Genomic DNA, 45,703 nt, shown 5'->3' with positions numbered 1-45,703 from the left:
GGTCGCAGAAACTTGCACTAACAACTAGCAATTCAGTTAGTTCTATTTCGCGATAGATGTAAAAAACATCAATCACCCAGAATTAACCGAACCGACAAAATCCTCGTCAGACAGGAAACAACTCCTGTCTCCATTAAAAGATAATAGAGATTTTGAAATTCAACCCACACAATTGCTGTGTGAGGGATTCATACAAGGTATTTCTTGTATATAAGCTTTTTCCCACCTCGCAATTTTTCAAAGCAGTCCACGCAAAACGAATTTTGTTTGAACCTACAGAGATATTGCAGCTCCAATCACCAAAGATCAGTAGCAGGCGAGTCTCGCACAATTGATGTGTGAGGGATACATACAAGACGTTTCTTGTATATATACTTATTCCTTCTAAGAAGGTTTAATAAGAATGAAATAGGGAATGAAGATGGTTAAAAGATTTAAAAAGAGTTATCCTTTTGAATCCTTACCTTTGTCCGTTTTGATAAGCGATTGTTAAAAGAAACAAACCGCTCAGGCATCACTTCTTCCGTTTTTAGATACCTGTTCCATTTTTCGAACTCTGTTTTTCAAATTCCGTTTTTCACCTTCGGGATGTCTTGTGACACCCTTAGAAGCAACCCTAGAATATCGTATCTATTATAAATAGTTTCCTATTGAAAAACTCATATAGATAAAGTTCGAACGAAACATTTCAAAATATACATGGTGTTTATATACCTGGAGTAGACATTCATGTTGATGATTACTATGGATGTAAACACTGAAAGAAGGGATCGATTTTTACATCGAATCCATGCAAAATAAAAAAGTAACTATTTTTGACACAACACTACGTGACGGTGAACAAACCCCGGGCGTATCCCTGACTTCTACCCAGAAGCTGGAAATTGCTCATCAACTCGACAAACTCGGGGTAGATATAATAGAAGCCGGATTTCCCATCTCTTCAGAGGGAGATAAAGAATCCGTAAAATCGATTTCTAATGCTGGGCTTGAAACCGTAGTCTGCGGGCTTGCTCGTGTGCTGAAAAAAGATATCGATGCCTGTTTTGAGAGTGATGTTGGCCTTGTGCATACCTTCGTCCCGACATCGGATGTACAGCGGATATATACCATTAAAAAGAGCCAGGAAGAAGTAATTCAACTGGCTGTGGAAGCTGTCCAGTACATCAAAGACCACGGGCTGAAGTGCATGTTTTCTGCAATGGATGCCACAAGAACCGAACCTGCGTACCTCAGAGAGGTTTTCAAGGCGGTCCAGGAGGCAGGATGCGATATCATTAATGTGCCAGACACTGTCGGAATCATGGTTCCATCTGCGATGTACAGACAGATAAAAGACATTGCAACCGAAATAACGATTCCAATAGATGTTCACTGCCACAATGATTTCGGGCTTGCGGTAGCAAACAGCCTTATGGCTGTTGAAGCCGGGGCATCTCAGGTACAGGTCACTATAAACGGTATTGGAGAGAGGGCAGGAAATGCTGACCTTGCACAGACAGTGATGAGCCTGACGTCAATCTACGGTGCAAAAACCAATATCCGGACAGAATACCTTCTCGAAACCTCAAAAATGATTGAAAATTACACCGGAATCAGGCTCCCGCCGAACACTCCAGTGGTAGGGCAAAACGCCTTTTCCCATGAATCTGGAATCCACAGTCAGGGAGTTCTTGAAAAATCCGACACCTTCGAACCAGGTATAATGACCCCGGAAATGGTCGGGCACAGACGGCGCATCGTCCTTGGAAAGCACACAGGCAAACATGCAGTCAAACAGTCCCTTGAGTCTGCTGGCATAAAAGCCAATGATAAGCAGCTTGATGAGATTGTGCTCAGGATCAAAGAAATCGCAAACAAAGGAAAACAGATAACAGATGCCGATCTCTATGCAGTTGCCTCTGCAGTGCTCGGAAAAGCAAGTTCTGATGAAGAGCTGATCAAGCTCAAAGAAGTATCCGTCATGACAGGAAACATCATCACACCTACGGCTGTGGTCAGGGCATATATAGACGGGAAAGAAATCATTTCAGCAAAAACCGGAGTTGGTCCTGTGGATGCTGCCCTTAACGCTGTAAGGGATATCCTGGGCGAGAGCAACCATTTCAAGCTCCAGGAATTCAGGATCGATGCTATCACGGGAGGAGCTGACGCTCTTGCCGATGTGTACATAGGTCTCGAAAACGAAAAGGGCAGGATTGTAACGGCACGGTCCGCAAACCCGGACATAGTCATGGCTTCCGTGGAAGCCCTTGTAAATGCTATGAACCTGCTGTATAAAAAAGAAGAAAAGAACTAAAAAAGAAGAAAAGAGCTAAAAAGAAAGAGAAAGGGCTGAAGAGCCGGAAAATAATACCGGAAATAACAACTCAAAGCCTGAAACCGGATAAGGCCTGATGCCTGTTAGTTTTTCGGGTTTGTATTCCTCAAGCATGTATAAAGTAAAATAAAATGAAATGGAATACAAACCCATGCCTTATCCAATCATTGATTCTCATTGTCACCTTGATTTTCCCAAATTCAACCCCGACCGGGAAGAGGCTATCCTCCGCGCCCGGAAAGCAGGGGTTATCGGGATGATCAACTCCGGAATTTCCCTGAAAGGCAACCGTGTAAGTCTTGAGCTTGCAGAAAAGAATGAGGATATCCATGCCGCACTGGGACTGAGCCCTGACATCGGCAGAGAGGGAAAAGATGACGTTATCAACTCAATCCTTACTCAGATCGAAGCTAATGCCGGAAACGCAGTAGGTATAGGAGAAGCCGGCCTGGACTTTCAGGACTGCAAAACAAACGAAGAGCGTGAACGACAGACAGCTTCGTTTAAAAAAGTAATCGAGATTGCAAAAAATCTGGACAAACCCCTTGTAGTACATGCCCGGATGGCTGAAGCAGAGGTCCTTAAACTCGTAAAAGGGATGGATACCGTAGTCTATCACTGCTATAGCGGTTCTCTTGAGACCATGAAGGAAATCGTGGACGCAGGCTACTATATTTCCCTGGCTACCCTTGTCTGTTTTTCCGAACATCACCAGACCCTTGCAGCTAAGGTCCCCCTTGAAAACCTGCTCCTTGAAACCGACAGTCCTTTCCTCTCCCCACGCAAAGGCAGAAATGAACCTGCATATATAGTGGACTCGATCCCTGTTATAGCGCAGCTTAAAGAAATGGAACCCGCCGAAATTGCGAAATTCGCAACCGAAAATGCACGCCGAGCTTTCCATATATAAGGTTTTAAAATAGTTCCAGGAGAAAAGTTTAGTTCTAGGAGAAAAGTTTAGTTCCAGAAAAAGAGGGAAGAAGAAGGGAAAAAAGGGAAGAAGAAGGGAAGAAAAGGAAAGAAGAAGGGAAGAAAAGGAAAGAAGAAGGGAAAAAAAGAAAACCGAAAGAGGAACAGAAGAGGAAAAAAGATGGAAGTCCGATACATTTGCCCCACAGCCTACGATTCCAGTGTCTACCTTGTAAACGGGAAGGTTCTTATCGACGCGGGCATGAACAGTGACCTGATTATCAGGGAACTGGAAAAATCTATCAAGCTTACCGACCTTGAATTAATCATCCTGACCCATTGCCACTATGACCACACTGCCGCAGCTTCAGCAATTGTAGAGAAAAGTGGAGCAAAAGTTGGAGTCCACAGAGCAGACCTTGAAGGAGTAAACGACGAATACCTCAGTGTTTCCGTGCTCTTTGGAGAGCGTGCTCCGGCTGTCAGACCAACGGTCATCTATGAGGAAGGGGACAAAATCCCCATAGGAAACGGAGAATACCTCGAAGTCATCCACACCCCGGGCCATTCAAAAGGGAGTATCTGCCTCTACGAACCTGTCTCAAAAAGCCTCTTTTCAGGAGACACTGTCTTTTCAGGCGGAGGTTTCGGGAGAACGGACTTTGAAGGTTGCGAGCCTGAAAAAATGCTTGGTTCCGTAGAAAAACTCACAAAACTTGATGTAAACACCCTGTACTCCGGGCATGGAGCCCCGAATGACAGAGATGGGAACAAACAGATCCTGGCTTCTTATACAATGCTGAAGATGATGATGGGAGCATGAAGACAGAGAATAAAAAAACAAGATTAGAAGACTGGAAGAAGAGATTAAAAGACTGGAAATCCGGAAGCAGATTATGGTAAAAGATACAGCAGTCCCGACAGGAAATAAAAAATTCAACCTGGAAAAAACAGATAAAGAAAAGGATAAAAAACCGGATAGAGAAAGGTCTGCCAGGAAAACCGGTTTTTTTGTTCCAAAAAAAGTAGAAACCGGAAAAGGAATAAAATCCGGGACTCGGGCCTCAAGAAAACCCGGAAGGACAGATCCGGAAGCTTCAGCAGGAGAAGGAAAAACATCCGAATCGAGGCCTGAAACTAAAACCGGAAAAAAGGAAAAAAAGCAGAAAAGAACCTATTCTTCATCTCTCCCTGCATCAAAGTTTCTTCCGATGAGCCCTGAAGAAGTAAAAGCTCGCGGCTGGAAGGAACTTGACATCATTCTGATTACCGGAGATGCCTATGTGGACCACTCCAGTTTCGGGACTGCAATAATAGGAAGGGTCCTTGAAGATGCCGGCTTCAGGGTAGGAATAATTGCCCAGCCGCGCTGGGACAGCCCTGAAGACTTCAGAAAACTTGGACAGCCCAGACTCTTTTTTTCCGTAAGCGCAGGAAACACTGACTCAATGGTCAGCAACCTGACTGCGGGCCTTAAGCCACGAGATAAGGATGCATATTCTCCTGAAGGCAAAACAGGGCTTCGCCCAAACCGCGCCGTGATTATCTATTCAAACAGGATAAAAGAAGCTTTCCCCGATACGCCGATAGTGCTCGGAGGAATTGAAGCTTCCCTGCGGCGCTTTGCTCATTACGATTATCTTTCGGATAAAGTAAGGCAGTCAATTCTGGCCGACGCCCCTGCCGACCTTGTTGTCTACGGAATGGGAGAACTCCAGATTGTAGAAATTGCAAAGCGCCTTCAAGCCGAAGAGGACATCCGGGATATCAGAGACATCCCCGGCACGGCCTGGAAGATGGAAGTCAAAGCCTGGAAAGAGCTGAAAGAACAGAACAAAAAGACAGCCGAGGATGCAACCGAATTTTTCAGGGAATACCTCGAAATTCCTTCATTTTCCGAAGTTTCTCAGGACAAAGCCACCTTTGCAAATGCTTTCCGCACATACTTCCTGGAACTGAACCCTGTCACCGGAAAAGGTGTAGTCCAGCCTCACCCGAAAACCGTTATTGTACAGAACAGGCCCATGCGCCCTCTGACAGAGGCGGAACTTGACCATGTATATGAGCTACCGTTCACGGGAGAAACCCACCCCTTCTACCCCGAGCCCATCCCTGCCCTTGAGATGGTAAAATTCTCCCTGACAACGCACAGAGGCTGTTTCGGAGGCTGTGCCTTTTGCGCCATTACCCAGCATCAGGGACGCATGATCGCAAGCCGCAGCATCGAGTCCGTCCTCAGGGAAGCAAAGAAGCTTACGGAAAAACCGGACTTCAAGGGCACAATCAACGGGGTCGGTGGACCCACTGCCAATATGTACGCCATGGGATGCAAAAACTGGGAGAAAAAAGGGGCATGTCTGGACAAAGCCTGCCTCTACCCGCGTATCTGTTCCGCTCTGGACACCAGTCACAAAAAGCTGCTCGAGCTCATGCAGCGCCTGCGCGACCTGCACGGTGTCAAACACGTCTTTACCGGCTATGGAGTGCGCTACGACCTGGCTCTTGAGGATGAAGAGTACCTCGAAGAACTTTGCACCCACCACATAAGCGGACAGCTGCGGGTTGCACCCGAACACTTCTCAAAGCGAGTAACCGATGTAATGTCCAAGCCTGGCAGAGAAGTTTATGAGAAATTTGCCGGAAAGTTTGCAGTCCTTAACAAAAAATGTGGCAAGAACCAGTATATAGTAAACTACCTGATGTCAGGACATCCGGGCTGCACCCTTGAAGATATGATCGAAATGGCAGAGTATGTGCGGGACCATGGGGGCTACACAGAACAGGTCCAGGACTTTACCCCAACCCCTATGACAGTATCAACCTGCATGTATTACACAGGGCTTGACCCTTTTACCGGAAAAACGGTATACGTTGCCCGGGATAAAAAAGAAAAAGCCATGCAAAGAGCCCTCATGCACTATAGAAGTCCTGCAAACTATGAACTCGTATATGAAGCCCTGGAAAAAGCAGGACGGCTTGATCTTGTGGGGAATGCTCATAATTGTTTGATAAGAAGAAAGAGTAAATTTTATTAAAAAGGTTTAATAGGCTTTTTTGTCTTGAATTTGGGAATGAGGGGAATGAGCAGATTTTGCTAATTTCCTCAGAACCCCTGGCATTCCCGCACAAAAGATCTAAGTTTTCCGCTCACCTGCCCGCAGTAGGTATCCAGGGATCTTTCCTTGACCACAATTAGCAGGTTGTTCCCCCCGTCCAAGCTAAAGTGGGCAACTATACCGTTGCCTTCAAGCATCCCGGAGTTTCCTGGCTGTACCTTTATCCCATATGCTTGTAGTTTTTTCTTAAGACAGAAAAACACGTCTGGAGTTACATTTCTAAACCTGATCCCCTGACACCCCTCCGTATCCAGTTTCCTTCCACCCATGCCCATTTCCCACTTTTTCACAAACAGGCTTTATCCTGAATTTTCAGGACCCATGGCACTCTTTCACAAAGCCCTTTATTTTCCCCGCCACTGCTCCGCAGCTGACGATAAACGGTTTCTCCGTGATTGTGATGGTGAGGTGAGATTTCCCATCCCACTCGAAATCTGCCTCAACCCCCGATCCTGAGAGTTCTCCTCTGTTTCCCGGCGGTACATGGATACCCGTGTCCTGAAGTTTTTTCTTCATGCATTTAAACACATCAGGGGGAACATTCTTAAACGTTATTGGTTTACAACTCATAGATCTTACCCTCCTATGGAAATATCCAAAAGGATTTTTCACTCACTTTTTTACGTTCATTCTATAAAGTAATGAAGTCCCTAAAAGATTAAGAATTGAAGTCTTCATGGCATCAACAGGCAATTCAGAGTTTATTAATACATTTATAAAAGATGATTAGGATTCTATCATAAATATTTCATGGAAAACTTGTGTAATAGAAGCTTTTAAACCATAAACCTATTTATAAGGCGCTGAAAAACAAGAAATGGAACTTGTTTGATCTATATAACCTTTAAAAAGGAAAAATAGAATTTGAGATAATTCCTTATTTTTTATTGTTTGAGATCAAACGAACAGAATCCGTGGTATTGAATAGATAACTTGGAGGTTCTTCATAACTAACTCCATCTTTAAGCCTACCAGCTTCAATCCTAAGATATAAGCCATCTTCACCGACATGATCACCAAAAAGCGGCAAAAAACCCTTAGTACTGAATTTTAATAAATAGCCATTTCCTGTGTAACTGTCATCGCTTGGACAGGAATTTAAGACCAAACCATCGGCAATATATTCATACCTTTCAGGAGAAACTGTAATTGGTCCTTCAACTAGTAACCCGTCTTTTTCCAGCGAAAGAATTACAGAACCAAATACGTAATCGACAGGATAACCTTCAACATCCTCCTCGTCATAAGTATGCTCATCGGTTCCAATACCTATCGTCACTATCCCGTTATTGTTAACGTTTATCGAATTTGGACAGGAATAAGGCTTAATGTCCATGCAACCCAGAGCAGTAGGCACAAAAGCAAATAAAAAAATCAACCCACATAACAATGCTAGAGATAATTTAACTCCTTTAATCATTTCTACCTCCTAAACGAAAAGAACAAAAATCAGACACCCTATTTGCAAGGGTTTGAAATTAATGTTCATGAGCCATATTAAATTTTTAGGATATATTCTTTTTCTTTTTATAAAAAGACGAGCACATTACTAATTAAAAATTTTGAGGAAGCAAACGCTTCTCAAAAATGTAGCAGTAAAAAGACATTCAGCTTTCTCGGAATAGCATCGCAAGATCAATTTGACTATTCCAAAATACCTTCAGGAAAAACTAAGCAAAGAGCTTAAAAAATCTGGCAAATGTGAACATCAGAAACGGTATAAAGAGTCGAGAATGTTTTCATCAATATTGACACAAAGTAAAAGATGCGAGAAATAAAAATTAGAGTTAAAGTAATGATCTAAAATAGAGATAAAATTCTTAAGGCGACATAGAAGCCGCCTCATAAAAACAGCCGAACTTAAAATTCACTCCAGCGCCATTGCCACAAGTTCGATGATATCGATTACCTCGACATCCCCGGCTGCATCCCTGAGGTTCCTCACGCAGAGGGGACAGGAGGTGACAATGTAGTCCACACCTTCGGGCACGTCTTCAATGCGCTTTTTTGCAAGTTTAAGAGAGATGTCGGGATATCCTATCCTGACTCCGCCCCCACCACCGCAGCAGCGGGAGTTTTCTTTGATGTTTTTCATCTCCTTGAGGGTGCAGATAGCCTGAATTACTTTTCTTGGGGGGTCATAGACCTTGTTGTGCCTGCCTAGATGGCAGGGGTCGTGGTAGGTAACTGTGAGGTCAAGGCGCTTCAGGTTCAGTTCTTCCAGGTGTTCGGCAAGGAACTCGGGGAGGCTGATTACCCTGAGCTCTTCAGGATAGTTGTTCTTGAGGGTGGTGTAACAACCGGCGCAGCCCGTGATAACGGTGTGAGCTCCCACTTTCCTAATCTGCTCAAGGTTGTGCTCCATGATCTTTTCTGCATCTTCTCGGAAACCCGTACGGAGGAGAGGGGAAGCACAGCACTGCTCGTCCGGCAGGAGGGTGACTCCAAAGCGCTGCAAAACCTCAAAAGTCTTTTTTGCAAATTCCGGATAACGGTAGGAGTCAAAACAACCTACAAAGTAGACGTAGTCGGACTTCTCCGGGAGTTTTGAACGTTCTTTATCAGACAGCCAGTGCAAGCGACTTCTTGTTTCTCCAAAGGAGTTGCCACTGGTCGTAATTGCAGCCTTCAGTTTTTCCTGGGCTTCGGTTGTCACGCCGCACTTTACCAGCTGGGCACGGGCAGCTTCCACTACATCAGGAGGGTTTGCTCCGGCAGGGCATTTGGCAGCACAGATCCCACAGGTTGTGCAGGTAGAGAGACTGGAGAGGACATCTTCGGATGGCGGCCTTCCTTCAAGCAGACTCTTAATGATAAGCATTCTTCCGCGTGTATTGGCGGACTCCCAGCCGACTACATCAAAGACTGGGCAGACTGAGCGGCAGGTTCCACACTGCACGCATTTATAAACCGAACGGGGATCTATTTCAAAGGGCAACTCTTTGCCTTTAGTCTCACTTTTTTCTCTGGCCTTACTTACTCTACTTTCTTTCATTTCTACCGTTCTCTTAGTTTCCTTTTTTCCTTCGTTTTTCACGGCTCTCACAACCCCAGCTTGCCCGGGTTCAGGATTCCTTTCGGGTCAAGGGCTTTCTTGATTGCACGCATTACCTCAAGAGCCGGGCCCCACTGGGCTTCCATATACTGCCCACGGGCAGCTCCCACACCATGTTCGGAACTGACCGTGCCCCCAAGCTCAATTGCGGTCCTGTGGATCATATCAGCAGCCCGATTCAGGCGGTCCCACTCGTCCTTATTCAGGACGTCAATAAAAAGGGCAAGGTGCAGGTTTCCATCTCCAATATGCCCGTACTTCATGGCAGGCAGATTGAATTTCTCAGAAATTTCCTGCGCTCTCCTGAGCAGTTCAGGAATCTTCTTTATGGGAACTCCCACGTCTTCCCCCACATAAATCCTGGTTTTCGTGGGATCAAGGCGGGAAACTGCAGCCCCGACAAGCTTTCTGGCTGCCCAGATATCTGCCATTTCCTTTTCACTTTCCGCAAGCTTTATGGAGATGGCAAGGGGGGAACAGACCTCTATTATCTGCTCTGCAGCTTCATGTGCCGAATTTTCAGTGCCGTCGACCTCGAAAAGGATTACATCGCCCTCGGAGGGGAGCGCAAGTTCCGGGTCGCAGCGTTTAAGCACCTGCAGGGAAACCCGGTCAAGAATCTCGCAGGCTGAAGGGATAACCCCGTTTGAAAAAGTCTTTACAACTGCCTGCCCTGCAACCTCAGCACTTTTAAAGGACGCGATTACAAGTTTCCGGATCTTCGGAAGAGGCGCGATCTTCAGGCTGGCTTTAGTGACTATTCCGAGCGTGCCTTCAGAGCCTATAATAAGCTGGGTCAGGTCATAACCTGCAGCGGATTTCAACATTTTGGAGCCTGTGTGGATAACAGTCCCGTCCGCAAGCACCACTTCCAGGTCGCGGACATAGTTCCGGGTGGTACCGTATTTGACACAGCGCATTCCACTTGCATTATAAGCTATCATGCCCCCGATAGTGCACATGGCAGAACTGCCCGGGTTAGGGGGAAAGAAAAAACCGTATGGCTTTAAGGCATCATTAAGGGTGTCCTGTATTATTCCCGGTTCCACAACTACCTGGATATTGTCAATATCGATTTCAAGAATGCGATTCATTCCTGACATGTCCAGCACAATGCCTCCTCCGACAGGGACTGCCCCGCCGGCAAGTCCTGTGCCTGCTCCCCTTGCGGTCACAGGGATTTCATTTTCATAAGCAAGCCTGACAATACGGCTGACCTCGTCCGTGCTTTTCGAGCGTACCACGTAATCAGGCATCCCTTTGACCTGGGATGCATCAGAAGAATAACAATAAAGTTCAGAAGGCGAGACCGAGAGCCGCTCGCCAACGATTTTTCGAAGCTCTGCAGTTATATCCATTATAAACCTCAAATCTGGAATTCGGATGTGAAAAATAGAAAATTCCCTGCCACTATTGGGACAGAAATGAGAGATAAGTTGCAGCAGATAATCAATATTAATAATATATAAGAATATACCATCCTCCAGCCTCCAGCCTCCTTCCCCCTTAGATTCTCCTGCCTCCTTTAGATCTATTTAAAAAGTAGAAGGGAATTTACAGGCTTTTCAGATTAGAGTGAAGGTAAAGTCACGAAAAAAGAAAGAGAGCTACGAACTTTTTGAGAAAAATGTGCAGGGCAAACCTTTACATCCTGATAGACATAAGAGGACAAATATGACACAGTACTTTGAAATAGAAAATAGAGATGGAGCAGCACGTATAGGAAAACTTCTGCTCTCTCCCGAACTCCGCACTCCCTGTGCCCTGCATACGGCAGCACTTGGAAACCTTGAAAACCCGGGACCTATTGTTGATGCAGGCAGCCTCTGGACTGTTGACCGGGAAGAACTTCAAGCACGCATAAAGGAAATTCGTGAAAAAACAGGAAAGGGAACTCTCATAATCCTTCCCCGTCAGACTTATCCACCTGCTATTCCAGCCGAATCGCTCGGAAAAGTAGAAATATTTACTGCCACCAGCGATGGAAATGCTGAAGATAACGGCCCTACAGGTTCTTTTCTTAGAGCAGCAGGAGAGATTCAGAAAAGCGACCTTTACATAATGGAAGGTGCAGGAACTCTGGAAAATAATGCTCGAAGGTTTCTGGAAACCTTAATCGACCTGAAAAACAAGATTCCTCCAGATACTGCTCTCTATGCCCCCAACCTGGCTCGTCCTGAAAATGCAGCAATGCTTGCCTACATCGGGATCGATGTTATGGATGATACAAAAGCAGAAATTGCAGCCTATTCTGACATCTACCTTACAGCTGCAGGCAGTTTCTATCTGGACTCCCTTGTAGAGTTTCCCTGCAGGTGCAGGGTATGTGCCTCCACCACGCCCGCAGAACTTCTAGCTCTCCCGAAAGCCGATAGGGCAAAACTTCTTTCAGCCCATAACCGGGACGCCCTTGACGCCGAACTTGCTCTTGTCCGCGAAAAAATTCGGGCAGGGACACTGCGGGAGTACGTGGAAGGGCAGTGCAGGGTCAGGCCCTGGCTTACAGCCCTGCTGCGCCTTGGAGATTTCGAATACTCTTACCTTGAAGAAAAAGTTCCCGCTTTCCGGCAAAACCAGCTCCTTGCAAATACTTCCGAAGCCCTTTCAAGGATCGAAGTAATCAGGTTTGCGCAGCGCATACAGGAAAGGTATGTACCTCCTGAACTTGATATCCTCCTGCTTCTCCCGTGTGCAGCTAAAAAACCCTATTCAATTTCCCAATCCCACCAGAAATTCATCCTTACCCTTGGTAAATACCGAAAGTTTGTCCATGAGGTAATAATAACCTCCCCCCTGGGAATCGTGCCCAGAGAACTCGAATTAACTTACCCGGCAGCCCATTACGATACTGCAGTTACGGGGCACTGGGACGAAGATGAAAAAGCCTGGGTTTCCGGATGCCTTGAAGCCTATCTCTCAAAACACGGGTATAAGGCAATAGTTGCCCATGTGGAAGGGACGTACAGGGAGATATGTGAAAGGGTAGCTGAAAAACTGGAGATTGATATCGTTTATACTGCCGGGGAAAGTCTCACGTCCTATGAGTCTCTGATGAACCTGAAAAATACTGTTGAATCTATCTGCACGGCCGAGAATTTCAGCCAGAAAAAACAGAATGCTGAAGAAGAGAAGAAGAATTTCGTAAAGGCGGTTGCAGGCTATCAATTCGGAGAGGGCGCAGGGCAGCTCTTTTCAGAAGAAGTCGGAAAACCTGTGGTAAAAGGCCGTTTCCCGAAGTACCAGCTCTTTGCCGGGAAAAAACAGCTTGCAACTTTAATCCCGCAGTACGGAATGCTTGCTCTTTCTCCCGAAGGAGCGGAACTGGTGCTAAAAAGCGAAAAATATGTGGTAAAGATTGACGACTTTATCCCACGCGGTTCCATTCTTGCCCCGGGTGTGCTTGAGGCAGACCCCGAAATACGACCAAATGATGAGGTAATAGTTCTCGGGAAAAAAGCCCTCTGTGTAGGAAGGGCTATGATGAGCGGGAGAGAAATGGAAAAATCAGGCAGGGGTGTTGCAGTAGACGTCCGGCATGTTAAAAAACTTTAAACCTGAAGACCCTGGGGCTGAAAACTTTAAAGCTTATTATTTAGCCTGGTTTTCAGCCCGAAAAGACATTGTAGAAGCTCAGAACCGGCTAGAAGCTCAGAACAGGTCCCAGAAAAAGATGTTCATGAATAGAAAATATGTAAAACAGAAAGCCATACAGGTTTCTGCGAGAGAATTATTCTTCCTTCGAAGAAGTAATAAAATGGTAGGGATATAAAGGATATTATGATCAGACGTTTCGCACCTGAAGACTTCCAGGAAATAGTCGAAATTGAAGAAGAGGCTTTTTCGGAGCATAATTCCCTGGTGTATATGAACTTTTACGAAATGGTTGGAGATGGCTTCCTTGTTGCGGAACAGAATGGGAAAGTAGTAGGGTATGTGGTGGGCTACCGTTCCGCGGAAAACGAAGGGCATATTTTTTCCGTTGGTGTAAAAAAAGAATATAGGGGAAGGGGAATAGGCACGGAACTGATCCATGCCATGTGTGACATTTTTGTTGCAAATGGACTTAGATACGCGAGACTGGAAGTAAGAAACAGTAATACTGACGCACAAAAATTATACCGATCAATAGGATTCGTACCTTGCTGGACTGAAAAAAAGTATTATTCAGATGGAGAAGACGGTATGGTTATGAAAATGCACCTGCACCCATACCGCCTCTTGATCTCAAAACAAAAATATCTCGAACCCGTATTCTCAGACAACGACTTCTTTACTACAATAAAGGGCCCTATCAGTTATTACCGATAAGCTTAATGACGGAATTCAGAGAATCTCTCATATGGGTAGACGCTTCCTCGAAGATGGGGTCATCCCGTGACATGAGAGTGGCAAGCTCGCCTCCCAAAATAAATATTGCGCGCTTGTGATCCGCCTTACTCCTGTGGATGTGGACTGGACTTATCGATAGAGCCTTGTAGTCATCAAACTCGTGCGTTACACCGTGCCTCTCAAAGTATCTCTTCATTTGAGCCATATATGTGTGCAGTTGTATCAGTTCTTCCTTGTGCATAGCGAACAGACCTACAATTTTACAAGATCAATTAAATATCTACAATTTTACAAGATCAATTAAATATTATCTGGAATCAAATAAAAGAATTACCCGCGGAGACCTACTTCCTAGTTTATATTAATAAACTTTTTCATATAATGTATATGATAAATAATGACAAATTCGAGGATGAAGTGTGAATTTTAGCACTATAGTGTGAAATCAGGCCAAATCGTGGTGACTTCTTCAAAGATATATATAAATGATACACAAAAAGAGTAATAATGAAATAATTAGTTCCGGACCAGGGAAAATTAACTCTATGAAGAAAATCAGATGTAAATAAGTAATTTATTCTAAATAATAAAAAGAAATAAAAAAGATAAAAAAGAAATAAAAAAGAAAGTAAAAAGACCTGCTCAGAGCATGCTGGAGGTCATAACTTCCATATTTACAGGGACTTTAGCAAGATTTCCTATTTTTACTCCTACAAGATTTTTGATTGCATTGCTCGAAGCAATATCAACGAGTCTCTGAGTAATTACACCATCAAAAATCACACTTTTCACATTGTCTTTGTAGGTTTTTAACCTGCTTGCAAGGTCTCTGACTGCAATTTCCTCTATTACCCGATCTTCAGAATCCAGAATCCTTGCCGTCAATGTCCCTTTAAGGGCGTCTACGTGAGGTCTGAACCTCATAGCTTCCGGGGAAATTGGAGCTGGAGCCTGTCTGGCAGGAGCAGGTGAAACCCTTACTGCCTCTCCACCAGGGACTTTCACAGCTGAAACCTTCTCAGCCGAAACCTTCTCAGCTGAAACCCTCTCAGCTGAAACCCTCTCAGTTGAAGGCTTTCCTCTGGGAACCCTGGTGACTGAAACTGCTCTTGCCATAACTGCGGGCTTTGAGACAGCCTGTCGTGCCTCAACTCTTTCTGCCGTTCCAGGAGTTTTTTCAGAAGGCCTTTCCCTTTCTTTTTCCACGGTTTTCTCAACAACCGTCTCTTCCATTTCTTCAGAAGATTCCTCTTCATAAACGTCTGCCTTTGGAGATACCCTGTGAACTTTTACACGTTTGTGTAACTTCTTCTCCGCAACTCTGGGAACAACTTCCGGTGCTCTTGTCTTTCTCTTGGAAATGCGTTCCAGCCTGCAAGCGCCATCTTCACTTTCTTTTTCCTGGATTCCGTATTTCTCAATAATTTGTTCCACCGGGACTTTTCGGCGTAAAGACCTGATTATTTCTTTCTGGACAAGGTCTTCCACACCTTTGCCATCTGGAGCACGGGCAACATAGTCGATATCTGCCACCTGCAGGAGTTCGCGTATAATGAGTTCCCCACCCCGGTCTCCGTCTGTAAAAGCAGTTACTGTTTTCTTTTTAGTAAGTTCAGCAACCTCAGGTGGAATGTTAGTTCCGCCCACGCAGATGGTGTTCTTTATACCATAGCGAAGCAGGGTAAGGATGTCAGCCCTGCCTTCAACAATAATTATAGCGTCCGAGTTAAGCACGTTCGGCCCGCAGGGTATCCTTGACTTGCCATAATAAGTTAGTTCGTCAACCCTTACAGACTGCCGAACTTCGTCGGCAAGTTCCTGAGATTCGGGCACAGTCTCATCGAACATTTTCGTGAAGATGAGTTTTGCCCTTTCAATAATTTTTTTACGCTTTACAGCCCTTACATCTTCTACCTGGAAAACCTCAATCTTGGCACTGCAAGGACCTACCCTGTCAATGGTTTCCAGAGATGCTGCAAGAATCGATGTCTCTACTTTATCAAGGCTCGAAGGAACAAAGATATTTCCTTTGGTTTTTCCACCTTTAGCGGTAACCATTACTTCGATCCTGCCAATCCTTCCGGTCTTCTGCAGATCACGCAGATCAAGATCGGCTCCAAGCAGCCCTTCAGTCTGACCAAAAATTGCGCCTACGATATCAGGACGCTCAATTACCCCATCAGCATTGATTTTGGAATGAATGATATATTTTGTGGTATCAGTATTTTGCATATGAATTCTCCCAGAATTAAGATAATGATTTATCATGAACTATGGATTATGAATATTTTTTATTTGAGTGATTTTTCAAATTAATAGACGGAAAATCGTTCTTATACACCCGAACAATTTCGGTATATAATTCTTTTTCCGACTACAGGCTCATAGTACTTTTATGGTAGTACAAACCCTCTATATCCTGGAAACGTGCTGGAAACCATAAAGGGCGCCAGAAAATGCAAAAATAGTAGTAAAATCAGATTTAAAACCAGATCAGAGATAATACACCCTTGAAAAAGCAGATTTCATAATTGAAGATTATTATGAACCGGAAAGAGAAGTTCCGAAACTGCCTGCAACTGACCATTGTGTTTATGCCAGGATAATGAAACCGGCTGAATACTTCCTGATTGTTGCTTGATGAAAGCTCTTACCTCAAAGGCAAATCGCCAGATAAGCACCAGCCTGGTTTTAAAGCTCTCAAAGATAGAGCTATTCCTGATTTTCAACCAAAGAATAACAGTATACCCCCACAATATCCACGGAGGCTTTCTGTACCTGCTCGAAAATCTTTGCCCTAACATAAACTTATTGATGGGTCTGAAATAATTCTCAGAACCCCAAGTCAAATAATGTGTTTACCATTCAATATCCTGATAACTGAAGACTTCCAAAGATATTCCCAGAGATGGGATAAACCTGAGGCGTGAGCAGTTAGAGTGTGCCAGACGCCTTTTTTGTTAAACAAGTATCCCTAAACGATAAGTGGTAAAGCAGTGAATGAAATGCATCAGGTTTATTGAAAGCACTTTTCGACTTTTGCTTCATGGGTGATAAATATATGAGGTTTATTCTGAACTGAATGCTATTAGCCCTGAATTGGTAACATGTATAATCTGAAATTTCTATTAAGTTTGCATACGTTTAGTTACGTGAAATTCTTTACGAATCCAGTAGTGATGAATATATGAAGTTATTAATTTATGATATGACCTGACAAAACAGCTCCCGCCCACCTTAAAGCAACTTCGGCGAAACAGGAATCCTGTACGTCAAATGTCCTAAATTCATATTTCTAATGCCTGCAGGCTTTAAGAACTTTGTGGTTATTTAAAAGGTTCGTTAAACCCGAATTATTTTAATCTATTATCGATAAATTTAAGAATAGGGACCTTCTGGACAGATTGTCAAAATTCTTAAAGGATAACGAATTAGAAAAATTTAGAAAAGTATATATAAAACAAAGAACGTCTAAAAATTTGAACGAGCGAGATAAATACACTGTTTTATGTATTAACCCCCCCACTCCCAACTCGCTCGTTCACCCCCCCATTAAAACCGTTATCGTCCTCTTTTGAAAACCGTTATCGTTCTCTTTTGAAAATCGTTATCGTTCTCTTTTTTTTCTGGTGAACATCTTCAAATGGATATATTCAGGACAAAGGAATTTCCTTCAAAATAATGGGCTGGGAAAATTAAGTAAGTTTGTAGATAACGAAAATGGGTATATTTGACGACTGTATCCCCCATTGAAATGAGGGGAATTAGCCTTAAAAGCTCTTAAAAACCTATAATAAGCGCAAAAAACCATTATAAAAAGCATGGGAAGCGATTTCGGCGTAACAGGTGCTGCAGGTAAAGTCATTCGGACCGCTGGTGAAGTTCAAGAAGAGGTCCCCGGAACAGTCCCCGGAACAGTCCCCCCACATGCCTGGACAGAGAAAAACCTTACAAGGGTGGTTATTATAGGAGGGGGCGCCTGTGGTATGGCAGCTGCTACCAAGATTAGGAGGCAAAGCGGCTTTAAAATAACCGTGCTTTCATGCGACTCCCACACAGCTTACAGTCACTGCGGAATTCCTTTTGTTCTGGGCAGGGAAATTGAAAGTTTTGAAAAACTGATTGTAAAACCCCCGGGGTTTTTCAGGGAAAAAAACATAGATGTGAGACTGAACGAGAAAGTCAGGTCAATAAACCTGACCGGGCAAGTTGCCCTGACAGGAGAAGGAGCCTATCTTTTTGATAAGCTGGTGATTGCTACAGGGAGCCTGCCCTTTATAGATCGCAAAAGCCAGGCAAATATTCTGCCTTACGGAATCTTTACGCTCAGGAGCCTTGCTGACGGCAAGCTCTTTGGAAAAGCCCTTGAAACCGCCCAAACAGTATGTGTCGTAGGTGGGGGTACAATAGGAATAGAATGTGCCTCAGCCCTCACAAAGCGCGGAATTAAGCCTATCCTTCTAACCAGAAGTAAAGACCTGCTCTCCAGCCAGTTTGATTCCGATATGTCTGCAATTGTCAGGGCACACCTTGAAACCCTTGGTGTGGAAGTTATTGCCGGGGAACCTTTATTTTTACCTGAAAATTTCTGGAAAGAAAAAACTGTATACGTAAAGGACAGGCATTTTCCTGCAGACCTTGTGCTCCTGGCAACCGGTGTAAAACCTGAAGTCTGCCTTGCAAGAGAGGCAGGGATAGATATTGGAAAGGCAGGAGGAATAGTCGTAAATGAAATGCTTCAGGTAAAAGCAGGAGGAGAGTTTCTCCCCCATGTATACGCAGGCGGAGAATGTACGGAGGTTACTGACCTTGTAACCGGAGAAATCAGGCTGAGCCAGCTGGGCACAACAGCAAGGCGTATGGCAGATGTGATAGGAAATAATATTACAGGCAAATACTCTACTTTTGGGCCCCTTGCTGACCCCTGGGTGGCTGTTGCTGGAGACCTGCAATTCGGAGGAGTCGGACTTACGCCCGAACAGGTGGAAAGACAGGGAATGAAAGTTGTAACCGGGTTTTCCCACGGGCGCACGAGAGCTTCCTACTATCCGGGTCGAAAGGACCTGTATATAAAACTTTTTTTTAAAGACGACTACCTTGCGGGAGCGCAACTCGCAGGAGGAGAAGGAATAAAAGAAAGGATCGATGCCCTCTCCCTTGCTATAAGAAAGAAAACAACAATTAAAGACCTTCTTAGCCTTGAAACCTGCTATGCCCCTCCGGTTTCCATGCTTGTGGATCCTCTCATGCCGGCTGTAAAAGACGCAGTCAGAAATATGCGGAAAGATAAAACAAATTAACAGACTCCAGAGGTTCCATAGATTCCAGCTAAAAGATAGGGGGAAAGATATGGTCAGATAAGAGAGAGGGGGAAAGATACGGTCAAATAGCAGGACGAAAAAAACGGAGTAAAATAAAGGGGAGAGGGAAATGATAGAAATTGACGGTTCATATGGGGAAGGAGGGGGACAAGTTGTCAGAACAGCTGTTGCCCTTTCTGCAGTTACCGGAAAAAAAGTAAAGGTTACGAACATAAGGAAAAACAGACCAAATCCCGGCCTGAAACAACAGCATTTGAAAGCTCTGGAAACTGCAGCCAGGATCTGCGGAGCACGGGTTTCAGGACTTTTTCCGGGTTCTTCAGAGTTATTTTTTGCTCCAGTGGAAATAAAGGGGGGTAAATATGAGATTGATATAGGGACCGCAGGAAGCATAACCCTGCTTCTACAAAGCCTTATGCCAGCCCTGCCTTTCGCAAAAGAAAAGGTCGAACTAACGATAAGGGGAGGAACTGATGTTGCCTGGTCCCCTACGATTGACTACCTTCAGCATGTAACCTTCAGGGCCCTTGAACAGCTTGGATACGCGGGCAGCGTAACCCTGAAAAAACGCGGTTACTATCCCAGGGGAGGAGGCGAGGTCTCAGCTGTGTTTGAACCCTGCAAGCTTCGTGGTTTTCATTTCCGGAAGGAAGGAGAAAACAAAAAAGGCGGAGAAAACCGAATCGAAGAAAAAAACCAGAAAGGAGAGAAGAAACAGAACCATGGGAAAGAAGTCATGGGAATTTCACATGCATCGAATCTTCCGGCGCATGTGCCATCCCGCCAGGCTGAAGCTGCCGAATCCATGCTTCTTGAAGCCGGATACGGTTCACGGATCAATGTCCGAGCCTGCGAATTGCTTTCCACAGGAAGCGGGATAACCCTCTGGTCTGGTTATTGTGGGGGAAGTGCCCTTGGAGAAAGAGGGCTGCCTGCTGAAAAAGTGGGCAGGCGCGCTGCAGAAGAAATCATCTCGGAACTCAGAACAGAAGCCTCTGTAGATGTACATCTAGCAGACCAGTTGATCCCGTATATGGCACTTGCAGGAAACAGTTCTTACACGGCCCGTGAAATAACTTTACATGCGGCAACAAACATCTGGGTCACAGAACAGTTTCTGGAGGTGAAGTTCAGGATAAAAGAAAAAGATGGACTTTTTGAAGTATCGGTAGACTGATTAAAGGAGAAAAAGAGAAAAGGAGAAAATAGCACGAAAAACTAACAAATGAAAAGAAGTAAGAAAAAGACAGCAAGAAAAAGACAGCAAGAAAAAGACAGTAAGAAAACCAGTAAGGGGAAATTATTCCTCGAGTACAAACAGGTACTCAGGAGGTATATTTTCCGCAAGTACGATGTAATCCGTTGCAAGCTTTAGAGAAACTCCATCATCCTGAGCTCTAAAGGCGTCAACCTGCAGGATCACAGGACTTTCAGTATGTATCAGGGCAACTTCAGTTGCCTTTTCATATGAAGTACTGAGATGAACATAGCGTTGTTTGATAGGGAAAATTCCGTTCTCGAGCAAGACGTCAACTTCCTCCGGGCTTGCCCCATAGTACACGTATGGAGTATCGCTCTCCTCGTAGTCAAGATCAATGTTAACAGAATGTCCGTAACGTGCCCTTATCATTGGCCCGCTGATCTGATATCTTCCTTTTTCATCGGACTCAACAAGGGCATAAAGGTACTCTTTCCTCATCCAGTTATAACGTTTATTCATAACATCACAGAAGGAGTTAAGGTCCACCCAACCGTATTCGTCCATTTTTACCCCTGCAGATGCCGGGAAATGCCGAAGAGTACCTGATACAAACCTTCCGAGCTTTTCTTCCCTTCCGTCGTCCAGCACGTATCTACCAGGGCGTTTACACTGCTGACAGCTGCCTCCTCTAAAATAGCCGTGCTCAGTGCATTTTCGAATCATAGTATCACGTACATAATGAAACTTTACCATAAATAAGGTTTTGTTTTAAGATCTTTTTTTCTTAAAACTAGTTTTTGAGAAGAGAATTTTAAGCCATTCCCTTCAAAATTCTGATTTATCTCCCCTCAGTCATCTTCTCAGTTTATCTTCTCAGTTTATCTTCTCAGTTTATCTTCTCAGTTTATCTTCTCAGTTTATCATCTCAGTTTATCATCTCAGTTTATCATCTCAGTTTATCATCTCAGTTTATCATCTCAGTTTATCTTCTCAGTTTATGTTCCAAGTTTATCTTCCAAGTTTATCTTCCAAGTTTATCTTCTCAGTTTATCTTTTCAGTTGTCCCTCGTGCCTGCCGCCCTTCCCAGAATTTTGTAGAGCAGAAAGCCTGAAATAGAGAAGATAGCAGCTCCGAACATGGTCGCCCTGAAGCCGAAAAGCTGGGATAAGCCACCTCCAAGAATGGCTCCCACAACCCCTGCTGCCCCAATCATTGAGTTAATCAGACCTGCTGCTGTAGCTTTATCAGGGTTCAACTCCACAACCCTGCGGGTTGAGCCCACATAGAGAAAAGACCAGGAGCAGGCAATAACGAACATCCCGGGGATGACGTAAAGATAAGAGGAGGCAAGGGCATAACTGATAAAACCGATCACTGAGAGCAGGTAGCCCGCACGGATCAGCTTTTCGTTTTCAAACGGGTCAAGCCTGCGCATTATCAAAAATTGGACTGCAGGATTTATAGCATAAATAACTCCGATCCAGAAAGCATCTGCTCCGAGCTCCCGGAGATAGAGGGGAAAAATAGTCCAGACCCCGACGGCGCCGGTATGCCGCAGGAAGAGAGAGAAATAGGTCCCTGAATTATTCAGCAGGGTGTTAAGGGAGAAGTAAGAAACATTCAATTCCGGCTTTTCAATGTCTTTTAACCTGAAAGCCTGCAGGAAACATAAGGCATAAAAAAGAGATGAAAGTCCAAAAAGCAGATTCATTCTTATCCCTATCACTCCTGCCAGGAGAAAACCCGCCATCCAGCCAAGAGAACCCAGAGAAATGAACCTTCCAAGGCTCTGATTCTGATAATGGACGTAGGCTATCAGGGCACCCGGGTGAATACCAACACTGAAACCGGCTAGAGCCCTTGCAAGCATGAGGGTAAAAGGATCGGTGGCAAAAACCTGAAGAAAAAAGGCGGCTGCAGCACATCCAAAACCTCCCAGAATTACTATACGCAGGTGGTGAAGGTCAGCAAACCTTCCGAAAATAAAGGACGAAAGAAGGGTTGTGGCAGAATAGATCCCCACTATAATCCCGATCTCGACATAAGAAGCGCCGAATGATGCGGCAAAAACGGGAATAAAAAGCAGCGAGAGAACATTAGCCATGTTTGAGAGGAACTGGACGTTATTTATTCTCATCAAGCAGATTCACACTATAAGAGCGCCGGCATAACTTATTATGTTTTCCAAAATGTGAAGTAAGCTAAAATACACACTCTTAAGATACCTAATCTCAAGATGCTTATTCGGATAAAATACTCTTATCCCGAATATTGAATACTTTCACCCTGCATACAGTAGTCTTTTGTAAGACACTTTACATACCGTATCAAAGGCTCTTTAAAAAACAACCAAAAAAGGAAAAACTTACCAAATAATATTTAATTTTCAGGGATATTCTTATTATGCATTAATGAAAGGACGTATAGAACCTGGTGATTTCTCACATGAAATTAGAAGATATTTTATCTTAAGTTTGAAAATATTTGGTATGAATTTTCACCTCAAACTTTCACCTGAAATATATCAGATTTGCAAATCGCTTCAAGTCTTAAAATAAAACTTACAGTAACAGTCTTTCAGGGATAAACACCTGATATTTAAGGCAAGAATACATATCGAAGAAAAGCACCACCAAACACGGAAGGTAAGTATCAAACACTCAAGGGAGTACCATGACCGATATTGACACTATTTATAAGAAGCTCAGCCATGTCATCAGTAAAGAGGATTTCCTGCAGCGCACACAGGAAAAGGTCGAGAACATGGGAGGGCTTTGTGATGAGGCGATGGCTGCCATGCTGGTTGCCAATGAACTGGGATTCTCGGATGCGGGCAGAGACAGCGTAAAAATAGAAAGTATTACACCCGAGAGCGGACCTGTTAATTTTGTTGCAAGAATTGTTTCGATTTTTGATATCAAGGAATTTACCCGAAACGACGGCACTATAGGCAGAGTTGGAAATCTCATTGTCGGAGACGAAACCGGAAAAGTAAAGTTAACCCTTTGGGACAATATGGCAGACCTGATTAAACTCGAAAAAGTAAAGGTAGGGCAAACCGTTCAGGTCAGCGGCCATGCAAAGCAGGGCTATTCCGGAGTGGAAATTAACATCGGCAATAATGGAGTCCTGACCGAAAGTGAAGAAGAAGTTGATGTTGTTTCGGCCAGCCAGAATATAAAGGACATAAAAGACGGAATGGGAGACCTCAACCTTATGGGAAAAGTGCTTGAGGTTTCTGAAGTCAGGACCTTCCAGCGCAAAGACGGGAACAGCGGGAGAGTTGGAAACCTGACGCTTGGAGATTCCACAGGCACCCTCAGAGTGACGCTCTGGGACGAAAAAACCGATTTTTTAACCCAGATTGAGTATGGGGACACTGTTGAACTGATCAATGCTTACGCCCGTGAAAATGCCTTTACGCAGAAAGTGGAGCTGCAAATCGGAAACCGGAGTATCATCAGGAAAAGCGAAAAGGAAATCGAATATAAAGAAGAGTTTACCCCTGTTGCAGATATAAAAGCTGACATGAATAATATCAATATTTCAGGTAGGATACTTGACATCTCAGAAGTCCGGGCCTTCGAGAAAAAAGACGGATCTTCCGGTAGAGTTGGAAATCTCCTCCTGGGAGATTCCACAGGCAAAATCAGGCTTACCCTCTGGGACGAAAAAACCGATTTTCTTGAGGAGATTGACTTCGATGAAACAGTGGAGGTTCTCAATGCATATTCTCGGGAAAACACTTTCAGCCAGCAGGTGGAACTCAGCCTGGGAGCCAGAGGAATAATTCAGAGAAGTGAAAAAAAGGTTGAGTACAGAGAGAAATTTACTGACATCACCGACATTATCCCGGGAGAAAGTTATTCTGTCCAGGGAAAAGTTTCCGAAATCGGCGAACTGAGAGAGTTTGAGAAGGAAGATGGAACCGACAGTGTTGTCGCAAACCTGCAGCTTAAGGATGAAACAGGCAATATCCGGTTAACTCTCTGGGGAGAACAGGCCTATGTGATAGAGGACCTCGATATCGACTCCGAGATCCAGATCATTGACGCTTATGCTAAATATGGTTTGAACGAAGAAATAGAACTTAGTGTTGGGAACAGGAGCAGAGTGATTATTCTCTGATCATTCCCTGTTTTTATCATTTTTTGTTGACTAATTATCAGCTTCTATTCGGTTTTTTTCTTTTCAGTTTTTGTCTTGATTTTACTAAATTTTACCTGAATCCAACTTCTGCAGATGTCTTCAAAAAACTGATATTTTTCTTCCGCCATGAAAATTACATACAAAACTGAAAAATTAACCAATAAAAATTACAGATACATTTTGAATAAGTCAGCTGAATTTTTCTTTTACCTCTTATTCGGTTTTCTCTTTTTATTTTACCTCTTATTCAGTTTTTTCTTTTTTCCTCTTTATATAAATATTAGTAATTTTAGATCCGGAAACGGGTAGATAAAAAAAGTGTAGAAGTTGGTTCCAGTGGAAATGTAGGGGTCTAAAAAATTTCCTGTGAGAGAAATCAATAGCATTATAAATATAATTCAGAATAATTTATTCTGTTTAAAGCTGTTTTCTAAGATAGATTTCTCTTCTGCTACTTCTCCCTGATATTTTTTAAAGAAAACTCGATATATTTCATTCGGAGCAAAAGGTTCCAGTGGAAATAAAGGGGTTATGAAAAAAATTCCTGCCGGACTTTCATAAACCTCTATTAAAGAAATCGACGGCTTCAGCCTCAAAAAAGGTTTCAGCCCCGACTTTATGTAAACTCAGATATTTACAAAAAAAAGAAATGCCGTTATCATTATGTACTATTGACTCGTATATATTAAATGTTATAAAAAGGTCTTAGAAGTGCGGGAAAGAAATTTAGAGGGAAAAGAGCCGGAAAAAATATTTGAACGGAAAGTTTACCGGAAAACCGGCTTTTCAGGATTTCACTCCAGATCTATATAAAAAGGGGAAGTTTAAAGGAATCTGGAAGATTTTTCCATGGGAAATTGAAAACCTGAAAAGATTATTGAAAACCGGAAGAGATTATAATCGTGGATTTATAATAATGAATCCATAATAGTGAATTTGTCGGATTTTGGGATGCTGAAAAAATAAAGAGGGAGCGGCAGTTAATGGTTGATGAACCTGAAAGGGAAACAGGTACTGATATTCACAACAGGGAAATTGAGAAAGAAGTCTCTGTTGCTGAAGTGATGAATAAAACAGTCATCACAATGGACATTAACACAGATATTCCTGCAATTGCAAGGGAAATGGTCAAACACAATGTCGGAAGCGTAATTATTACAGAAAACGAAAAGGCCATGGGGATCATAACTGAAAGGGACCTTGTTAGGGACATCATTGCAAAAGACAGAAAACCCAGCAAGGTGAATGCGGGCAAAATCCTTTCCACCCCTCTGGTAACTGTTGAACCTGAAACAAGCGTAATAAAAGCCTCCGAAATTATGTTGAAAGCCAATATTAAAAGGTTGCCAGTCCTGGAAGACAGTACAATTATAGGAATTATTTCTCACACCGACATCCTGATGGTAACACCCGGGCTCAGTACCATACTCAAGGATCTTATTGATATGAACCGGGAAGCTCTCCTCTCCAGTCCTTCAATTGAGGAGATTGAAGAAGACTACAGTGCAGGAATATGTGAGTCCTGTTCTTATCATTCAGTAGACCTGAAATTAGTGGACGGCAGATACTTATGCGAAAACTGTCGGCAAGCAGAAGGGGAGGATTACGAATGAATCACGTGCTTGAAATCTCGACTTTCAAATTATCTGTCTTTATCTGTCGTCTTTATCTGTCTTAAAAAAAGCACAGGGAGGTAAACAATGAATGTTAGCGAGATTATGACAGAAGGGTCTATAAGTGTCAAAGATGGGGATTTTATAACTCATGCCCGCCAAATGATGCGTGATTACTTACTTCGAGGTCTTGTTGTTGTTGATGAGGAAAACAGGCTTGTGGGAATGCTGAATGACCAGGATATCATGAAAATTACGTCCACACGCTCGGATGTTACGGTAGGCGGATATGCAAGGCAATCCCCGACAGTAACTCCAGATATGGATGTTGTGAAAGCTGCAAAATTAATGGTGCAATCGAAACAGAACAGAGTTCCAGTTATCAAATCAACAACAGACCATACGGTTGTAGGTGTCCTGAGTGATGTTGATATTCTCAAAAAAGTGGATCTTCCAAAAAGTGTTTTGAAACCCATAGAAACGGTTATGACAAAAAAAGTCAAAACCTGTTCGCCGGATGAAAGGATCTCCAAGATTTGGGATTATATGATAGAGACGGATTATACCGGTATTCCTGTAGTTTCAAAGAAGGGCGATCCCATCGGGATGATAACAAGAAGAGATATAATTAAATCAGGCATTTTGAGGATGTCCAGAGAAGACGAACGGGCAACAAGGCCAAACGAAAGTCCCAAAGTTGAAAAGATTATGTCAACTCCTGCGTATACTCTCTCAGAAAACGATTCCGTTAAGAGTGCGATTGAAATGATTATCAGGCATGATATCGGAAGAGTTACTGTAGTAAATGAGCAGGGTAAAATATCCGGAATCGTTGACAGGCAGGACCTCCTGGAATCCCTCACCAACGTATGGTCTGAGTGATCCTTAGGCGGCAGAGCCGAGTATCTAAATGTCTTTAATGACATTTTAACCCTTTTAAGTGAGAGGTTTCCAGCGGAATAGCAAAATCCTCCAGTGGAATAGCAAAATCGGCCACATAAATGATCACAAATTCCATGAAAGGTAATAAACAGGTTCTCACGCAAAAGGATTATAATGATTAAAGATTATAATTAATAAAGAGTATAGATTGACAAACAAAAGTAAGTGTTCAGAAAGATTCGAGAGAAGATTGCTTTAAGGTTTGTTTGTTTCCAACAGTTAACCATGAGTCTGCTAAAAGATGAATTGGACCCAGGGGAAAAATTCCTGCAAAATGCAGGTAGAGGAAAAACGGAAGATGAAAAAAGCAATTAACTGTAACTCGATTCGGTGATCCTATTGAACAAAAAGACGACAGTTGTACCAGTCGAAAAAATGAATGTTCAGCCAAACCTGAACAACTCAGGCAAAACAGCGCAACAGAAAGACCCGAACATGGTAAGCAGCATGGGCACAATGAGAATAGGCCCCAGTTTCAAGTCCCACATTGCGGAACATGAGGGAAGAATTCTTGCCCTTGCAACAAGGGATGTAGTAACCCTTCCTCCCACTGCAACCATCATGGAAGCCGTCAAGATTATGACTGAAAGGAGATTCCGGCGTATTCCGATCACAGACGCAGGCACAGGGAGACTGGAAGGAGTCGTTACTTCTGTTGATATCATCGACTTCCTGGGAGGCGGCAGTAGGAACCTCCTTGTCGAAAACCGTTTCAAAGGCAACCTTTTGGCTGCAATAAACGAAGAAGTACGGCAGATTATGGAAACTGATGTTGCGTACATCAATGAAAAGGCAGATTTTAAAGATGCCGTTACAACAATGCTTAAAAGGAGGACCGGCGGCCTGCCAATAGTAAATGATGAAATGCAGGTCGTCGCAATCTTTACCGAAAGAAATGCCGTGGAACTGATGGGAGGAATTGTGACAAACAAAACTGTTGATGAATATATGACCAAAAATGTCACAATGGTAACAACCGACACGCCCATCGGACATGCAGCAAAAGTAATGGTAGAAAACAGGTTCCGAAGACTTCCTATAGTAAAGGATGGAATCTTTGCGGGAATAGTCACTGCCTCCGATATTGTCCATTTCCTTGGAAGAGGGGATGCATTCAGCAAGTTGACAACAGGAAATATTCATGAGGCTCTGGACCAGCATGTAGGCTCTATTGTTTCAAAAGAACTGATCTGGACCAGCCCTGGCACAGATATGGGAAAAGCTATGAAAATCATGCTCGATAGAAAAATAGGCTCACTTCCGGTTCTGGAAGACGGAGTGCTACGCGGTATTATTACAGAGAGCGATTTCCTGAGAGGGTTTGACTTTTAAACAGGAGTTTTGAATCAAACTTCTGCTAAACCTTCTGCTAAACTGAAACAGAGCTAAATAAGCCAAACTGAAGTCCGGAAAAGATCCAGAAAAAGATCCGGGCTGGAGTTAAAGAGTTTGGGAAAGGAGGCAAACTTCCTGGCTGGACAGACCAGAATAAACTCTGTATTCTAGATTTATCTTGTATCTCGGAGCGTAGCTGGTCTTAAAACAGAGATTAGAAAGATGCTTTAACTGGACGACATTCCCAATTAATCTGTACATATACAAGGCTAACACAAGGCTTACAGGAAATAGGCAGAAGTTATGTAAAATATCAAGATTTACAGCTGATAATAGGCAGAAGTTATGAAAAATATCAAGATTTACAGCTGAAAATTGTAAAGTTTACATTTGATTCAAAAACTATAATTGTTAATACTTATATATTGTAAAAATGAAGGAGGTATTCAATGAATGTTGCGGACATCATGAGTTCACCTGTGTACGTCATAAACGTAGATGAACCCGTGTCACATGCAAGAAAACTGATGTTAAAATACAGAATCAGTACGTTGCTTGTCCTTAACGAGGGCAAAATGGTGGGAATCGTCACGAAATCAGACCTCAGCAACCGTCTGGCTCAAGCCGAACCCCTCTGGAGGAGACGGCCTATAGATCAGATCCCAATCAAGTTGCTGATGACAGAATCCGTAATCACCATTTATCCCGAAGCCTCCATTTCCCAGGCAACCACTTTAATGCTTGAGAACGGAGTGCATGACATTCCGGTGGTAAAAAATGATATTGTAGGTATTATCACCAGGACAGATATCGTGCGCTATGTTGCTGAACATTCGGAAGAAATGGATACAAAGATCCCAAAAATGATGACTGAAGATGTCATTTCTGTTCACAGGCATCACACAATCAACCATGTGATAGACGAAATGAACAAAAACGAGATCGAAAGAGTTATCGTTAAAGACGATGCAGGAAAACCTGTGGGAATAATCTCAAGACAGAGCCTTGCTTTGAACCTATTAACTGATAATGAAGGCAAACTTTCAACAAAAAGCATCAAGCTAGCCCGTAAATCTTCGCCTGGAGGTCAGAAAACTTACAGATATGTAAAAGAAGTGCCTTTAACAGCTGAAGACATCATGGTTTCTCCAATAATATCCATTGATGTAAACAAAAAAATTAGCGATGCTGCAAAACAATTGATTGAAGAAGAGGTAACGGCCCTGCCTGTCATTGATGGTGAAGAAATAGTAGGAATAATTAGCAGGACCGATATTATGAAATCCGTGCTCTGAAAAGTGGATTCAGAAATGGAATCCAGCAAACAGAAATGGAATCCAGCAAACAGAAATGGAATCCAGCAAACAGAAATGGAATCCAGTAAAAATTGAATGCAAAAGAAGAGCAAAGTACCTTTAAAAAGGTAAGAAGTAATTAACTATAGTACCTCTAAAAAGGTAAGAAGTAATTAACTATAACAGTAAGTTCACGACAGCAGGTATGGTACGGAGGTATGTACAGCAAAAAAGAACATAAAAGGATGGCTGAAAGCAAAAGAAGGATGCGAAACAGAAATTTTGAAAAGCTGATGCATTAAGGTCTGTAAAAACGAAAGTTGCGAAAAATTGAAACTAAAACTCTGATACGCATGAGGTGAAATGCATGCAAGTTAAAGACATAATGGTACAACCACACAAAATTGATAAGTCAGACACCATATCTCACGCCCTTGATCTCATGGAAAAAAAGGATACAAAGCGCCTGCTGGTAGTGCATGACAACCAGGTTCTCGGTCTACTTACCATGAGAAGTCTGACAGAGCAGCTCGGAACTCGAAGGAAACTGAGCAAACCTGCATCCTCTTTGCATGTTGCAACAGCCGTATCCGACAACTTTGTAAAGGTTTTGCCAGATACCGATGTTAAAGATGCCCTCACCCTGATTAAAAAGAACGGAGGCGTGATCATTGTCATGGAGAATGAAAACGCAATGGGATGGGTGACCCCACAAGAGTTCATGAAAACAAACCGTTTCACAGGCTTTGCCGGGGAAGTGATGGAAAAAAACCCTATCACTGTCAGTCCCTCAGACCGTGTAAGCCACGCCAGACACCTTATCCTTGATGAGAACGTGGGAAGGCTGCCGGTAATTGAAAATGGAAAGCTTGTCGGCATCATTGCAGAAGAAGACATCGCTTTTGCGATGCGCTCTTTCAGGGACCTGGTAGCCGACAACCAGCAGGATTCCAGAATCAAAAACCTGCTTGTTGGGGACATTATGACCCGCAGCGTGGTCAGTGTGTACACCAACACCCCTCTTGCAGATGCAGTTAATACCATGCTGGAACGCAATCTCGGAGGCGTCCCTGTCCTGAATCTGGAAGAAGACCTGGTTGGTTTCCTCGCACGCAGAAATGTCATAAACACAATCCAGGAATAAAACCTTAGAGGGAAAAAACCTTAGAGGGAAAAAGAGAAGGAAAGAAAAAGGTCTGCCCCTTGAGGGACAGGCCTTCCTGATCTTTTAATATTTTCTGTTTTATCCGTTATCAGTTTTCATTAACTTATTATCCCATTTTTGGGATCAGTTTTCACTTGCCTGCGGCTACGACTTAGCATTTGTTTCTGTTTTAGAATGACCTGTCTCCGCCAAGCAGGCCTCCCAGAACGCCACTGCCACCAATTCCAGTCTGTTCGTCCCGACCGCGGCCATAGGAAGAAGCCGCAGCTATTCTGTCAGCAAGGCGGGAGAAAGGTAGGCTTTGCATATACACAGTGCCCGGACCTGTCAGGGTAGCAAGGACAACTCCTTCCCCGCCAAATAAGGCATTTTTAAAGTCCTTTGACCAGGTTATATCGTAACTCACTGTTTCAGTAAAAGCTGCTACACAGCCCGTGTCAACGTGGTAAGTCTCGCCTGGAGCCAGATCTTTTTTGATCACTGTGCCTCCGATATGGACAAAGGCCAGGCCGTTACCCCGCAGCCTCTGCAGAATAAAACCCTCGCCGCCAAAAAGCCCTGCTCCGATTTTGCGGGTAAAAGCTAATTCCACTTCCACACCCTTGGCAGCACAGAGAAAAGCATCCTTCTGGCAGAGAATGCTGCCTCCAAACTTGGCAAGGTCAAGAGGGAGAATCTTGCCCGGGTATGGAGCCGCAAAGGCCACATGCCCTTTTCCGGAACCTTTGTGAGTAAAGCTTGTGATAAAGAAACTCTCCCCTGTCAAGGCTCGTTTTAGTCCCTTTTTCAGACCTCCTAGAAGTCCGCCTCCTTCATTGCCCATACCTGTCTGCATCTGGATTCCGGGCCCCATATATGCCATAGCCCCAGCCTCTGCCTGAACAGTCTCGCCTGGATCAAGCTCAATTTCAACGAGCTGCATGTCGTTGCCAATAATCTCGTAGTCGATATCGTCAGCCATTTTGTAGTCTCCTTGCCTACATAGAAATTTAAATACATAAGAAATTAGACGCTACATACTTAAAAAGATTTTTGATAGATTGGGTTATTCTTTACAAACCAACTGATTTATCCAGCTGATTTATCCAACTGATTTATCCAACTGATTTATCCAACTGATTTCTTATGGACTGACCTGTCCTGAAACTCAATCCGGGAATGATAACTTATTTCACGCCTGAACACAGATAAATATATATGAATAAAGAGGAGAATGGGGAAATAGACCCTGATTTTATAACCCGGCTGGCTGCCTGCCTGGGATTTGAGACGGAAAGAGTTCAACACCTTTTTGAAAAGAATTACCTTGCCAGAAACTGGGGGAAATATTACTACCTTTTCCGCTTCGACAAAGAGATTTCCCATATTGAAAGGGGAACCGTGCTTTACGAGAAAGATGATTCGTTTGAAGTAATTATGGGTTTTCCTAAGATCCGGAGAGCCATGGTACTGGACCCCACTCTTAAAAAACATTTCAGCGGGCTTGAAAAGGTAATTGTTGAAGAAAAAATGAACGGATATAATGTCAGGGTAGCAAACGTAAAAGGAGAGGTCCTGGCAATCACACGAAGTGGCTATGTCTGCCCTTACACGACTGAAAGGGCAAAAGAGAAGCTTGACCTGAGATTTTTTGACGACTTTCCCGAACTCGTACTTTATGGAGAGATGCTGGGCCCTGACAATCCTTATGTTCCAAAAGAAATCTATGGTATCGAGTCCGTGGAGTTCTACATCTTCGACATCCGGGAGAAAAATAGCGGCAACCCTCTTTCCGTAGCCAGAAAACACGAAATTCTGGAAAAATACAGCTTTCTGCAAGTTCGATACTTCGGAGAGATTCCCCTGGAAACGGCAGCTGAAGAAATTGCAAAAATCATCAGGAAACTTGGGGAAAAAGAACATGAAGGCGTGGTTATAAAGGACCCTGAAATGGTTCTTGCTTCCGTTAAGTATACGTCATCCCAGAGTAACTGCTCCGACCTCAGGCACGCCTTCAAGTTTTACAACGAAGCCGGAAGGGACTATATGCTCCCCAGAATTGTTAGAGAAGGATTTCAGACAGTGGAATGGGACGAAAATGAAGCCGAGTTCAAAAAGCGTTATATGCAACTTGGGGAAAGCATCCTGAACCCTCTAAGAGAGGCAATCAAGAGTGTAAAGAATGGGCAGAGGCTCTATGAGGAGGTCAGGATAAGGGTAAGGGACCTGAAAACCGCGACAGAATTTGAGGATTACCTCAAACGGCTTGGAGTGGATGCGATTTTTGAAGCCCCGCAACCCGCAGGAGACGAGTATTTGATAAATATTAAAAAAGTAAATAAGAGCACCAATGATAAAACTCAGGCGATCTGGGAAGGAGAGCTCTGGTGACAGTGTTGACCTGTCAATAAAACCTATGTAGGGTTATTTTTGATTGAGTTTATTTTTCTTGATTGAGTTTATTTTTCTTGATTGAGTTTATTTTTCTTAATCACTTTTCTTTTTCTTGATTGAGTTTATTTTTCTTGATTGAGTTTATTTTTCTTAATCACTTTTCTTTTTCTTGATTGAGTTTCTTGGTAACAGTGCGAAAAGAAATATATTACAGTATATTAATACCAGTGGCAGATACAAAATTAGCGAAAGCCATAGTCTAAAAGGTGCAGCTTTAACGAGAGTTGCGGATTTCAAAAATATGTTGCCTGAAAAACATTGAGGTTCGATTAATCCTTACACTCTATCCTTACACTCAAAACAAATTCAACAAATCTGGAAAATACTCCTTAAATAGAATTGATTCAGAAAAGGGGACTCACAATGGTAAACGTTGCAATTATAGGGACAGAAAAAAGCGGCAGGACCTCCCTTGCCGCAAACCTCGGAAAAAAAGGAACAGTTTCCGATATAACAATGTACAACAACGAGAAGGAAGGCAGGACTATGGTTTTTGTGGATGCTCAAAGCTATCCGAAAACCTTGAAATCCCTTGTCACAGTACTGAATATTTCCGATATAGCCATCCTGTGCATCCCTCAGGGCCTGGACGCCCATACCGGGGAATGTATCATTGCACTGGACCTGCTCGGTTTTAAACATGGAATTATTGCCCTGACGAAATCGGACAGCACCAACATGCATGCAGTTGAAGAATTTAAGGCAAAACTAAAAGTAATCACTGCAGGAACCGCACTCCATGACTGGGAATGTATTTCCCTGAACACAAACAAAAGCGCAAAGAACCCCTTTGAAGGCGTGGAAGACCTTAAAGTCAGAATAAATGAGATGGCAGAGAAAATAGAAGTCGAACATGCAGAACTTAACAGCCTGCCTGCAAGGATCTTTGTAGACCACGCTTTCGATGTGAAGGGCAAAGGATGTGTTGTTCTCGGAGTTGTCAAGCAGGGAATCTCAAAGGAAAAAGATAAAACCAAAATATTTCCACTGGACAGGGAAATAGAAATTAAATCAATCCAGAGCCATGATGTTGACATCGACAGCGCCCCGACAGGCACAAGAGTTGGCATGCGCTTGAAAAATGTCCAGGCAAAAGATATAGAAAGAGGTTTTATTATTTCAGATAGAGAAAACGTAACCGTTGACTACGTTCTGGAATGTACAATCTCAAAATTCACGAAAAAGATAGAACCTGAAAGTGTACTTCACATTTTTGTTGGTTTGCAGTCCGAACCTGTGCGCGTTGAGAAAATCCTGATTGACGGAAAGGAAGCAAAGGAAGCAAAGCCAGGCACTACCTGCGTGCTGGAACTTTCAGGAAACAAAAAGGTTGCCTACAGCAAAGAAGACCGTTTCCTGCTTTCAAACCTTGACCTGACCCAGCGCTTTGCAGCTTACGGTTTTTCGAAATAAGTTTGAGATTAAGTTTGAGATTAAGTTTGAGACCGAGTGTAGAAGGGATATGCCATGGAAAACGGCTCAGGGGAAGACATAACCTCAAGGACGGACAAAACCCTTTATGGGAACACCTTCCACCGAAACATCTGCTGGCAGCGCTCATACGAAAGGGCGGAAGGCGAAGAGATCGTAATGGCACTTTACGGCAGCTTAAGAAATGGGCTCTACAACAGCCGGCGCTTTGATCTCCAGAAAAAATCAGAATTCCTCGGAACAACAAAAGTCGACGGATATGCACTCTACTCTCTGGGTCCTTACCCCGGAATATACCCCGTTGAAGGCTGCTCAGTTGTTGCAGAGGTTCGCAGGTTTTCCGGAAAACAGCTTGAAATTGCAAAATCCATTGATTATATGGAACTTTTTGGAGGGTACCACAGGGAATATGTGGACCTTGGGATAGAAAAACAGAAAATTAGGGGTTTTATCTATGTCTACGATGAAAAACCCGAAACTGAAATAATCGAGCACGGAGATTGGATCCATTACCTCAAAGAGAAAGAACTGAAAGAAAAGAACTGAAAAAGGAATGAGGCAAAAATTAAAGGGAAAATTAGGCAAGAATTGGAGAGAAATGGGGGTACGAACTGAGAAGAAAAGGCGACAAGTAAAAAAGCCACAGGTAACTCACAGCTTTCTTAAGAACTCGAGGCTTTTGATCCCTTCTTCGACTGAAGCCATTTCGGTAACAAAGATTCCATTATAGTTTGAGAGCTTCTCCATAACCTGTTTCCAGTTTACAGTACCCTCTCCGAGAGGGAGATGTTCATCTTTTTTGCCCATATTATCATGGATATGAACATGGGATATCCTCTCTCCCAGTTGATCCAGAAACTCGTCTACAAGCCCAACAGTGTTTGCGTGCCCGACATCAAAGGTGAAGCCAACGTTGTGGCTCCCGACAGCATCGAGCATTTCCTGCATTTCATCAGGGTATTTGCCAAAAATCTTCGGGTAATCGGGCATATTCTCAACAGCTATAAGGATTCCGAAATCTGCTGCAAAGTCACATAATTCCCGGATAGAGGCAAGGTTTGTCATATAGGCTTGCTGCGGAACCTGTACCCCATAAGGTGAGAGATATCCGGGATGTACCACAGCAAGGTTGACATAGTTAGAGGCAAGGGTAAGGTAATGCTTCATCTGCCTGAGAACTTCTGCACGGATTGAGTCATTCAGACCTGCAAGGTTCATATCAGAAAAAGGCAAATGCAGGGTCATTTCCAGGCTGGTGGTATCATAAATATTCTTCAGATTCTGAACGGTTTTACTGTTAAGGCACTGGGATCCTTCCTGTACAATCTCCCAGCCCGTATACCCATGGTCCTCGAGCGTGTATGCCCATTTAAAAGGATCTTCAACGACCGCACGCGACGAAAAACTGATTTTATGCAGCTGCATGGTGACAATTCATCCTTTTTACTTCGTCTCTTCTAATTCGTCCTTTTTACTTCGTCTTTCTAATTCGTCCCTGATTAACATAAACTTGGGGCGGGAATTAAAATATAATTAACTGAACTTCGTAATTAACTGAAATTCAAATATAACTGACATTCAAATATAACTGACATTCAAATTTAACTGAAATTCGTAATTAACTGAAATTCGTAATTAACTGAAATTAGTATTACTGAAATTCGTGATTTCAGCCCTTTTCCACATAGTCCATTCCCACTTCAACAACTGGAACCCCTTCTTCGGTTAGAGGCAAAAGCCACTCAAAGAGCCTTTCCATCTCCTCAGAAGAGTCTGCCCTGATAATGACTTCGATGGCTCCCAGGGATTCTTCTTTAGCAGGAACACTGGGAACTCCGACAAAAGCTGCCTGCTTGTTGAGCAAAAAACGGACTAAAAGCCCTTCCCTGGACAATCCTTTATTGAAAACCTTGTTGCGGATGCTATCTATAATCTTTTCCCTGCGAATAAGTCCGTGAAAAGTAAACAGGAGATCAAGTCCTCCCTCTCCTGTAAGGATAAAAGAAGGAGAAATTCCTTTTTCGGCTTCTGTTGCCTCAATCGTTTCTTTTTGAAGTTCTATTCCCGTAAAAAGAACTGAAATTGCTTTAGTGATCTTTTCAGAGTCTTCTGTAGGATATACAGCTGCTGAAACCTTTACACTTATCATAAATCTACTCCACTATACTCTCAATGTGATTGATCTCAATGTGATTGATCTCAATGTGATTGATCTCAATGTGATTGATCTCAATGTGATTGATCTCAATGTGATTGATCTCAATGTGATTGTTCCGGAAAATTTTCAGTTGAATTGATTTTTCGACACTGTTCAACAGAAATAACTTGCTGTCTTCAGAGAAGTTAGTCTATCAAATCTGTTCTTAAAACATCATTTTCCGGGTTTGTTCTTGAAATGTTATTCTGTCAGATTTTTCCGGGCCTGGTCTTTTTCCGGGCATGATCCTGAATAGTTCCCCAAAACCTCAACAACATCTTTTCTGAAGGCTTCAAGAGTGGATTTATTTTCGATCTCCACATTAGAGGCTTCTATAGCTTCTCCCATGCCCCAGCTGAGTTCTCGTTCGTCTCTTTGACGAAGGCCTTCGATACTATTCATATCATCACTTCTACCCCTTTTCTGGACTCTGGAAAAGCGAATCTCAATAGGAGCGTACATGGAAATCAGGATGAAGCCTTTTCCGAATTCCTGCCTGAAGCACTCCACTTCGGCAATCCCGCGAACACCATCAACGACTACAAGTTCCGAACCTGTTTCCCTAATCTGAGAAATGCAGCGCCTGGAAACGGCATCCATGCCCTCACACTTGCGAAGGTCCGTTGCAACCATTCCGGTATTGGAATCGTTGGGTTCAAGCCCACGCTTCAGTACTTCCTTCCGGATCACGTCACCCATAATAATAACAGGAATACCCATCTCAGCAGCAATCCTGGAAGCTTCGGATTTTCCCGAAGCTGGCATGCCTACAAACGCTATTATCTTCATCAAAAATTACCTTTTAAACTTGAATCCTTAGATTTGAATTATAAGCCTGAGCTATAAGTTTGAGTAGAAGCCTCAATAGAAACCTCAATTAGAATCTCAGTAGAAACTCAAGTTAGTAAATTTGGCTCATTAACTCTGGTAGAAACTTGAATAGTATGGAACTTGAATAGTATGAAACTTGAATAGTATGAAACTTGAATAGTATGAAACTTGAATAGTATGGGAACTTGAATAATATAGATCTATACCTGACATATTAATTATGATACGATCCTAGTCAAACCACAGGATCATATATATTATTTCCTGAAAAACTAAGGCTATTTTCTGAAAGATTGAAGGAAAAACTTCTTGAAAGAAAATTGTGGGAAAAAACTTTTCCGTAAAAACCAGGAGATCAAAAGGAAGAGTCTTTGCGAACATATTTTAAGAATAGGTTGAAACGGGCAGAGTTCTTTAGAATACTTTAGAATACTTTAGAATACTTTAGAATACTTTAGAATACTTTAGAATGAGTTAAAATTGTCTTAGAATAAGTTAAGGTTGCTTTATAGTATGTGTGGAAAAGCCGGAAAGGCCGGATGAAGAAGACAATCCGGACTTTATGAAAACATCTTGTTAAAGACAGAAGCTTTGAAATCTACAAGAGGTTTGAGCCTGTAGTCTTCAAGAAGTACTTTGCGGGTGTTTTCCACAGGAACGCTCAACGAAATTTCTTTTGTCCTTCCGTAACGACCCTTGCTAACTACCACGGCATTCACTATTCCCAGCATGTCAAGTTCTGACATCAGATCGGTAACCCTGCGCTGGGTAAGGATATCCACGTCGATATGATGACAGAGCTGGCGGTAGACATTATACATCTCACCGGTTGTGACGTTCTTGCCTTCTCTTCCCCGGCTCCTGAGCATGATGATGCTGTAGAGCACAAGCTTGGACTGGGTGGGGAGGGTCCTTACAACTTCTACGACGCGGTCGACTTCGATCTTTTCCTGCGCACGCCTGACGTGCTCTTCAAGAACCTGGGGCTGGTTTTCTCTCTCTGCAATTTCTCCTGAAACGCGCAGAAGGTCAAGTGCCCTGCGGGCATCGCCGTGTTCCTGAGCTGCAAAGGCTGCACAGAGAGGGATTACCATTTCGCCCAGCACTCCATCGTTGTAAGCCATTTTTGCCCTTTGCTTCAGGATGTCGCTGATCTGCTCAGCATCATAAGGCGGAAAGATCAGTTCTTCTTCACCCAGGGAACTTCTGACTCTGGGATCCAGAAACTCAGTAAATTTAAGGTCGTTAGAAACCCCTATCATGCTGACCTTGGCTTTTTTGAGGTCGGTATTGATTCTTGAAAGGTTGTAGAGGACATCATCACCTTTCTTGATCAGCTTGTCAATTTCGTCCAGAATGATGATAATAACCTGATCTCTTGCATCGATTGCTTCCTTAAATTTCATGAAGACCTGGTCCGTGGGCCACCCGGTCATAGGGACCTCTTCTTCAAAATGCCTGGCAAGATTTGCAAGAAGCCTGTACTGAGTATCGATTACCTCACAGTTAATATAAACAACAGAACAAAAAATGGACTTCTCTTCACTTACCCTTTCAAGTTCTTTTCCTACATATCTGGTCACTGCAGTCTTTCCTGTCCCTGTTTTCCCGTAAATCAGGACATTGGAGGGGGTCTCTCCCCTGAGTGCAGAAACAAGGATAGTTGCAAGGCTGTTTATCTGTTCGTTCCTGTGTAATAACAGATCCGGTGTATAAGAAGGACGAAGAACCTCTTTGTTTTTGAAAATTGACTTTCCGTCAAGTAATTTTTCGAATAAGCCGTCTAATGATTGAGCCTTTATCATGAATAACCCTCTTCGCATAAAAATTATAATACCCAGATGTAACGGGTTAAGATGGTTTATATGGACAATTAATATGTACGGTTAATACACCGGTAGAGTATGCAAAGTTAATAACTCATTAAATAAATTTAATTGACATATGCACACTTTATGAGTTCATACGTACTTTTTTCCTTTTTTTAATTTTAAAGTTAGTATATTGGAAACTCAGAACACCATCCAGACAGAATATATCAGACAGTATATCACCCTATCAGACAGTATATCACCCAGACTTGGAAAAGATATATGGAAAGGTATAACTGTTAATTTTCAAAGTGTCTTTTACTCTTGATTCTCAGTAATCTCAGTAATTCTGGAAACCTGATTTGTTGTTTAGTATAATTTAGATAAGTCAAACCTTATGGATAAGAATTTCACAAAGGGAAATGGATAGATAAATGCATGTTTCTTAAAGTTAATGCCTGATTTTTATGTTTTCAACAGGCAGGGGATAAAGTGGAGAGGGAGTTACGTAGTTTAAAGCATCTCTTAAGCCCTGATAAAACCTGTAATAACCTGTAATCGGGATTTTCATTTCCCAAAATTTTAGATTATATTTATATATAAACATTTGATTTTAAGGTATATTTGCAGTAGATGCAATGGAAGTACACGGTATTAATAGTTATGGTTAAGCCCCCTTCATTTCCAATGGAACGGACATTTCCCTTAAATTTCCCCTGAATAAATCGATATCATCAGATTCAGTTTTAAAAAAATAAAAGATTTATACTTCCAGCACCCCTGGAGGTCAGTTTTAAATCCCCTTTTTCGAATGGAAAAATATAGGAAAATATTGAACCCCTTTGCTTCCAGTGAATGATTAAAAATTTTTAGCACAAAATAATAATGACAAGAAAACAAACAGCTATACTGAAACGAATGTGGATATATTAAAAATAAAAACAGTTTTGATATTAAGAAGATGGGTGATAACAAAATGATTACCTAAAAAATAAAGACAGTTTGACAGAAAATAAGGAATATACATCAAAAGTAACTATATCTCTGGAGTGTAAATACATAAAAAATTAGCTATGCTTATGTATTTAATTATAAATTTTATTTAAATTGTATAGTTTCCAAAATTGATTGTTTTTTAAAAATTTGTTATTAGAATAGCTTATTAGATTTTAGAACTGTTCATTTAATGATTTTATACTGTAATTTTACTTATCAACTAAGCTAACAAAGGAAATTTTGAAGAGAGATAAATCGAAAGTTGTAACACTCTCAATAATTTACCCAATGCGCCGAAATAAAACGAACCGTTTATAATGTTCGAAGAACAAAATAGTATTATAAAACTGCTATGAATTATTTTTAACAGTATAAATAGCATACAATAAAATTGTGTTCTAAATAATATACGCCTCTAAACATAGCTACAGATAGAATCACTGTAACTGGCAAATTTACAGATGAAAGTAATCTTAGCTGAAGTAATCTTAGCTGAAATAATGTTACCTTTAGAAAACTGCTTATCTATAGCTATGAGGACAGAGACCTGTAAGATAATGGAACCTGTGAAAACACAGGATATTTGTTAGATATAAGAAGCTTACAAGAAATTTACTAAAAACTGATGTTTACTAAAAAAAACTGATGTTTACTAAAAAAACTGATGTTTACTAAAAAAACTGATGTTTACTAAAAAAACTGATGTTTACTAAAAAAACTGATGTTTACTAAAAAAACTGATGTTTACTAAAAAAACTGGAGTTAAACAATGGTATCAGATAATTTTAGTATTGTACTTGTTTTCGCAGTATATCTGCTTTTTATGATCGCCATCGGAGTTCTCTATTATCGAAAAACGGAGAATCTTGCAGATTATATTTTAGGAGGAAGAAAACTAAACAGCTGGGTTACTGCGCTGAGTTCGCAGGCATCGGATATGAGCGGCTGGTTGCTAATGGGATTACCCGGATATGCTTATCTTGCAGGAATGGAATCTATCTGGGTAGGAGTGGGTCTGGCTGCTGGAACATACCTGAACTGGAAATTCGTTGCAAAGAAATTGCGCCAATATACCCAGATTGCAGGAGATTCTATTACCATTCCTGTGTACTTTGAAAACAGGTTCAGAGACAAAAGCCACGCTTTGAGAATTATCTCATCTATTCTGATTCTGGTCTTTTTCCTGCTTTACACTTCCTCCGGACTTGTCGCAGGCGGAAAGCTTTTCAATACTGTTTTTGAAATTCCCTATCAGCAATCTCTTCTTATCGGCGCACTGGTAATTATTAGCTACACATTTCTGGGAGGTTTCATGGCTGTCTGCTGGACCGACTTTTTCCAGGGAATGCTAATGGTCTGCGCCATTGTTTTCGTGCCCCTTGCAGCCCTAAAGGGAATGGGAGGTTATGATTCGACTGTAAGCCTTATTAAGAGTATAGACCCGCAGCTGCTTAACCCCTGGACTGCTCTTTCTGGAGGCTCAATTCCCCTTATCTCAAACCTGGCCTGGGGCCTGGGATACTTTGGTATGCCACATATCCTGGTCCGTTTTATGGCCATAGAATCCCCTGACAAAATAAAACAGGCAAGACTTATTGCAATGGTCTGGGTTATTATCTCCCTGTTTTTTGCTGTAGCAGGCGGAATTATCGGAAGAGCTTACCTCTATCCTGAGTTTCTTGGAGACGCGGGAAGCGAAACTATCTTTATGGTAATGGTAAACAGTACTTTTACTCCTGTTATTGCAGGAATTCTCCTTGCGGCTATCCTTGCAGCTATTATGAGTACTGCTGATTCCCAGCTCCTTGTGGCTGCTTCTGCCTTTACCGAAGATATCTACAGGATAATAGTAAAAAGAGATGCAGGAGAAAAAGAGCTAGTCTGGATGGGCAGGTTTGCAGTTATTGCAATTTCAGCAATTGCATATCTAATAGCGAGAGATCCTAATAACTCGGTTATGGGCCTGGTCTCATATGCCTGGGCAGGATTTGGAGCAGCCTTTGGGCCTGTTGTCTTATTCTCTCTTTTCTGGAGAAAAACAACCAGAAATGGAGCGCTCGGAGGAATGATTGTCGGTGGCTTCGTCGTTATCGTCTGGAAGCAACTCTCAGGTGGAATTTTTGACATGTATGAAATTGTCCCTGGTTTCTTCCTCTCATGTATAACAATCTACCTCCTCAGTATTCTGGATAAGGAAGGTCCTGCAGAAGAAATCCTCAAAGAATTCGACCGCGTAAACCATTTAAAGCTCCATGGAAAAACTACCCACAAAGAAGATATTTCACCTCTTGAAACCTGAACTGAATGGGTGATTTGAGATTAACTTTCTTTAACCCCGGAAAACGCTTCTCAATTAATACGCTATAAGAGTGCCCCGTCAGCTTGCCTGACGGTGCCTCCTTCCGCATAAAAAAGGAAGGAAATGAAAAAGAGGGAGCATTTTTCAGGGTATTTTGTTCTATTTTAATCTTGTCTTATTTGTATTTCTTGTTTGTATTTCTTGTTTGTATTTCTTGTTTGTATTTCTTGTTTGTATTTCTTGTTTGTATTTCTCGTTTTTTGTATTTCTTTTGTATTTTTACCAATGGTTTTTTTGTCGCTTTTAATTTTTGTATTTCCGTCATTTTAATATCTTATATTTTATTTTGACTCTGAAAGAGCTGACATGTGGCTGGAGATAAAAACGATATGATATGGAGAATTAAACTTGTAAAGGTCTGAACTAAAAAGGAAATTGAAAAAAGGAAATTGAAAAAAGGAAGTTGAAAAAAGGAAGTTGAAAAAACTGGAGTGTCGTTGAAGTCTTGAAATTAAAGTTTCAATTGAGTTTCAATTGAGTTTCAAGATTGAGTTATTATGAAGTATTTTTCTTGGTTCTATGAAATATTGGGTTGAAGGGGAGTATATAGTAACAAGACCCCTTTGTTTCCATTGGAAAGTTTATATAACACCCGGACCCCATGGTTTCCACTGAAAGGGATTTGGGATTTGGGTAACAAAATAAAAAATAGATTTATTTTGTAATGAAAACAAAATAATGTTGTTTTGTTATAGAATTAAATGTATATATACTTTACTATTAAAACATAAAAATCTAGAAGCTTAAATACACAAACAGTTTTATCTTTAGTTTAAAATTAAATTTTTATTTTAAATTGAATTTTATAAACTTATTTCCCAAAATCTATTTTTCAATTTCCTTTTTTCCTCTCCAGTAGAAATGAAGGGGTCCCTCTTAATCAAAACAATTCTCAAGGTCAAATGATATAAAAAAGTATGCAGAATCATCGAATAATATACAAATTTTTTTAGAACTAATAATATACAACTCTTTTTTAGAACTATTAGAATAAATAGATTTTTATATCGACTGAATTTTCCTTCTTTAATTTCTCTCCTTCCTCTTCCTTATATCGACTGAATTTTCCTTCTTTAATTTCTCTCCTTCCTCTTCCTCCCCGTTCATCATCCTTTATTTACTTGAACATTAATGATTTTTTGAGTGGTTTTCAAAGCCTTTCTTTTATTTTAATTTTTTCTTGCTCTTTTTTTTTCTTGCTCTTTTTTTTCCTTCTTTTTTCTCCCTCTTTCTGATCTCTTTTTTGTTTTCAGTCCTTTTCTCCTTGTTTTTTAATTTTTTAAATTGTCTCACTATTTTAATTTTCTTTTAACTTCATTCTTTTTTGGTCAAATTTTATTCAAATCTATCCAGAATTACTGACTTATTAAATCAATCTTAGGCTTTTATAAAGTCAAGGAGATCCATTTTTAAAGGTTTATTCCATAAGTCTTTTAAATAAAACTGGTTTTACTTAACCTGTATGAATGTGCAGGGTCTTTCTGAAAGAGAGATATTTTCCTACCTGGAAAATGCAAAGTCAGAGGATACGGATTATTATCGGGTTTTAAGTTCAATGTGTACTCACCCCCATAAGATCGCGGCTGAGGCTCACAGGCTCTTTATTGAGGCTAACCTGGGCGACCTTGGGCTTTTTGCCGGAGCCTGCAAGCTTGAGCAGGAGGTTGTCAGGATGCTTGGGGAACTTCTTCATGCTCCTTTAATTGATGTTCCTTCCGGAGGTTCATGCGAATTTTCGGTTTGCGGCTACCTTACTACAGGAGGTACCGAATCCAATATTCAGGCTGTAAGAGGAATGAAAAACCTTGTAACTGCAAGAACGGATTGTTTAAAAGAAACTCCAAACATTGTAATTCCTGAGTCAGCTCATTTTTCCTTTGATAAGGTTGCCGATATGATGGGTATTCAGGTCAGAAGAGCGTCACTTGATTCGGAGTTCAGGGTGGACATGGCTTCTGTTGAAAGTCTTATAAATGCAAATACCATAGGACTCGTAGGGATAGCAGGGAATACTGAGTTTGGCCAGGTGGATCCTATTGACGAACTCTCGGAAATAGCTCTTGAAAACGAGCTTTTCCTGCATGTTGATGCGGCTTTCGGAGGTTTCGTAATTCCTTTCCTTGAAAAACCCCAGCTTTTTGATTTCAAAGTGCCAGGCGTTACTTCCATTGCTATAGACCCCCACAAAATGGGCCTGTCCACAATCCCATCAGGAGCTCTGCTTTTCAGGTCCCCTTCTTTCCTGGAATCCCTTAAGGTAAGCACTCCATATCTTACCACAAAGTCCCAGTTTACACTTACAGGGACCAGAAGCGGAGCTTCAGCTGCCGCTACGTGTGCTGTCATGAAATATCTTGGTCACGAAGGTTATAGAAAAAACGTGCAATACTGCATGCAGCTTACCACAAAGCTAGTTTCAGAAGCTCGAAAAGTCGGTTTTGAACCCCTGTTAGAACCTGTAATGAATGTAGTTGCTCTAAAAGTCCCGAACCCTGACCTTGTCAGAGAACAGCTTCTTGAAAGATTCGGCTGGCATGTCTCAATCACCCGCACTCCAAGAGCCCTCCGTTTAGTCCTGATGCCGCACAATACTCCAGAGGATATCGAAATATTTTTACAGGATCTTAAAACAGTGACAGCAGCAATTTAAAGGTACTACTTTTTATTATCAGTCGAATACCCCGATAGCTTGCTGCGGGGTGCGCCAGCGCAACTTTTATTTTTATTTTTGTTTTTGTTTTTGTTTTTGTTTTTGTTTTTGTTTTTGTTTTTATTACTATGGGAGCGCAGAGGGTCACGAATACCCTGACCTTTAGGTCGGGGATGAAGTGAACCCTCGCTGGCTGTTTTGTATTCGCTTAAACTGTATAAATCATCGTTTTTTTGTAAAATAA

The 45,703-nt window shown here is 42.2% G+C and carries 38 protein-coding genes; 22 read left to right on the top strand and 16 right to left on the bottom strand.

The genetic code is table 11. The features are described from left to right. The first annotated feature begins 790 nt into the window (after positions 1-790). The 4 genes from PHF18_RS12045 (at position 791) to PHF18_RS12030 (ending at position 6,264) form a co-directional block, all read left to right on the top strand. Complete coding sequence (locus tag PHF18_RS12045; RefSeq protein ID WP_300103153.1) at positions 791-2,299, top strand: 2-isopropylmalate synthase; 1,509 nt, start codon at positions 791-793, stop codon at positions 2,297-2,299. Positions 2,300-2,456: 157 nt separating this feature from the next. Continuing rightward, positions 2,457-3,230, top strand: coding sequence for a TatD family hydrolase (locus PHF18_RS12040; protein WP_300103152.1), 774 nt, complete (start codon positions 2,457-2,459; stop codon positions 3,228-3,230). A gap of 180 nt (positions 3,231-3,410) precedes the next feature. Then, a complete protein-coding gene (locus PHF18_RS12035; protein ID WP_300103150.1) occupies positions 3,411-4,052 on the top strand; it encodes an MBL fold metallo-hydrolase in 642 nt (213 codons plus the stop codon). Between the two features lie 388 nt (positions 4,053-4,440). Beyond that, entirely contained in the window at positions 4,441-6,264 is a 1,824-nt protein-coding gene (locus PHF18_RS12030; protein ID WP_300103157.1) for a YgiQ family radical SAM protein, read from the top strand. Between the two features lie 68 nt (positions 6,265-6,332). Here the strand turns inward: PHF18_RS12030 and PHF18_RS12025 are convergent, their stop codons facing one another. The 5 genes from PHF18_RS12025 to PHF18_RS12005 form a co-directional block, all read right to left on the bottom strand. After that, positions 6,333-6,614, bottom strand: coding sequence for a hypothetical protein (locus PHF18_RS12025; RefSeq protein ID WP_300103148.1), 282 nt, complete (start codon positions 6,612-6,614; stop codon positions 6,333-6,335). A gap of 43 nt (positions 6,615-6,657) precedes the next feature. Continuing rightward, positions 6,658-6,915 carry a hypothetical protein gene (locus PHF18_RS12020; RefSeq protein WP_300103146.1) on the bottom strand — a complete coding sequence of 86 codons (258 nt, stop codon included), beginning with the start codon at positions 6,913-6,915 and terminating at the stop codon, positions 6,658-6,660. Positions 6,916-7,222: 307 nt separating this feature from the next. Then, the gene (locus tag PHF18_RS12015; RefSeq protein ID WP_300103144.1) at positions 7,223-7,765 is read right to left on the bottom strand and encodes a hypothetical protein; all 543 of its coding nucleotides are present in this window, start codon (positions 7,763-7,765) and stop codon (positions 7,223-7,225) included. A gap of 447 nt (positions 7,766-8,212) precedes the next feature. After that, complete coding sequence (locus tag PHF18_RS12010) at positions 8,213-9,340, bottom strand: (Fe-S)-binding protein (protein WP_300103142.1); 1,128 nt, start codon at positions 9,338-9,340, stop codon at positions 8,213-8,215. Positions 9,341-9,387: 47 nt separating this feature from the next. After that, entirely contained in the window at positions 9,388-10,758 is a 1,371-nt protein-coding gene (locus PHF18_RS12005) for an FAD-binding oxidoreductase (RefSeq protein ID WP_300103140.1), read from the bottom strand. A gap of 316 nt (positions 10,759-11,074) precedes the next feature. Here PHF18_RS12005 and arcS point away from each other — a divergent pair, with 316 nt between their 5' ends. Genes arcS through rimI form a run of 3 tightly spaced genes read left to right on the top strand, consistent with a single transcriptional unit; the run spans position 11,075 to position 13,708 of the window. Further along, positions 11,075-12,952: an archaeosine synthase subunit alpha gene (gene arcS, locus PHF18_RS12000; RefSeq protein WP_300103138.1), complete on the top strand. Its 1,878-nt coding sequence runs from the start codon at positions 11,075-11,077 to the stop codon at positions 12,950-12,952. Continuing rightward, a complete protein-coding gene (locus tag PHF18_RS11995; protein ID WP_300103136.1) occupies positions 12,936-13,169 on the top strand; it encodes a hypothetical protein in 234 nt (77 codons plus the stop codon). The genes arcS and PHF18_RS11995 overlap by 17 nt, the downstream gene beginning before the upstream one ends. A gap of 8 nt (positions 13,170-13,177) precedes the next feature. After that, the gene (rimI, locus tag PHF18_RS11990; RefSeq protein WP_300103134.1) at positions 13,178-13,708 is read left to right on the top strand and encodes a ribosomal protein S18-alanine N-acetyltransferase; all 531 of its coding nucleotides are present in this window, start codon (positions 13,178-13,180) and stop codon (positions 13,706-13,708) included. On the opposite strand, the gene PHF18_RS11985 is transcribed toward rimI, so the two are convergent. After that, the gene (locus PHF18_RS11985; protein ID WP_011024502.1) at positions 13,692-13,970 is read right to left on the bottom strand and encodes a UPF0058 family protein; all 279 of its coding nucleotides are present in this window, start codon (positions 13,968-13,970) and stop codon (positions 13,692-13,694) included. The two genes, rimI and PHF18_RS11985, sit on opposite strands and share 17 nt — an antisense overlap. 401 nt (positions 13,971-14,371) lie before the next feature. Continuing rightward, positions 14,372-15,961 carry a DNA primase DnaG gene (gene dnaG, locus PHF18_RS11980; protein ID WP_300103126.1) on the bottom strand — a complete coding sequence of 530 codons (1,590 nt, stop codon included), beginning with the start codon at positions 15,959-15,961 and terminating at the stop codon, positions 14,372-14,374. 408 nt (positions 15,962-16,369) lie between these two features. Here dnaG and PHF18_RS11975 point away from each other — a divergent pair, with 408 nt between their 5' ends. The 3 genes from PHF18_RS11975 (at position 16,370) to rtcA (ending at position 20,227) form a co-directional block, all read left to right on the top strand. Further along, positions 16,370-16,558 carry a hypothetical protein gene (locus tag PHF18_RS11975; protein ID WP_300103123.1) on the top strand — a complete coding sequence of 63 codons (189 nt, stop codon included), beginning with the start codon at positions 16,370-16,372 and terminating at the stop codon, positions 16,556-16,558. Positions 16,559-17,550: 992 nt separating this feature from the next. Next, positions 17,551-19,029, top strand: a complete 1,479-nt coding sequence (locus PHF18_RS11970; RefSeq protein WP_300103120.1) for an FAD-dependent oxidoreductase — start codon at positions 17,551-17,553, stop codon at positions 19,027-19,029. 130 nt (positions 19,030-19,159) lie between these two features. Further along, positions 19,160-20,227 (top strand): RNA 3'-terminal phosphate cyclase, encoded by a 1,068-nt coding sequence (gene rtcA / locus PHF18_RS11965; RefSeq protein ID WP_300103117.1) that lies wholly within the window; start codon positions 19,160-19,162, stop codon positions 20,225-20,227. 123 nt (positions 20,228-20,350) lie between these two features. On the opposite strand, the gene PHF18_RS11960 is transcribed toward rtcA, so the two are convergent. Further along, complete coding sequence (locus tag PHF18_RS11960) at positions 20,351-20,974, bottom strand: RNA 2'-phosphotransferase (RefSeq protein WP_300103155.1); 624 nt, start codon at positions 20,972-20,974, stop codon at positions 20,351-20,353. A 332-nt stretch (positions 20,975-21,306) separates the two neighbouring features. Next, the gene (locus PHF18_RS11955; RefSeq protein ID WP_300103114.1) at positions 21,307-22,389 is read right to left on the bottom strand and encodes an MFS transporter; all 1,083 of its coding nucleotides are present in this window, start codon (positions 22,387-22,389) and stop codon (positions 21,307-21,309) included. Between the two features lie 536 nt (positions 22,390-22,925). Between PHF18_RS11955 and PHF18_RS11950 the strand changes: the two genes are divergently transcribed. The 7 genes from PHF18_RS11950 to PHF18_RS11920 all read left to right on the top strand — a co-directional run bounded on the left by PHF18_RS11950 (position 22,926) and on the right by PHF18_RS11920 (position 30,730). Then, a complete protein-coding gene (locus tag PHF18_RS11950; protein WP_300103111.1) occupies positions 22,926-24,380 on the top strand; it encodes an OB-fold nucleic acid binding domain-containing protein in 1,455 nt (484 codons plus the stop codon). Positions 24,381-25,155: 775 nt separating this feature from the next. Further along, positions 25,156-25,329 carry a hypothetical protein gene (locus PHF18_RS11945; RefSeq protein WP_300103108.1) on the top strand — a complete coding sequence of 58 codons (174 nt, stop codon included), beginning with the start codon at positions 25,156-25,158 and terminating at the stop codon, positions 25,327-25,329. Positions 25,330-25,384: 55 nt separating this feature from the next. After that, positions 25,385-26,014, top strand: a complete 630-nt coding sequence (locus tag PHF18_RS11940) for a cyclic nucleotide-binding/CBS domain-containing protein (protein ID WP_300103105.1) — start codon at positions 25,385-25,387, stop codon at positions 26,012-26,014. 87 nt (positions 26,015-26,101) lie between these two features. Next, a complete protein-coding gene (locus PHF18_RS11935) occupies positions 26,102-26,896 on the top strand; it encodes a CBS domain-containing protein (protein ID WP_300103102.1) in 795 nt (264 codons plus the stop codon). Positions 26,897-27,286: 390 nt separating this feature from the next. After that, positions 27,287-28,288 carry a CBS domain-containing protein gene (locus PHF18_RS11930; protein ID WP_300103099.1) on the top strand — a complete coding sequence of 334 codons (1,002 nt, stop codon included), beginning with the start codon at positions 27,287-27,289 and terminating at the stop codon, positions 28,286-28,288. Between the two features lie 452 nt (positions 28,289-28,740). Further along, positions 28,741-29,586: a CBS domain-containing protein gene (locus tag PHF18_RS11925; RefSeq protein ID WP_300103096.1), complete on the top strand. Its 846-nt coding sequence runs from the start codon at positions 28,741-28,743 to the stop codon at positions 29,584-29,586. Between the two features lie 367 nt (positions 29,587-29,953). Continuing rightward, a complete protein-coding gene (locus PHF18_RS11920; protein WP_300103093.1) occupies positions 29,954-30,730 on the top strand; it encodes a CBS domain-containing protein in 777 nt (258 codons plus the stop codon). 190 nt (positions 30,731-30,920) lie between these two features. Here the strand turns inward: PHF18_RS11920 and PHF18_RS11915 are convergent, their stop codons facing one another. Further along, on the bottom strand, positions 30,921-31,712 hold the full coding sequence (locus PHF18_RS11915; RefSeq protein ID WP_300103090.1) for a TIGR00266 family protein: 792 nt from the start codon (positions 31,710-31,712) through the stop codon (positions 30,921-30,923). A 236-nt stretch (positions 31,713-31,948) separates the two neighbouring features. Here PHF18_RS11915 and PHF18_RS11910 point away from each other — a divergent pair, with 236 nt between their 5' ends. The 3 genes from PHF18_RS11910 to PHF18_RS11900 all read left to right on the top strand — a co-directional run bounded on the left by PHF18_RS11910 (position 31,949) and on the right by PHF18_RS11900 (position 35,161). Next, the gene (locus PHF18_RS11910; RefSeq protein ID WP_300103087.1) at positions 31,949-33,121 is read left to right on the top strand and encodes an RNA ligase; all 1,173 of its coding nucleotides are present in this window, start codon (positions 31,949-31,951) and stop codon (positions 33,119-33,121) included. 426 nt (positions 33,122-33,547) lie between these two features. Continuing rightward, positions 33,548-34,597, top strand: a complete 1,050-nt coding sequence (locus PHF18_RS11905) for an elongation factor Tu (RefSeq protein WP_300103084.1) — start codon at positions 33,548-33,550, stop codon at positions 34,595-34,597. Between the two features lie 54 nt (positions 34,598-34,651). Beyond that, the gene (locus PHF18_RS11900; RefSeq protein WP_300103081.1) at positions 34,652-35,161 is read left to right on the top strand and encodes a gamma-glutamylcyclotransferase; all 510 of its coding nucleotides are present in this window, start codon (positions 34,652-34,654) and stop codon (positions 35,159-35,161) included. Positions 35,162-35,266: 105 nt separating this feature from the next. Here PHF18_RS11900 and PHF18_RS11895 read toward each other — a convergent pair whose 3' ends face one another. The 4 genes from PHF18_RS11895 to PHF18_RS11880 all read right to left on the bottom strand — a co-directional run bounded on the left by PHF18_RS11895 (position 35,267) and on the right by PHF18_RS11880 (position 39,448). Next, positions 35,267-36,040, bottom strand: a complete 774-nt coding sequence (locus PHF18_RS11895; RefSeq protein WP_300103078.1) for a sugar phosphate isomerase/epimerase family protein — start codon at positions 36,038-36,040, stop codon at positions 35,267-35,269. Between the two features lie 244 nt (positions 36,041-36,284). Beyond that, positions 36,285-36,764, bottom strand: a complete 480-nt coding sequence (locus PHF18_RS11890) for an RNA-binding domain-containing protein (RefSeq protein ID WP_300103075.1) — start codon at positions 36,762-36,764, stop codon at positions 36,285-36,287. Positions 36,765-37,013: 249 nt separating this feature from the next. Next, positions 37,014-37,601 carry a dephospho-CoA kinase gene (locus PHF18_RS11885; protein ID WP_300103072.1) on the bottom strand — a complete coding sequence of 196 codons (588 nt, stop codon included), beginning with the start codon at positions 37,599-37,601 and terminating at the stop codon, positions 37,014-37,016. Between the two features lie 602 nt (positions 37,602-38,203). Continuing rightward, positions 38,204-39,448: an ORC1-type DNA replication protein gene (locus tag PHF18_RS11880; RefSeq protein WP_300103069.1), complete on the bottom strand. Its 1,245-nt coding sequence runs from the start codon at positions 39,446-39,448 to the stop codon at positions 38,204-38,206. A 1,771-nt stretch (positions 39,449-41,219) separates the two neighbouring features. Here PHF18_RS11880 and putP point away from each other — a divergent pair. Then, positions 41,220-42,749: a sodium/proline symporter PutP gene (gene putP, locus PHF18_RS11875; protein ID WP_300103065.1), complete on the top strand. Its 1,530-nt coding sequence runs from the start codon at positions 41,220-41,222 to the stop codon at positions 42,747-42,749. A gap of 1,224 nt (positions 42,750-43,973) precedes the next feature. Here putP and PHF18_RS11870 read toward each other — a convergent pair. Beyond that, positions 43,974-44,102 carry a hypothetical protein gene (locus PHF18_RS11870; RefSeq protein WP_300103062.1) on the bottom strand — a complete coding sequence of 43 codons (129 nt, stop codon included), beginning with the start codon at positions 44,100-44,102 and terminating at the stop codon, positions 43,974-43,976. A gap of 169 nt (positions 44,103-44,271) precedes the next feature. Between PHF18_RS11870 and mfnA the strand changes: the two genes are divergently transcribed. Continuing rightward, on the top strand, positions 44,272-45,459 hold the full coding sequence (gene mfnA, locus PHF18_RS11865; RefSeq protein ID WP_300103059.1) for a tyrosine decarboxylase MfnA: 1,188 nt from the start codon (positions 44,272-44,274) through the stop codon (positions 45,457-45,459). 5 nt (positions 45,460-45,464) lie between these two features. On the opposite strand, the gene PHF18_RS11860 is transcribed toward mfnA, so the two are convergent. Next, a partial coding sequence (locus PHF18_RS11860) for a hypothetical protein (protein WP_300103056.1) occupies positions 45,465-45,703 on the bottom strand: 239 nt, incomplete at its 5' end.

This window comes from Methanosarcina sp. (genome assembly GCF_028693135.1).
GTDB lineage: Archaea > Halobacteriota > Methanosarcinia > Methanosarcinales > Methanosarcinaceae > Methanosarcina.
This window is presented reverse-complemented; position numbering and strand designations above follow the sequence as displayed.

Bases quoted from the DNA above. Each gene is read 5' to 3' on its own strand.
- PHF18_RS12045 (WP_300103153.1), top strand. From the start codon at position 791: ATGCAAAATAAAAAAGTAACTATTTTTGACACAACACTACGTGACGGT.
- PHF18_RS12040 (WP_300103152.1), top strand. From the start codon at position 2,457: ATGGAATACAAACCCATGCCTTATCCAATCATTGATTCTCATTGTCAC.
- PHF18_RS12035 (WP_300103150.1), top strand. From the start codon at position 3,411: ATGGAAGTCCGATACATTTGCCCCACAGCCTACGATTCCAGTGTCTAC.
- PHF18_RS12030 (WP_300103157.1), top strand. From the start codon at position 4,441: ATGAGCCCTGAAGAAGTAAAAGCTCGCGGCTGGAAGGAACTTGACATC.
- PHF18_RS12025 (WP_300103148.1), bottom strand. From the start codon at position 6,614: ATGGGTGGAAGGAAACTGGATACGGAGGGGTGTCAGGGGATCAGGTTT.
- PHF18_RS12020 (WP_300103146.1), bottom strand. From the start codon at position 6,915: ATGAGTTGTAAACCAATAACGTTTAAGAATGTTCCCCCTGATGTGTTT.
- PHF18_RS12015 (WP_300103144.1), bottom strand. From the start codon at position 7,765: ATGATTAAAGGAGTTAAATTATCTCTAGCATTGTTATGTGGGTTGATT.
- PHF18_RS12010 (WP_300103142.1), bottom strand. From the start codon at position 9,340: ATGAAAGAAAGTAGAGTAAGTAAGGCCAGAGAAAAAAGTGAGACTAAA.
- PHF18_RS12005 (WP_300103140.1), bottom strand. From the start codon at position 10,758: ATGGATATAACTGCAGAGCTTCGAAAAATCGTTGGCGAGCGGCTCTCG.
- arcS (WP_300103138.1), top strand. From the start codon at position 11,075: ATGACACAGTACTTTGAAATAGAAAATAGAGATGGAGCAGCACGTATA.
- PHF18_RS11995 (WP_300103136.1), top strand. From the start codon at position 12,936: ATGTTAAAAAACTTTAAACCTGAAGACCCTGGGGCTGAAAACTTTAAA.
- rimI (WP_300103134.1), top strand. From the start codon at position 13,178: ATGATCAGACGTTTCGCACCTGAAGACTTCCAGGAAATAGTCGAAATT.
- PHF18_RS11985 (WP_011024502.1), bottom strand. From the start codon at position 13,970: ATGCACAAGGAAGAACTGATACAACTGCACACATATATGGCTCAAATG.
- dnaG (WP_300103126.1), bottom strand. From the start codon at position 15,961: ATGCAAAATACTGATACCACAAAATATATCATTCATTCCAAAATCAAT.
- PHF18_RS11975 (WP_300103123.1), top strand. From the start codon at position 16,370: ATGAAAGCTCTTACCTCAAAGGCAAATCGCCAGATAAGCACCAGCCTG.
- PHF18_RS11970 (WP_300103120.1), top strand. From the start codon at position 17,551: ATGGGAAGCGATTTCGGCGTAACAGGTGCTGCAGGTAAAGTCATTCGG.
- rtcA (WP_300103117.1), top strand. From the start codon at position 19,160: ATGATAGAAATTGACGGTTCATATGGGGAAGGAGGGGGACAAGTTGTC.
- PHF18_RS11960 (WP_300103155.1), bottom strand. From the start codon at position 20,974: ATGATTCGAAAATGCACTGAGCACGGCTATTTTAGAGGAGGCAGCTGT.
- PHF18_RS11955 (WP_300103114.1), bottom strand. From the start codon at position 22,389: ATGAGAATAAATAACGTCCAGTTCCTCTCAAACATGGCTAATGTTCTC.
- PHF18_RS11950 (WP_300103111.1), top strand. From the start codon at position 22,926: ATGACCGATATTGACACTATTTATAAGAAGCTCAGCCATGTCATCAGT.
- PHF18_RS11940 (WP_300103105.1), top strand. From the start codon at position 25,385: ATGGTTGATGAACCTGAAAGGGAAACAGGTACTGATATTCACAACAGG.
- PHF18_RS11935 (WP_300103102.1), top strand. From the start codon at position 26,102: ATGAATGTTAGCGAGATTATGACAGAAGGGTCTATAAGTGTCAAAGAT.
- PHF18_RS11925 (WP_300103096.1), top strand. From the start codon at position 28,741: ATGAATGTTGCGGACATCATGAGTTCACCTGTGTACGTCATAAACGTA.
- PHF18_RS11920 (WP_300103093.1), top strand. From the start codon at position 29,954: ATGCAAGTTAAAGACATAATGGTACAACCACACAAAATTGATAAGTCA.
- PHF18_RS11915 (WP_300103090.1), bottom strand. From the start codon at position 31,712: ATGGCTGACGATATCGACTACGAGATTATTGGCAACGACATGCAGCTC.
- PHF18_RS11910 (WP_300103087.1), top strand. From the start codon at position 31,949: ATGAATAAAGAGGAGAATGGGGAAATAGACCCTGATTTTATAACCCGG.
- PHF18_RS11905 (WP_300103084.1), top strand. From the start codon at position 33,548: ATGGTAAACGTTGCAATTATAGGGACAGAAAAAAGCGGCAGGACCTCC.
- PHF18_RS11900 (WP_300103081.1), top strand. From the start codon at position 34,652: ATGGAAAACGGCTCAGGGGAAGACATAACCTCAAGGACGGACAAAACC.
- PHF18_RS11895 (WP_300103078.1), bottom strand. From the start codon at position 36,040: ATGCAGCTGCATAAAATCAGTTTTTCGTCGCGTGCGGTCGTTGAAGAT.
- PHF18_RS11890 (WP_300103075.1), bottom strand. From the start codon at position 36,764: ATGATAAGTGTAAAGGTTTCAGCAGCTGTATATCCTACAGAAGACTCT.
- PHF18_RS11885 (WP_300103072.1), bottom strand. From the start codon at position 37,601: ATGAAGATAATAGCGTTTGTAGGCATGCCAGCTTCGGGAAAATCCGAA.
- PHF18_RS11880 (WP_300103069.1), bottom strand. From the start codon at position 39,448: ATGATAAAGGCTCAATCATTAGACGGCTTATTCGAAAAATTACTTGAC.
- putP (WP_300103065.1), top strand. From the start codon at position 41,220: ATGGTATCAGATAATTTTAGTATTGTACTTGTTTTCGCAGTATATCTG.
- mfnA (WP_300103059.1), top strand. From the start codon at position 44,272: ATGAATGTGCAGGGTCTTTCTGAAAGAGAGATATTTTCCTACCTGGAA.